Origin of the sequence: Cecembia calidifontis (genome assembly GCF_004216715.1) — a bacterium.
Lineage (GTDB): Bacteria > Bacteroidota > Bacteroidia > Cytophagales > Cyclobacteriaceae > Cecembia_A > Cecembia_A calidifontis.
This window is the reverse complement of record NZ_SGXG01000001.1, coordinates 3,959,628-4,016,791: the sequence shown is the minus strand read 5'-3', so window position 1 is coordinate 4,016,791 and position 57,164 is coordinate 3,959,628. Positions and strand designations below refer to the sequence as shown.

Sequence of the window (57,164 nt, the reverse complement as noted above, 5' to 3'; positions counted from 1 at the left end):
GAGACGGCCCTTTCCACATAATGAATATGGATCATGCTTTCCTGACCGTTGGTTTCGCATTCAGCACAAGCCATTTCGCAGGCATGGCAGCCAATACAGCGCTGCATGTCTATGAAAAAGCCCATTTGCTGGTCGTATTTGGTTACTGTCATAACAAGGTAGATTTTGTGGTTTATGAACTTTGGTAAGCACTTCTTTCCTCAGCTGGTGCTGCTTTTTTTCCGGTAGGAATTAGCTGACAGGCACATACCTTAAATTCCGGAATTTTTGAAATAGGGTCTAGGTCACCCACAGTCAGCTGGTTGGCTGAATGGCTTCCTCCCCAGTGATAAGGGATGAAAACAGTATCAGGTCGGATAGTCTCTACAATTTGGGCAGGAAAAGTAGCCTCACCACGCCTCGTTCTGACAGTTATCAAATCCCTGTTTTGGATATTGTATTGAATTGCCAAACTGGGATGGATTTCCAAAAGGGGTTCTGGATATTGGTCGACCAATTTACCAATTCTTCTGGTTTGGGTTCCGCTTAAGTATTGGCTGACAACTCTTCCTGTGGTCAGGATTACTGGGAAATCTTTATCCACTACTTCAGCAGGCTCTTTGTACGCAACAGGATTGAACCTGGCCTTTCCATCTGGAAAAGCGGATTTCTTTTCTTCCCAAAGTCTAGGTGTTCCCGGATGGTCTTCAGAAGGGCATGGCCAAAATACGCCCATGTTCTTCTCTATTTTTTCATAGCTGATGCCGTAGTAATCTGCAGTACCACCTTTGGAAGCGACACGAAGTTCATTGAAAACAGCTTCTGAGTTTTCAAAATTGAACTTGTCACCTGCTCCAAGTCTCCTTGCCATTTCAATCAGGATATCACTGTCTTTTCTAGCCTCTCCCGGAGGATCAATAGCTTGGTTGATTTTGACCACTCTGCCCTCTGCTGTAGTGACTGTACCTTCTTCTTCTTCATGGAGAGAGCCCGGCAAAATCACATCAGCATGTCTTGCTGTTTCGTTGAGGAAAAAATCTATGGCGACATAGTACTCCAATTTTTCAAATGCTTCCCTTACAAAATTGTTATTGGGCAGGGAAACAATCGGATTGAAGCAAATGCTGATCAGACCTTTGATTTCTCCACGGTGGATGGCTTCTATGATTTCATAGGCAGAGAGGCCCATACCTGGGATTTCTTTTTCTTCAACTCCCCAAACCTCAGCGATATATTTCCTGTGTTCAGGATTGCTGATATCTCTGTTTCCGGGTAGCTGATCACATTTATGTCCATGTTCTCTACCTCCCTGTCCATTACCTTGACCTGTAATGGTGCCATAACCACAGTATGGTTTTCCTATCCTTCCAGTAGCCAATACAATATTGATACAGCTCAGGACATTGTCCACCCCTTTGGTATGGTGTTCTATACCTCTGGCATGCAAAAGAAAGGAGGTTTTGGCTTTGCCCCACCAAGTAGCAGCCTGCAGGATTTTTTCTTTTTCAATTCCTGTGGTCTTTTCAGCCCAATCCAGGTCATAATCCTTTACAGCCTCAGCAGCAGCCTCAAATCCATTGGTATGTTTCTCAATAAATTCGTGATCAATCCAATCATTGTCCACCAATTGCTTTAGAATAGCGCCAAATAGTGCTGAATCACGTCCAGGCTTCACCGGTAGGTGGAGGTCTGCAGTTCTGGCTATAGGAGTGACCCTTGGATCAACTACTATTAATTTGGCGCCATTGTCTCTGGCCTGCCAGATGTAGTGCGTAAGGGTAGGGAAACATTCGCTGACATTTGACCCGGCAATGATGATGACCTCTGCATGTTTGAGGTCTGCCCATGAATTGGAAATTCTGTCCAGTCCAAAAGCTTTTTTATTTCCTGCCCCAGCACTTACCATACATAGACGGCCATTGTAATCCAGGTTTTTAGTTTTGAGGGCAAGGCGTGCAAATTTGCCTACCATGTAGCTTTTTTCGTTGGTCAGGGAAACACCTGACAGCATTGCAAAGGAATCATTGCCGTATTGGGTCTGGATTCGACGGATTTCACTGATGGTCCGTTCCATGGCATTGTCCCATGTGATGGGCTCAAAACCCTTTCCTTCCACCCTTTGATAAGGCTGGAGCAGGCGGTCCGGATGGTTGTTTTGCAAGTAGCGTTGTACACCCTTTGGACATAGCCTGCCTTCGTTGAAGGGGAATTCCATCCAAGGCTCAAATCCGGCAATTTTGTTATCTTTGACTTTGAGCTGAATACCGCATTGCATGGCGCAAAAGCAACAATGGGTCTTTACCAATTTGTCTGGTTCATGGGAACCTTCAAAGCCTCCCATTGGTGTGTAGTGCTTCTTGGGCCCGAATTTATCAATTATCTTTTCTGCTGAAATAGGTAGCTTTGCCATAGTTTTGATTTTTATCCAAAGAATTTTCCTGATGCCTTTCTTGCCTCAAAATGCGCTTTGGCAAGGGCAGATCTTTTTCCCTCTGGAGACAGATCAAGGTGGTTTGTACCATCTGCCAAGGTGAAATCAAATCCCAATTCTTTGGTGACTGTTTTCAGGTCATTAATATGTGTCTGTGAAGCAAACTCTGCTTTCGTATGAGGACATACTGCCATGCCCCTTTTGCTTCCTTCAATTTTATATAGATTGGCACCCAATTGGGCCAATCTTTGGAAAATGTGAAAGAATTTGCCAAAAGGCATCCAGATCAAAAAGAGTATTACTGTAATGGCATGTGTCACAGCCATAAATTGATGGGTTCTTCCTTCCAGAAAAGTGTAATCATAACCAATTCCCAGTCCTGTGACTGAAATGGCAATCAATAATACCAAAGGAAGCCAATCTCCATCCAATGATTGGGTAGCAATCAAACCCCCATCTTTAACCCTTCTCTTCATCATAATGATAGCACCAATGATGACCGGTATGGATGTGAAAAACAGGGCTTTAAAGGCCAGTATGGAAATAGGTCCCCCTAATTCAAAGGAGGCAACTTTAAATCCGAAGAAGTTGGCATTATAGATATCATAAGTGCCGGGTTCAAGCGTGAAATGTATCCATCCAAAAGTCAGAGGAATTGTAATGGCAAACGAAATCAGACAGCCGGAAGCCAAAAGGAAATGCCCCCACCAGCGGGTTTTACTTCTGTATGCTATAAACCTTTGGAAAAGGATATTTCGGAACAGTAGGTATATAGACCTGGTAGCATAAGTTAAGAAGTCTTTACTGAACAGAAACTGCATACTTCTTCGCCAGTAAAGCCTTGTAGGTGGTCTTTGAAGCCAGACTGAATATCTATAAGCAATACCAAAAACCGCGAATACTGTACCGAAAAGATAGGTTATCAATGCAGCATCAAAATTCTGTAAGTTTCTGGAACCTATAAAAACCAAAATAACAACTGCTAAGGCAGCAATGGTAGCTTTAATAAATGCTACCTTATTAAGGGTTTGGAAAAGCTTGAGCATATTGTGGTTATGGTTAGTTACTTTGAATCGGTTACGATGGCCTTTCTGAGCCCTTCCTATCGTAGAAGTACCAGTTAATAAGGGTTGCGATCACAAGGAAAACTCCCAATATCCAGAAAAAGCCTTCTGCATGTCCCGTGCTTCCGATAAATGCTCCAAGTGCTAAGGAGAAAATAAAAGGTCCGTAAGCGGCTATTGCCGCAGTCCAACCGATAACACCCGCAGCTTGTCTCAGGTTATGCTTAAATATAATAGGAAATTGTCGAAAAGTCGAGGCATTTCCGATTCCTGTGAAAAAAAATAATGCCATCATGGTTCCTACAAACATTGGAAATTGCTCCATTCCCGTTGGATTGACCAATCCAAATGCAATCATGACAATCACTCCACCTAAAAGTCCAATACCTGTAATTGTCGTCAACACTGCACCACCGGTTTTGTCGGCTATAAAGCCAAACAAAATTCTAGAAGCAGAACCAATCAAAGGACCATAAAAGGCATATTTCAAAGGGTCTAAACTAGGATCAAAACCTCCATAAAGCACCTTTATCAAAAGAGGGAAAGCAGCTGATAAACCTGCAAAGGTACCAAAGGTCATAAAATAGGTGATTGTACAGTACCAGGTGTGTTTGTCTCCAAATATATCTAGCTGTTCTTTAAAGGAAGCTTTGATAGGAATGCTTTTAAGGTATTTCCAGCTGATAATTCCAATAATTATTAGGAGTGGTGCGTACCAAAAAGCACCACTTTGCAGGTAAATTTCTTTTGAAATAATATCTCCTGTAGCTTTATCAACACTTTTGAACAATTGAGGTGCTCCGTACAAGGCCACTCCAATCATTACCGGGGTCATAAACTGGGCTATACTGACACCGAAATTTCCAATACCTGCTTGAATTCCTAAAGCAGTACCCTTTAATCGAGCAGGGAAAAACATATTTGTCGAAGGCATGAAAGAAGAAAAATCACCTCCTCCAAAACCCGCTGTAAGGGCAAGGACAACGAATACCCAGAAAGGTGTTCCAGGATTCATTACTGCCAATCCTATACCAATGACCGGGATGAGTTTGAGAAAAGTAGCAACAGTAATGGTATGTCTGGTACCATATATCGGAATAAGAAATGTATGCACAATTCTTAACGTTCCCGCAGCCAAACCAGGTAATGCTGCTAGCCAAAAAAGTTGGTTATCAGTGAAGTTGAAACCGATTCCTGGGAGCCTAGTGACAATAGCACTCATCATAAACCAAGTAGCAAAAGACAAGGTCAATGCGATGGTAGTAATGGTTAAGGTACGCCAAGCGATTTTTTTACCGTTAGATTCCCAGAAATTATTGTCTTCGGGATTCCATTCTTTGAGCCAAGTAGCCATAATTTTTTTGGATGGTTACGACAAATGTCGGTATAATGAATTGCCAAAAACATGACCAAAATCATAAAACGATATGATTCAAGTTGCAATGAGAAGAGGTAATAAAGGATAATATTGTCGCCTAATTCTATTCGTCATTTACCTACTACCATTTCCTACATGCTTAGCATCACCAAAATCTTTTCCTTCGAATCTGCCCATAGTATTTCCGATTATGAGGGGGCTTGTAGCAATCTTCATGGGCATAGCTATGTACTTCATGTTACTGTATCAGGAGAAGAACTCGAGAAAGACATGTTATTGGATTTTAAGGATCTGAAAAAAATCGTGCAGGAGGAGATTATTGAAAAACTCGATCATGCACTGGCACTGAAAAACACAGGAAGCCAAAAAAGAGACTTTCAACAAATCGGACAGAAAATATTTTGGATGGAGCATGAACCTACTGCAGAAAGGATGTTGCTTTGGATGAAAGACAGATTAGTGCCAAAACTTCCATCCCATGTAAAATTAGAAAGCCTGACCCTCTATGAAACCGCTACTTGTTATGCCTGCTGGAAAGGTTAGGAACAGAATAAAATACAGATCTGCCGTCCACAGCTGGCTGATGACAGGAGTTATTTTAGTTTTGTTAATGGTGGTAATTGGTGGTATTACCAGATTGACCCAATCGGGGTTATCCATGGTCCGCTGGGAACCCATTACGGGGGCCATCCCTCCATTGACCGCTGAGCAATGGCAACATGAGTTTGAAGAATACCAAGGCAGCCCGGAATTCAAAGCTTATAATTATCATTTTACCTTGAATGATTTTAAGCAGATTTATTTTTGGGAATACCTGCATCGCTTGGTTGGTAGAGTAGTAGGCTTAGTCTTTTTATTTCCTGCTATTTTCTTTTGGATCAAAGATGTTTTTGATGTTAGGATGCAGAAACAGGTTCTTCTGATTTTCTTAGGAGGGTTGTTTCAAGGAGTGCTGGGATGGTATATGGTAAAAAGTGGCTTGGTGGATAAGCCTCATGTCAGTCATTATAGATTGGCGGCGCACTTATCCACGGCTTTGGCTTTGGCAGGATATATTTACTGGGTGGCCCTAGAATGGAAGCCTTTAAAAAAAGTACCATCAAAGGCAATCAATCGGGCTACTATTGTGCTTTTGTCCCTTCTCAGTATACAGATTGTTTTCGGAGCTTTTGTAGCAGGATTGAAAGCTGGTAAAATGTTCAATACATTCCCAAAGATGGGATTAACTTGGTTCCCTTCAGACTTAAATACAGCATTTGAATTGAGCGGTGGTTTTGCAATTTTTGAAAACGGGATTGTAGTCCAATTTATTCATCGCTATTTGGCCTATTTGATCGTATTTGGAGTGATTTGGCTTTGGTGGGGGATTAAGAAATATGCCTTTAAACTTCTTCCCTTGGGCAATTTCCTATTGGTAATGGTTGGGGTTCAGTTTTTATTGGGGGTGCTAACCCTGATTTGGGCAATACCGGTGAGTTTGGGGGTATTACATCAATTGGGAGCGGTAATTGTATTTCTTACCTTGATTACCTTGTTGAAGAGAACAAGTTAAACTTAATTATTCTAAAGGGTAGATGAATTTTTATAAAAAGCCTTAATTCCAAAATAAGATTTGGTCTTATTTTTTTCTGGCATATCAAAATACAAGTGGTAATGATTGCTACAACCTGGATTGAAACTGGCCTCACATTTAGGACAAGTGTTATCAGCATCCATGTATTCCTGAATGCTTAACTCATGTCCGCATACACCACACAGGATGGCTTTTTGGTTAAATTCAGATTTGGGCCAAACTTGGTGTTCATGGTCTGCTTCCTCCTCATGACAGGAAAAACAGGGATAATAGTTCCCACAACAATTGAATTTGATCGCAATAACATCCAATGCCGAGTGCCAATGGACACAGCGGGTTTGATGGTCAACGGATTTACCGAACACACGAACACCTTCGATCTCAACTATATTGAATACCTCTGGGGCTGCTTCTTGGGCCAAGCTAAGGTTAAAAGCCAACAGCATTAAACAAATTAGTATTAATCGCATTCCTTTCATTGAGATGATTGGGGGTGATTGTTAGGATACTTAATTAGGTAAGCAGGGTCGAAAATAAAAAAATATTTTTTGTATTTACTGTATTTTTAAGATTGGGTCTGAACAGGGAAGAGAAAAATTACGGAAAATCAACAGAGATAATGCATTTTTATGCATCAATAAGCCTTTGATTGTGAATTATTAAAATAAAGAATAACCAGGAAAATGGTGTCTCCAAATTCATGGATAGAATATGGAGACAAGATTAATCCATTAAGCACTAGCAAACTGATTGCATCCAAAGTTGGCTCCGGTTATAAACTCAATGGCTTTGGTGTTGGGGTCCATTGGTTTGCCATCATTCAAGACTGGAATGATGTAATCGGGATCCATTTTTGATTCAATATGACTCAATTTATTACATTCGCCATAGTTTTTTCTTTTGGCTACCACGGGTGCATTTGGCTCCCAGTGGTTGCAGTTTGAACATGTTTTTTCCATCTCGCTAGTTTCATTTGATTATACTTTAATATACACAAAATAAGGTTTAAGGTTTTGAAAAACAGTAATTTGAAATTAAACTGAATAAGGTTTCGTTAAAATCTGGTATTAGCTAAGTTCACTGATGATCTTTTGATTGCAGATCAATGAAGAAGAATTCATTTTGTTTGGCATAAAAATTGATTTTTGGATGAGTAAATAATAACTAATTTATGTGGTTGATCTTATCATTTTTTTTTTTAAAAAGAGTGTTTTCACTTCTATAAAATCCTTCATCTGGGGTAAATTATTTCTCTTAAGTTTCATTGTATGCTTCTTTTTTGTTTCCGTTTCTATGGCTCAATCCATGTACGTTAGCTCTACTGTTGGGGCAAACTTAAGAAATGGTCCAGGTACTGAACACAGTGTGGTCAGTACAGTGGGTTATAATGAACAGGTGAGAGTAGTCAGCAATGAAGGTTCCTGGAAAAGAGTAGAATATAGAGGCAAAACTGGTTATATCAGTTCCTCCTTGCTCAGCGAAAATCAAGGCAGAACATCTCAAAATAATTCTTCCAATTATGGTAGGGGAAGTACAAGTTCAAGAACCTCAGGTAGTTCAAAAGGTGGTGTGGCAGGTGCTTCCGGATATACTACAGCTATTGGATTAAGAGGTGGATTTACTTCAGGAGTTTCTTTGAAACATTTTACCAGTTCGAGAGGTGCTTTGGAATTAGTTGTTGGGTCTCGATGGCATGGAGTTTCCCTATCAGGGATGTATCAGATGCATCAATCCGGAGCATTGGGAGTGCCGGAGCTTTCATGGGTTTATGGACTTGGTGCCAAGGGTAGGTCATTACGATAGGTATTACTATTATTATGGGTATAGAGGCCCTGGTAATTGTCAAGATCCGAATAATCCAAGGTGTTATCCCTTCTATACCCGCTATCGTACAGGTGTGTTTACGGCAGTGGGATTACTGGGGATTGGAGGATTGGAATATAAATTTAGGGATATTCCAATTACGCTCGGGATAGACCTCATTCCTTACTTTTATTTCAACCATTGGGGAGGGAGTTTTATAGATGGAAGTATTTCAGTACGTTATAATTTAAAATAAATACCGGAAGTTAGGGCTACTCAGCTGCCAGCTATTCGGAATTTGCAATCCCGAACCTAGATAAATAGGATTTGAAATCCTTATTTCCGGTTTAGGGTAGATTGGAATTAAAAATCCCTTTTATCTGTACTCGAAATTACAAATTTCGAGGAGCGAGGATAATGATTCAAGTTTTCCCGGAACCAATTCTGATACTTTCCCAAAATTTCTCGGTTGACTTTGGAATAGCTGAATTAATACCATTCTTAACTTTCTCTTCAAAATCAATTCCTAAAAGGTAAAATGCAAGATCCAGGCTTGAAAAATGGGTTCGGTATTCATCCCGAATCTCTGCCACTTCTCTAAGACAAAGATTGGCTGTGGGGTTGTTGTCAGGAAGGTATGTCAAGTTTAATTCTTTTTGTATTGAATTGGTCATATCCTGAAATTCCCCTGCCTGAATTTTTTGAAGTAGATTTTGAAGTTCAGAGGTATTAGCCATTTGCTTAAAATTCAGTCTGTTTGGTTTCCTTTTTCCAAAAATAGACTTTCTCTCCATATTTTAAAGGCCGGATTTCTTCATCTCTGTATGGATAAACCCTGTTTTTGGATAAATTATTGAATAAAATGGCCATTACAAAAAGAATGATGATACCGGTCAGGATCGGGTTGATGACATAAAAGTATCCCATTGATTTGATTTCATCCGAACCGATATTTGCAATTAGTGCAATGGCACCCCCAGGAGGATGTAAAGTTTTGGTGTATTGCATGGCCAGAATAGCCAATGAAACAGACAATGCCGGTGAAAACCAGATCATGGATTCAATGTAAAAAAACTTATAAACTGTAACTCCAATAACTGCCGAGATTAAGCTTCCCAAGAATAAATTTCTGGGTTGAGCAAATGGACCGTGAGGATTGCCGAATAATATGACTGAGGTGGCTCCAAATGCTCCAATCAAAAATAAAATATCCGAATTGTCATCAGTGTGGAAGAGTCCTTGAAGGATGCCTATAGTACTTAAACCTAAAAAGCCACCAAAAAAAGACCATGCATTGTCTGTAGGATTGTGCCTTGTTTCCTTATATACAATGTATCGGGCTTTTTGTAAGGACTTTTTCAGCTTTTTCTTTTTCATGGATGCAAAAATAGGCAAATTGCCTTATGTCATGTTTTAAACCATCTTAGATTTCAAAAAATGACCAAGCACCAACCCATTAAACGTCACCAAAGCCTGCACGGACTCAGTAAAGACCATCATCAGGGATTGTTACTTTGTTTTAAGATCCGACAGGGTATAAAAATGGGAGTAGAGGAAAAAAGAATCAAAAAGTATTGCAACTGGTTCTGGAAGGAACACTTGGTGCCGCATTTTCAGGAAGAGGAGCGGTTCGTTTTTCCCGTGCTGGGTAATGATCACGAAATGGTAAGACAAGCACTCGAGGAACATCAAATCCTGAAAGATCTTTTTAATGCTTCAAAGTCGGATTATGATCACCTCAATCAATTGGAAAGGCAATTGGAAGCCCATATCAGATTCGAAGAAAGGGCCTTATTCAATAAAATTCAGGACACAGCAACAGCAGATCAGCTTACAATCATCGCCCAACACCATGGCAAAGCCACTTCCTGCGAAGTATGGGAAGATGAATTTTGGAAGTAGGGTAGTTGTTGGGGATTTGCCAATCTTTTCGGGATTTGCAATCCCGAACTCTTGATGAATAGGATTTGCAATCCTGAATTCAGTTTAAGGTTGAATGGAATTGGAAATTTCTTTTATCTGTACCTCCAAATTGCAAATTTCGAAGAGTGGTTAGTTTTTAGCCACAGCCACAATCTTATTTACAATCTCTTCGCCAACCAATCCAAGCCCTTCTTTTTGGTACTTCATTACCCCTCGGCGGTCAAAAACCGAGATGATATTGGAGTGTGAAAAATCGATGGGATTGATCTGCTTGTATTTGACAGCCATGATATTGGCAAAATCTCTGACTCCATCTTCTGTCCCTTGAAGGAAAAGCCATTTTTGATCTTCCATTCCGTTTTCTTTTGCGAAAACTTTCAATTTTTCAGGAGTGTCATTTTTTGGATCTATGCTGACAAGGACATATTGGATGTCTTTTCCTTTTTTTCCGCTCACTTTTTCTTCAATCATTCGCATGTCAGCCACCAATCGGGGACAGGCTGTTCGGCATGCTGTGTAAATCATGACCACGACCAGTGGTTTTCCCTTCAAATCTTTGAATTCAATGGTTTGACCATCTTGGGTTTTCCATAAGGCGGGGAGCTGATAAATGGATAAGTCGTCCATAACTTCTTCAGGATTTATCGTGTCCTTTATGATTTCCTTTTCTTGGCATGAAAAAATTAGGATTAAGAGCAGTATTAGGCTAAAGTATTTCATGGTTTTATCAGTTTAAAGTGAGTGGATGATTGACATCTTTAGCGCAGCGAAATCCCAATGTAGTAAGAGAGAAATTGGCTTTCAGACTAGATCGCATCGCATATCGCATAAACGCGGCATAATTCATCATATCTTTGGCTCCTATAGCACCTCCGGCACAAAACAAGCTTGCATCAGTATTCCCATTATTACGGGACTCTCCGGTGAGTATAATGGAGTTGAAATCCTGGGTCCATTCCCAGACCATGCCATGCATGTCTTTAACTCCCCAATAATTCGCATCGGATTGGCCGACAGTTTTCAGGAAAGTTCTGGGTTGCTCGTAGCTGCGCAGGATGCTTGCATTATACAGGCTATCTTCCCGAGCATCTCTTTTTGTAGTGGAGGCCATGGCAGCGTATTCCCATTCATCCACTGTAGGAAGTCTTTTTCCCTGACATTCACAGTAGGCTTTAGCGGCAAACCAAGAAATCATGGTGATGGGCTTGTCCAAAAGGGCTACAGGAGCAGTTAGGTCATTCTCCCAATTGGATAAATACCTTTCGTCTGCAAATAATTTGGTTACTTTGGATTTCTGCCATTTGGAATAATTGCGAACAAACTCCTGAAATTCAGCATAGGTCACCGGATTGATTTCCAAGTAAAAATCCCTTACTTCTACATCTGCTTGCTCACCTATTCCGTAGAGGGGGGTATAATTCCCCCCTTTTACCAGAGCCATCTTACCTCCTTGGGCAGAAGCATTATTGATCAAAAACAAGGCGGCAATCAAAAGAAATACTTTTCTCATTTTTTCCTCCTTTTGTTTACCATGTCGGGAGTAACTTCAGTCCCGTTATTGCCCCAGCTGTTGTATACATAAGTGAGAACAGCTGCAACTTCTTCGTCTTTGAGTTGCTGAGAGGGCATGATACTATTGTATTTTTTGCCGTTAACAGTGATTTCACCCGATAGTCCATGGAGAAGCACATCGATGGACCGGTTGACATCGGCATTCAGGTAATCTGCATTTGCCAGGGGAGGGAAGGCATTGGCTACCCCTTCACCGTTGGCTTGGTGACAGGCAAAGCATGCCTGCATGTAGATTTTCTTTCCTGTATCGATCAGCTCACTTTTGGTCATGGTAACAGGAGGGCTTACGACATTGCCATCTTTTGGCATTTTCTGAATGGTACTTCCTTCAGGGAGATAGATTCCTTCCATGATTTCACCTGCAAAAATTTTCTCGTTTTCTTTTCCTGTGACGCTCAGAATACCTAATGCACCTTTGTTGAATGCCCTGAAAATGGAGTGATCTACCAATACCAAATTAGAAGGTACATCGGCTTTAAATTCCAGGATAGCTGCTCCACCAGCAGGGATTAGGGTAGTGCCCACATTGTAATTGATTTGGTCACCGCCATCTACATATACTTTATCGAATATTTCACCTATGACGTGGAAGGAAGAAGCGAGGTTAGGTCCACCATTTCCGAAAAATATTCTAATGGTTTCACCTGCTTTTGCCTGCAGTGCATTTTCCCCACTGAGTGCATTGACGCTACCGTTGAATACCACATAATCTGGTCTTTCATCATAGGCTTTTTGCATATCAAAAGGTTGTAAACCTGGTTCCCCAAATCTTCCCTCGGTGTAGAAATCACCCTGCATGACATAGAACTCCTTGTCTACTGGCGGTAAACCACCTTCCGGTTCCACCAAGATCAGTCCATACATGCCGTTGGCAATGTGCATGCCTACAGGAGCTGTCGCACAGTGATATACATAGAGTCCGGGGTTGATCAGTTTAAAGGAAAACGTTTTTTCATGCCCTGGCGCAACAAATGAAGCCTCAGCGCCCCCACCTTGGCCTGTTACAGCGTGAAGGTCGATGTTGTGGGGCAATTTATTGTCAGGGTGGTTTTTGATTTTGAATTCTACTTCATCACCGACCCTGGCACGGATAAATGAGCCCGGGACAGTACCGCCAAAAGTCCAGAAAAGGTAAGATACCCCATCCGCCATTTCCATTTCTTCTTCTGTTATTTCCATTTCCATGTATAGCTTCATGGCAGGACGGTTGCCCACTGGTGGTGGTACATGAGGAGGAGCAGTTAGTTCTGCCACCATTTCTCCAAAGACTTTGGTTTTACTGTAGTCTTTGGTGTAATTCGAGTTTCCGGTATTTCTGGATTGACCTTGGGTACAAGCAGTGAATATTGCACCTGATAAAAAGAGTAAAAGATAAATATATCCTTTAAATGAAGAAAGTTTTTTAGTCATGGCTTTATCGTTTTAATTTTTTTTTGGGAGATATGCTTGATATGAACTTCTCAATTATTCATTGACACAAAAAAACCAGATAATTTTTAATTGTACACTGATACACCTCAACAGAAGGTTTTTATTTTCGCAAAAAAAAGCCTGCATTTTCGCAGGCTATTAGTAAGAAGTGGCATAGGCATATTGACGTATTCGTTCTTTTAAAGTTGTTATATCAGGTAATTGAATTGTCCTATCAACCGTTTGGATGAGCCCTTCTTTTTTCAAGGAAGTTAAAACCCGGCTGACTTGTTCTGCATTTGTACCGATGATCTGTGCAATTTCTTGTCTGTTTAAATCAATTTCAACCTGATTGCCTTGGGATCCTAGAAGGTAGGTGTCAGCAAGGTACAATAAGCCTAAAATCACTTTTTCTTCATTGTTCATCAATCCTAGACATTTTGTACGGATTTCACTTTTTCTTAATTCCCTGGAATAAAGCCGCATTACTTCAAAAGTAAACTTTGGATTGGCCATAAAAGCTTCATAAAGTGTAGCATTGTCGATAAAGCAGATTTGTGATTCCTCCAAAGTGACAGCACCTATGCTGTATTTTTCAAGGCCAATGGCCGAATGTCCCAACATGTGCCCTTCACCTGCCAACCTGACCGTTTGTTCTTTTCCGCCTACATTGGAACTGATTACTTTTACTTTACCTTTCAAAATAAAGTAAGCACCCAAAACCAAACTGCCTTCCATAAAAACAAATTGCCCTTTTGGATAGATAGGGGAGTTTTTGGCATCAGATAAACGATTAATCCATGTGTGATTGCATTGCTTTACCAAGCATGTAGCAATTGGACACATTTTGCAGTTTGGACTTATATTCATAATAGTTGCAAGTAAATAGGATTTGGTACTGGCCCAAGTGATATACAGCAATTCAAAACATGATTGATATCAGTTTTTTACAAATTTGTAGATTTTTTTTCCTTTGTGCTATTTGACTTTTGAAATCCACCTGTATCTTCGTGTCATAAAAAGATAAAAAGGTCTTTTAATCTAAATTAAATTTAACCCAGTTCTATATGCTATCAAAATCACAAGCAAGGACTTTCTTTCTGGGTGGTACACTGGTGACCTTTCTGATATTTATCGGATTAACCATTTATTCCATGGCCCCTAGTAATGACCAGTCTAATCATCAGAACATTACCGAGCAGGTAATCAAAGGCAAGCACATTTGGGAAACCAATAATTGCATGGGTTGCCACGCCATTATGGGGGAAGGGGGCTATTATGCACCGGAACTCACCAAAGTGATTGACAGACGTGGTGCACCTTTGGTGAAAGCCATCCTTCAATCGCCCATTCCCTGGGCACCCAACGGGAGGAAAATGGTCGCCTATGAAATGAGCGATGAGGATGCAGAAGCTATGATTGAATACCTAAAGTGGATAGGGGAAATCGATCTTAACGGCTTCGACCGTATTGTTTCACCATTGGCAAAAGATAAGTTAAAAGACTAGAAACATGAAATATAAATCACAACAGGTAGCCTACTGGTTTTTTGCCTTATGTATGCTGCTCTTCGCACTACAGATCGTCTATGGATTTATCATGGGATTTGCCAGAATCGGCATGGATGGACTCCATGACTGGATTCCCTTTAATACCGCAAGGGCGGTGCACACCAATTTATTGGTTGTTTGGTTGCTGACCGGATTTATGGGTGCAGCTTATTATATCATTCCAGAGGAAGCCCAGCGGGAACTTGTCAGTGTCAAGCTGGCTTACGTGCAATTGATTTCTCTGGCTGTAGTTGGGGTGGCCGCTATTACGGGCTACCACTTTAATATCTGGGAAGGAAGGAAATTTCTGGAAATTCCCCGTGAATTGGATTATCTGGTAGTCGTCAATGTCCTGCTGTTTTTGGGAATAATTCTAGCTACTTTGTTTAAAGGGAAAAGGCAGACCACCACAGCTTTGGTTATGACTATGGGGCTGGTTTTTGCCGCGCTCTTGTACCTCCCTGGAATGATATGGTTTGATTCACAGGTAACCGACTCCTTTTTTAGATGGTGGGTAGTTCATCTTTGGGTAGAAGGCGTTTGGGAATTGATCATGGGCGGTATCTTGGCCTTCCTGTTGATCAAATTAACCGGTGTGGATAGAGAAGTCATCGAGAAATGGCTGTATGTGATCGTTGGTTTGACCTTTCTCTCAGGGATACTCGGTACAGGTCACCACTATTATTACATTGGTGTCAACAAAATCTGGTTGGTAGTAGGGGGCGTGTTCTCTGCATTAGAGCCACTTGCTTTTCTTGCCATGGCCCTGTTTGCAGTCTATATGTACCGCAAAGGTGAGAAAAACCACCCTAACAAAATTGCTCTTTTCTGGACTATAGGAGCTGCAATTGTTTCCTTTATTGGTGCCGGGTTGCTGGGTTTTGCCCATACCCTTCCTCAGACCAATCTCTACACCCATGGAACCTTGGTAACGGCTATGCATGGCCACTATGCTTTCTGGGGTGCTTATGTGATGATCGTATTGGCCATCATCAGTTATGCCATGCCCAACATCACCGGCAGAAAACGACATGATAAAACCAACGGACATTTGGCATTCTGGCTATCAAATATCGGTATGCTCGGTATGGTGGTAGCACTTGGTGTTGCAGGTGTTGTTCAGGTTTATCTTGAAAGAAGGTTAAGTATGGATTTTATGATTGCTCAGGAAGAAGTTAAAATCCACTTTGTGGTCATGCTGCTTTGTGCTACCATGTTTGCAACTGGAATCGGGATCTATATTTATGAATTTATTAAGTATGGAAGACCTACTAATGAAGCACTATCCAAAAAAGAAGAAACTGTTTTGGTTAGTTAAACCCTTCATTTGAATTGTCAAACAGGAAAATCGGCCATCGGTTTATTTCTTAATCAGTTTGCCGACTTCTGAAAATAGCTGGGTCGCCTCTTCTGGCAGCCCGGCTTTCAAACCTCAAAACTTAACATTATGGTTATAGAAGCACCTTATTATCATCAGACAGATCAGGAATCAGAGGTTTTTTTGCAAACCTTCCAAAACCGCATGCCTTTGCTTCTAAAAGGGCCAACAGGAAGCGGGAAATCCCGATTTGTGGAATATATGGCACATGCTACCGGTCAAAGACTGATCACTATTTCCTGTCACGAAGAAACATCATCCACAGATCTGATCGGTAGGTTTATCATCAAAGGAGCTGAAACGGTATGGATAGATGGCCCACTGACCACCGCTGTTAGAGAAGGAGCCATCCTTTACCTGGATGAAGTGGCAGAGGCCCGACCTGATGTGATAGTGGCTATCCACTCGCTGACAGATCACAGAAGGGAATTGTTCATTGATAAACTCGGAGAGACGGTCAAAGCCCATGAAAACTTCATGTTGATTGCTTCCTTCAATCCAGGTTACCAAAGAGGTTTCAAAGAGCTGAAACCTTCCACACGGCAACGTTTTGTGGCTTTGAGCTTTGGTTATCCAACAGCAAAAATTGAAACAGAAATCCTTGTCAACGAAACTGGAGTGAAGCAGGATATTGCCAAAAAGCTGGTTGCTATAGGAGGTAAAATCCGAAATCTGACAGAATTGGGTTTGACCGAAACGGTATCTACCCGATTGTTGGTGGATGCGGCGAAGCTGATTCAATCCGGTCTTCCCAAAAGGTTGGCCTGTCATGTCGCCATAGTGGAACCGCTTAGCGATGATGCACAGACCATTGAGTCTATGAAGGATTTGGTTGATTTGATGATATGAAATTGAAATATGTTGGATATATAATAGAAATATGGTTGAAATATGGTGCGCGAAATATATGGAAATAGAATATAAATAAGCTTCGCGAAATAAAATTGAAATAAATAGAAATAAATCAGAAGATGGGACTGGAAATAGATGAATGGATATATGGCAGATTGGTTCGGTATTTTAAAAAAAGCCGATTGAAAGCCGAGTTGGAAATGCACCACAAGGTGGATTTGGAAGTTATCCGACCAAGATTGACTTTTTTGGCCAGGGCCATTACCGGGAAAGCAATTGACATTTATCCTGCTGAAGCTGAAGGAGGTTTTAAAAACAATAATTTCTTCCTTCCCATTTCTTTTGCCGAGTTTCCCACTTGGGAAGAAAATCTCTATTTCTATTTTTTCAGAACACTTTACCTGAGCGCACAACAAGACCTAGGCTACAATTGGACCAAGGAAACGGACGATCTGATTCTTTCCCGTCAGATGGCCGAACAGACGGCTCCTGCCGTCCTGGAAAAGTTAGCTGATGAGTTTAGGATTGCAGCCCAACTTCATGAAAAATTAAAAAGCCATTTTCAGTCTAAGACCAAGCCTGGAGAGCAAGCAGATTTGAGTTTACTTTATGGAAAGTGGATGTATGCTGACCCTTCAGCAACGGAAGAGGATCCGCTTCAGAATTTTGACAATCGAATCAAAAAAGGCAAAGAAGAAAACCCAACAACCACATTGATAGCTAAAGCGGTGGAGGAAGTCAAAAACCTCACCATCGATAAAAAGCAGCAAGAAGACTATGTTTTACTGCACAACTTTGAAAAGGTGGAAACGGCTGAAGAATCAAATGGGGTTTGGAGGGATTTTGATGGCAAGGACGAGTTGGAAGACCATCAGGATGCATTGGAAGAGTTAAGTATGAAATTTACCGTAAGGGTGGATGACCCTGCGCATTCGGTTTATCAGGCAGAATTTGTAGAAAACACTACCATCTCCGAAAGTGCTGAGCGGGATGAAAAAGGCTTCCACCTTTGCTACGATGAGTGGGATTTTAAAAAGCAGATTTATAAACCTGATTTTTGTAAAGTGTATCCCCAAACTTTGGTGAAAACTGATTTGGCCTATTACCGAAATACCATTTCCAAGCATGCCAGTACTTTGCTGGGGCTACGAAAGATGCTGACTTCTATCAACAACAAAATGAAACTTCAACGCAAACAGAATCAGGGCGATGAATTTGACATTGATGCCTTGACTGATTTGTTTACAGACGTTCATGCACGGAAGACCCCAGCTGAAGACATTTACCTTTCCAAACGGAAAAAAGAGAAGGATCTTTCCATATTACTTCTCTTGGATGTGAGTTTATCCAGCGATAGCTATGCTGCCAATAACCGGGTGATTGACGTGGAAAAGGAAGTATCCATTCTTTTCGGAGAGATTTTGAATGAGTTTGATATAGATTTTTCCATTGATAGTTTTTATTCCAAAACCAGAAATTACTCCACTTACCTTACCCTTAAGGAATTTGATGAAAGCTGGGATTTGGGTAAAAAACGAATTGGAGCGGTAGAACCTCAGGGGTACACCCGTATAGGGTCAGCATTGAGGCATGCAGGCGCAAGACTTGATCAGAGAAGCACGAAGAATAAATGGGTAATCCTAATTTCTGACGGTAAGCCCAATGATTATGACCGCTATGAAGGGAAATACGGTATTCAGGATATCAAACAGGCGCTACGGGAACTTAACGAACGCCAGATAAACTCCTACGCTCTTGCGATAGAAGCTCAGGCCAAATATTACCTGCCCCAGATGTTTGGACAAAACCATTACCAGATTCTGACGACACCGGTGGAGCTATTGAGTTCCCTGGTCAAATTGTACGAAAGGATTAAACACCAGTAATATGAATGCTTACGAACAAGAATTAGACCTCCCAAAAGGTCATCCCATCCATACCTATTTGCAGGAAACTGCCATGATTCATCAGCTGATTGATGAATTGGAACAGTGCGATATTGAAAATGATTATCAGGTATTCTACAACCTCTTTAATAAACTTCAAACAATTGAAAGGCGTTTTGAACGCAAAGAAAACCAACTTTTCTCCTTTCTTGAAAAATGTGGTTGGAACGGACCTTCCCAAAATATGTGGTCTTTTCATGACACCATTCGCAGTATTTTCAAGTTTGTCAGGGAAAAAGTGGAAGCCAGGGATATCCGTGGAGTCTATGAGAATTTCCATCATTTAAGCAATAATATCCGAAGGCTCATGCTGGTGGAGGAGACAGTTTTATTCCCCAATTCCCTGAAAATACTTAAAGAAGAAGACTGGCAGCAAATGCGGAAAGGAGAGGAGGAGATAGGATGGATGCTATCAGAAAAGCCTGCTGCTTATCCTGAACAGGCCTATGTGCACCCATCAGAAGATTTTACTCAAAGAGATTTAAGTTTTGCTAAGGCTGAAAGTCAGCATTATGATGAAGGCTATATGACGGTAGAACAGGTCAACCTATTACTTCGTACGATGCCTTTGGATATTACATATGTGGATGAAAATGACAAAGTGATCTTTTACAATAGAGGAGAGGAACGGACCTTTCCAAGAAGTGCAGGAATTATTGGTAGGGAAGTCAGGTTCTGTCACCCGCCCAAAAGTGTGGATACTGTCCTGAGAATACTGGAGGAATTCAGAAAGGGCACGCAAAGTGAAGCTTCTTTTTGGATCAATTTTAAAGGCAGGTTGATCTATATCCGGTATTTCGCTGTACGGGATGCGGATAAAAATTACCGTGGGGTCATAGAAATGTCACAGGATATCACAGATATCAAGCATATAGATGGAGAAAAAAGACTGTTGGAATGGAAATAAAAGCCCAGAATATAGATCATAAGGATATCTTTTACCCTCCGGGTGGCATCCTGTTATGGATAATCATCATATTGGAGCTGATCACCTTCGGATTGGGGATCGGAGGCTTGGTTTATTATGGCAAATTAGAGCCCGAACTATTCCATCAATCCAGGCTTCAATTAAATACTTCTATCGGCACCTTGAATACCTTAATTTTATTGGTCAGTGGGTATTTTATGACCAATACTGTCCTGAAACTTAAATCAGGGGCTATTGAATCAGCTAAAAAATACTTGGTTTGGACCATGTTGGGCGGGTTGCTTTTTGTAGGATTGAAAAGCTATGAATATGTTGAAAAATTGACAGGCGACCTAGACATGGGGGATAACATGTTCTTTACCTTTTATTGGCTAATGACCGGATTCCACCTTGCGCATGTTTTGGTAGGTCTGGTGATTTTGGTATTCAGTTGGTGGCAGATAAAAACCAGACCTAGATCTCTTCAGGTGACAGATTTGGAATCTGGGGCCGCTTTTTGGCACATGTGTGATTTGATCTGGCTTTTATTATTCCCTTCCTTATACCTGATATTCTAAGATGGAAAAGAAAAATTTATTAATACTCTTCATTTTGATTGGGATGACCCAAGTCTCTGCATTTCTTGGTGTTTTCAATCTTGGAGTTGTAAATTATTTGACTTGGCTGGTGATGGGTTTAGCTGCTGTTAAATTCTTCCTGGTTGCCTTTGTATTTATGGAATTGCGTAAGGCCCATTTCTTCTGGAAGTTTGCAACTGTCCTTATAGGATTGCTGGTGGTAGTGGTAGTTGGGTTTTGGGCTTAAAAACTTTCTCTTAAAATTTGATTGTCAAGAAAAAAATACTTTAATTTCAGAGTTAAAAGTCTTAATTAAAAAGCATGAAAGTATTATCCCAAACGAGTAAGTACGGCATAAGGGCTCTATTGTATATGGTGAGTAATCCAAGTACAGGAGAATATGTCAGTATTGGGGAAATAACAAAAGAATTGAATCTTTCCTTTCATTTTCTAACTAAGATATTTAGAGAGTTGACCAATAAAGGCATATTGTACTCTTATAGGGGACCTTCAGGAGGGATTGCATTGGCCAAACCATCAGATCAGATAATGCTTATAGACATTGTCTTGGCTTTGGAAGGAGAGGATTACTTTGACAATTGTCTTTTAGGTTTTCCAGGCTGTGGTGTAGAAAAGCCTTGTCCTGTCCACAATTTTTGGAAAGGCATCAAAGAGGACATAAAATCCCATCTCTGTAATACGAGCCTTGCCCAATTAGGAGAAAAGATACTTGCTGAAGAAGTACGGTTATTTGATTAAAAAAAATTCCTGTTAATTAAGAATTAATGCTCTTAAATATGAAATAAATCTACCTTAAACCATTAACCCATGAAACCGGATACTAAATTCCTGAATTACATCATGAAACAAAAGAACTGGTGGCTTCCTTTTATGGTCATCTTTGTCATCAGTATAGTAGGTCTTTTGTTCATTGCCTATCAGACTTACGAGGAAGCGCCTCCTATTCCGCATTATGTAGATGAAAAGGGAGAAGAAATCATCACCCAAGAGCAAATATTGAGAGGACAGGAGGTTTTCCATCGCTATGCTTTGATGGAATATGGAAGTATGTTTGGTGACGGCGCATTAAGGGGTCCTGATTTTACAGCTCAGGCCTTGAATGAAAGAGCCAAATCCATGTTTCGTTTTTATCAGGAAAGTTTGAATGAGAATGGAAGCAGGAGTGAGTTTGAGTCAGAGGGTATTTTAAGAAAAGTTCAAAAAGAAATTAAGGAAAATACATACGATGAGAATAACAATCAGGTTAACATTTCTTTCGCTCAGGTAGCTGCCATTCGGGATTTGGAGGGCTTTTATCAGGAGATGTTTCTCAATCCTGATTTTCATGAGGCATTTAAGCCAACTGGATATATTTCCGATCCCACAGAGATCAAGGATTTAAGTGCATTCTTTTTTTGGGGATCCTGGGTCTGTAGTGTAGAGCGACCTGGTGAAAAATACAGTTATACCCATAATTGGCCTTATGATGAATTTGCAGGAAATGTCGCTACGCCTTCCACTTTAATTTGGAGTATTGTGGGCCTTTTGGGGCTGGTATTGGGTTTGGGAATTGTTCTGTATTACTATGGACAATTTGAACAACTGAGTGAGGAGTATTATGCAAAAGGTGCATCAGAAATGGTCACTGAAGAAAAATTACAACAATACAAACCTACGCCGACCCAAAGAGCCACCTTTAAGTTTTTCTATGTTGCGGTAATCCTGTTTTTGATTCAGGTTTTGGCTGGAGTTCTGACTGTTCATGATTTTGTTGGGTTTACCAAATTCTTTGGTTGGGATATTCAGGAAGTATTACCTGTTACAATTTCAAGGAGCTGGCATGTTCAGTTATCTCTGTTTTGGATTTCAGCCTGTTGGGTTGGGATTTCCTTTTTTATCCTACCCTTGTTGGCAAAGAGTGAACCTAAAGGTCAGCTATTTTTGATCAATTTGCTCTTTGGGATATTTTTTGTCATGGTAGGCGGGTCTTTTGTGGGAATCTTCATGGGACCAATGGGGATGTTGGGGGATTATTCCCGTTGGTTAGGGCATCAAGGTTGGGAGTTTGTGGAATTAGGCAGACTATACCAATATTTCCTTTTGGCCATCTTTGCACTATGGGCGATTATTGTATATCGGGGGGTTAAAAACACCCTTAGACCTGGTATGCCCTGGGGCCTACCCAATTGGTTGGTGTATTCCATTGTCTGTATTTTACTTCTTTTATTATCGGGCTTTGTAGCGCGACCTGAAACCAATTTCGTCATTGCTGATTTTTGGAGATGGATGGTAGTGCATATGTGGGTGGAAGCATTCTTTGAAGTGTTCACCACGATAATAGTAGGCTACATGATGGTGATGATGGGTTTGGTCAACAGGCAAGCTGTCGTGAAAGTAGTGTATATCGCAGCCTTACTGTTTTTGGGTTCAGGGCTATTGGGGATTTCACATAATTTCTATTGGAATGCCAAACCTGTAGGAACGCTTGCTCTGGGAAGTGTATTTTCGACCTTACAGGTGGTTCCGCTGATTTTGTTAACCTTGGAGGCATGGAGGATGCAACGTATGCCTTACCTATTATCGACCAAGCAAAAAGAAAGACACCGATCCTCTCTATTTGCCATGCCTGGAGTATTCCTGTTTATCATTGGGGTTACTTTTTGGAATTTCTTTGGTGCAGGAGTCTTTGGTCTGATCATTAACCTTCCCATAGCCAATTATTATGAGCATGGAACTTACCTGACAGTCAATCATGGGCATGCAGCACTCATGGGGGTTTACGGTAATTTATCCATAGCAGCCATTCTTTTTGCTTTGAGATTTTTACTAAAGCCTGAAGCATGGAACACCCAATTAGTGAAAACGGCATTTTGGTCAATCAATATTGGACTTTTATTGATGGTGACTTTGGATTTATTCCCTGCAGGAATCCATCAACTTGTTGCAGTGATGGAGGAAGGGTATTGGTTTGCCAGGTCTCAGGAGTTTATCCAAAGTGTACCTTTTCAGGCAATGACCTGGTTAAGGATTGTAGGGGGAGCGTTTTTTTGTATCGGCGGCCTCTTTCCTCTGACCTGGTTTGTGTTGAAAAGTGCCAAGCATCTCAAACCAGCCTATGAAATGGAAAAGATTGATCATCACCTTGAGGAAGTAGAAGAAGAAATAGAAACAGTTTAAACCAATTAGAATTTTAATATATGTTTGAATCATTTACCTATGAAGTCAATGTCCATTGGCAAAATGGAAGAATCGGAAAGATGAGTTCTCCTGAACTTGAACATTCTTTTTCATGTGCTACGCCTCCCGAATTTCCGGAAGGTGTTCCGGGAATCTGGTCTCCTGAGCACCTGTTTACTGCAGCAGTCAACAGCTGTTTTATGACGACGTTTCTTGCCGTGGCAGATAATTACAAATTAAAATATGAACATTTCTCCAGTCAGGCATTTGGAAGGCTTTCCAGAGAGTCAGGCAAATGGATGATGACAGAAATAGTGCTTAAGCCCGAGTTGACCATTTGTACAGAGGAGTCTGAAAGTAAGGCGTTAAAAGTATTGGAAAAATCTGAAAATGCTTGTCTGATTTCTAACTCTATTAAGACCATGGTCATCATGGAACCTCAAATTTTGGCTTCAGAAATGTGTGTGTAAATCATGTGTTTTCGGTGAATGAAAGGGTGAGGTTCTTGACTTCACCTTTTTTTAATTCCTCCAAATGGTTTTCACCGGAAAATCAAATTTCTCATGGGTATATACTTTCTTTATACTTTCCGGTAGCTTGGAAATGCTGCCTTTGTCTCCGACATAATGCTGAAGGTAGTAGTTGCCTTGGTATCCTTTTTCCTTAAGGAACTTGGCCATGTTAAAAAGGTCTTCCTCACTGATTAGCCAGCTGTGGAGGGTGGTTCTTACTTCAAAATTGATGTTGCTGTACAGCAGGATATCCAGACTTTCTACAAATTCACCGTAAAGCTGGGAGGCTGTTATTTTCTGATAAGCTCCAGGCAGGGCTTTAAAGTCCAAAGCGACGTAATCTACCAGTTTCTCTGCGATGAGGTTTTCCAAAACGTGCGGTCTGCTGCCGTTGGTGTCGATCTTCACCTTCATGCCCAATTCTTTGATTTGATGGGCTAACCACAGGACATCCTGATGGAGGGTGCATTCCCCTCCACTGAATACAACCGCATCCAGAAGATTTTTTCTTTTCTCCAAAAACTGAAGAATATCCCCATAGCTAAGTTTCCCTTTGCCTGCTACAATTTCAGGATTGTAACAGTATCCACAACGCATGTTACAGCCTGCAAACCAAAGGATGCAGGCCGTATGGTCAGGATAGTCCAATAATGTAAAAGGGGTAATGCTATAAATGGGTCTAGCAGTATCTGTCCTTTTCTTCTTTGAAATGTTCCCGTTGCTTGTGTTCACCTTTTTTTCCAATGTTAAAACTTTCTACTGGCCTGTGGTATCCCATTACCCGGGTATAGACCAAACATTTGGTTCTTTTATCCCTGTTGGCTTCCAGCCAGGTTTGGGTTTCAATTTTTTCAATTGTTGCTTCATTTGTTTGCATAACTTAAGAGGTTTTATGGTTAATTTGATCTAATAGAATTTCATCACATTTTGGGCAATATTCATGTTCACCATTCAGGTATCCATGTACAGGACAGATGCTGAATACAGGAGTTACCGTAATGTAAGGGAGTTTAAAATTGGAGAGGACCTTTTTGACCAGATTGCGACAAGCTTCCGGCGTGGAAAGTTTTTCCCGCATGTACAAGTGCAGGACGGTTCCCCCTGTATATTTACACTGTAATTCATCCTGAAGCATCAAGGCTTCAAATGGATCATCTGTGAAATCCACGGGTATTTGAGAACTGTTGGTATAATAGATGTTTTCGCCAGTCCCAGCCTGAATAATATCCACGAAGCGTTTACGGTCTTCTTTGGCAAAGCGATAAGTAGTACCTTCGGCCGGGGTGGCCTCCAGGTTGTAAAGGTTTCCAGTTTCTTCTTGGAATTCTTTCATCCTATTTCTGATGTATTCCAGAATTTCAGTGGCAAACTGCTGCCCAAAATCTCCTGTTATATCTTCATTTTCAAAAGTGAAATTCAATATCATTTCATTCATTCCATTGACTCCAATGGTGGAGAAGTGGTTTCTGAAATTTGGTAGGTACCTTTTGGTGTAAGGGTAAAGTCCTCGATCGTACATTTCCTGAATAAAATTTCTCTTTTTCTCCAAGGTAGATTTAGCAATGGCCATTAAGGTGTCCAGTCTGTCGTAAAGCCCTTGTTTGTTTCCCCTATAGATATATCCCAATCGGGCCATATTGATGGTGACTACTCCAATACTTCCGGTCATCTCTGCTGAGCCAAAAAGACCATTGCCCCGCTTCAATAGTTCCCGCAGGTCCAACTGTAGCCTACAACACATACTGCGGACCGCATTGGGCTTATAGGCTTCGGGGTTTTCTATTTTATTTCCATTTTCATCATACATGTATTGACTTCCAATAAAGTTTTGGAAGTAGGAAGAACCAATTTTGGCAGTATTCTCAAAAAGCAAGTCTGTATTTTCTCCATACCAGTCAAAATCTTCTGTGATATTGACGGTAGGAATAGGAAATGTGAAGGGCTGTCCGGAGGCGTCTCCTTCTGTCATTATTGTGTAGTAGGCCTTATTGATCATGTTCATTTCCTTTTGGAAATGCTTATAAGTCAATTCTTCTACATGATTGACCCCTCTACCTATCACCCTGATCAAAAACCCGGGATCCTCCAATCCTTTGAAAAGGTGAAGGTCATTTTTAGTGGGAATTTGATCTTTGAGGTCCTCCGGAACCACCCAGTCCAAAGTGATATTGGTAAAAGGGGATTGTCCCCATCTTGCGGGAACATTTAAGTTGTATACAAAAGAACGAATGGCTTTTTCTACGTCTTTTTGACTTAAATTGTCTTTGAAAACATAAGGCGCCAGATAAGTATCAAAAGAACTGAAGGCCTGTGCACCGGCCCATTCGCTTTGAAGTATCCCGAGAAAATTGGCCATCTGTCCAAGCGCCTCACGAAAGTGGGAGGGGGGCCTACTTTCCACCCTTCCCCGTACACCGTTGAAGCCCTCATTGAGTAACACCCTGAGAGACCATCCGGCACAATAGCCGGTAAGACAATCCAGGTCGTGAATGTGTATGTCCCCATTGCGGTGGGCATAGCCTTCTTCCTTGTTGTAGATTTTGTCCAACCAATAATTGGCGATGATTTTCCCGACAACATTATTTACCAATCCTGCATTGGAATAGGAAGTGTTTGCGTTGGCATTGATCCGCCAATCGGTTTCCATAATGTATTCCTCTATGGTCTGCGTGCTGTCCACATAGGTGGTGTCTTCATTAAGCCCGGCCACGTGTTCCCGTTGCATTTTCCTGGTGTGCCGGTAAAGCATAAAAGAGCGCATGACATTGAAGTAGCCAGATTCAAACAATTGCTTTTCGATAATGTCCTGTATATCTTCTACTGCCCAGGTGGTTTGCTGATCAAGCTTTTTCAAAATTTGTTGGAATACAACCGGATCGTAAGGTTTATGAACGCTTTGAAATCCTTTTTTTAAAGCATCTTCGATTTTAAAAGCTTCGAAAGGGGCATATTCCCCGTTTCTCTTAATGACAAATTGATCCATATTTTTGTGGTTTGCGCGGTGGAAATGTATAAAAACATGGACAAGGTAAGGATTAGAATAAGGTTGGTATAGGGCTTTGGTCATGTTTGAACTTGACTTAAATCAGGGAAAAAATTTTTCATAAAATTAGGTCGAACAAGTATTAAAGGATAATTTTGTCTTTCATTTTTCAAGGTGCTTTTTTTGCAAATTCAACCTAATCGTATAACTTTTAGGGGATGAATATTCAAAGCTCTGGCAAAGAAGGAATCCCTGGTTTGAGGAAATGGTAGTACCTGCATTACAGGAAAAGATTAAAAAGTTGATCTGATCCAGCGGATCAAGACTTTCTCAATAAAGTAGGACATTTACCTCTTGATCAGGTTAAAAGGCAACATGACCAGATTTCTAATGAAGGAAAAGGAAAGGTCTATGGCAAAGCCCAGTAACCTGAAAGGCAAAACCAGCAGCCATACAATGGGATACAAGATGATGGCCAATAAGGCCAGCGGCCAGCAAATCACGATAAGAATAAGCCAAAGTAAGAAAGTTGCCATGGTGTTTTTTGTAATTATTCTTTCAAATGCAATGCCATCCAGGAATTCGTTTGAAATTTCGCAAAAATTCAGCATTTGAAATAGCGGTCTGTCCATTTTTGGACGAAAATTGGTGATATGTTCGCTTTAAAAACCAATGAAGTTTTCATTTATCCTGACATAAATCATATTCTGAGGATTTTATATACCCTACTTTTGTCTCTTTACCATATTCAATTAGTTAGTTAATAGCATTCATTAAATTTCCTCAAGCATGTCATCACCTCACACTTTTCATATACCGGTCATGGGACTGGGTTTTACTGTAGATTCACCCATTAAAGTTGCCCAATTTGGAATATCTTCTGTAGTATCCATTATGGATGACCACCTGTTGGAAGATATGCGAAGGTATTATTCCAGGACTTACCAAATCCCATATTTGCCCATTGATGAGGGCAGTGAAGACTATAGAGCGAAAAGGGTCACGGCCTACCTTAACTTGCTTCAGGAAGTGGTTGACCAACAGGTTGAGGTATTAAAGCAGGCTGATTTTGAAAGCAGCCGCGAAATCAACCAATATTTTCAACTTCTGCCTGAGCAGCACCCTGCGACGGAATTGTATCAGCAGATGATGAATTCTGAAGGAAAGCAAAGACAAGTCTTGCAGGAAAAACTTCGGGAATATATTCAGCCCGGTCAAATTGATGTCAATATCATGACCAAAGTGGATAAAATCAATTATAATAAAGCCGGAGAGGCCTTGCCGCGGGAATATTCAGATGCCCTTTCTGCATTGAGAGGATTTGCAAATAGCAAAGCCAAAGGTTCGGTGGTATTTTCTGCGGGATTGAATCCTGCCCTTTTTGCCTATGCAGAGCAGTTTGAAGACTTTTTCCCTGACCAAAACGGTCATATCAAGAAAGGAATCATCCTGAAAGTATCAGATTATAGATCAGCCTTGATTCAGGGAAGATTTTTGGCCAAAAAAGGCCTTTGGGTGTCTGAGTTTAGGATTGAATCGGGGTTGAATTGTGGAGGACATGCTTTTGCTACGGATGGCTTGTTGATTGGCCCCATTTTGGAAGAGTTTAAAACCAATAGAGATTCACTCACCCAAACACTTTGGATCAGTTGTCAGCAGGTTTTGCAAGAAAAGGGAATGCCGGAAATGCCGGTTGGATTAAAACCAAAAATCACCTATCAGGGCGGTATAGGCAATGCCCGTGAAAACCAGTTTCTGATGGAATATTATGAGCTTGATGGCACAGGTTGGGGCAGTCCATTTTTACTTGTTCCAGAAGCGACAAGTGTAGACGAAGATACTTTGCAGAGATTGATCAATGCCAGAAAATCAGATTTTTATCTGAGCCATGCTTCTCCACTTGGCGTTCCGTTCAATAATCTTCGAACCAGCAGTGGAGAGGATCAAAGAAAGTCCAGAATAGCCAAAAACAGACCAGGTAGCCCTTGTTACAAGAAATTCCTGACATTTAGTACGGAATTTTCAACCAAGCCCATCTGTACGGCTTCCAGAGAATACCAAAACTTAAAAATCAAAAAATTCGAAGCCGGCGAAACTTCCAAACAGGAACTCGATGAAGTGCAGGAAAAAGACTGTCTTTGTGAAGGACTGAGTGCTCCTGCTATATTGAATGCAGGAGGAACACCTAAGCGGAATTTGAATGCGGTAACCATTTGTCCAGGACCTAACCTTGCTTATTTCAAAGGTATATTCAGTCTTAAAGAGATGGTAGACCATATTTATGGAAAAATCAACCTTAATCTTGACCCTGAAAGACCTCATGTCTTCATTAAAGAACTTCAACTTTATGTTCAGCACTTAAAAGTAGAAATAGAAAAAACCATTCCTGAAAAGACTGCCAAATACGAATCTTACATTGAAAAATTCAAAAAGAATCTGCAGGATGGGATTCAATATTACCAAGAGTTGTCAGAGCAGATTTCTTTGGATACAGAGGAGATTTTGGACAAGATGAAAGTTCAGCTGGAAGGTATAAAAGAGGAAATTCAAGGCCTGGTTCCACAACTCACCTAATGTTCTAAAATCAATGTTGAGCATTACCAAAATTTTCACCTTTGAAACTGCCCATAGAATCAGTTCCTATCAAGGGGCCTGCCAGCATATTCATGGGCACAGTTATAAATTGCACGTTACCATCACTGGAGAGGAAGTTGGAGAAGATGACATGTTATTGGATTTCAAAATTCTCAAGCAAATAGTCAAAGATGTCATCGTAGATCCCATAGACCATGCCATCATGCTCAAAAGGAATGAGGTGAATGAACGGGATTTTGGAAAAATGGAGGAAAAAATATTCTGGATGGCTTCGGAACCAACAGCTGAGAGAATGTTGGAATGGATGGCGAATCAGCTCCAACAAAAATTGCCCAACCAAATCCATTTAAAAAGACTGAGGTTATTTGAAACTGAAAATTCTTTTGCAGAATGGGAAAAATAATAAAAGATATATTTGTCCGATAATAAAGTATTCGTATCTTTGAATTGTTACACAAGGGAGTCAAATGGCTCCCTTTTCAAAAAACATATAAAGGATAAAATTATCCTTTAATATACTTCATGTTTATGAAAAGTTTCGAAGAATTCTCCTTACGGGAAATAATGCAGGCAGATTCAAGAGCAGAAAGTGTATTTCGTTCTATTGGAGTCAATACCATGTTGGAAAAGGAAAAAACAGTGAAGGAAATATGCACGAACTACCTCATTCACCCGGAAGAGGTATTGGACCAAATAGTGGAAGAGCTTTATAAATATTCTTATAGATAGAATCAAAAAAATATAACCATGAAGGCTCTAAAACCAATCTATTTGTTTCCATTTGTCCTGATAGCTTTAGTCACAGGAATGGTTGGAGGGTGGATCCGCATTGGCTATACTGAAATTGCAATATCAGGATCAGCTGCCAATCATGGTATCTTAATGGTCGGAGGATTTTTAGGCACCTTGATTTCTTTAGAGAGAGCCATGGTGATGAGGCATAAGGTTTGGTTAGTTGTTCCGTTGATAAGTGGATTATCCATCCCGGTTTTGTTGTTGCTGGGATGGCCCACTTTCGGAATAACTATGATGTTGTCTGCAAGTTTAGGACTGATGGGTATTATGTACTTGCAGAGTTTGCGTCATCCTGCTTTATATCAATATGTAATGAGTGTTGGGGCATTGTCCTGGATGTTGGGTAATTTTTCGTTGCTGTATACAGGTTTTGTCCCAGGTGCTGTGCCTTGGTGGATTGGATTTGTGCTGTTCACCATTGTTGGAGAGCGTTTAGAATTGAGTAAATTTTTACCTACGCCTGTCATCGCCAAAAAAGCATTGGTTTGGCTATTGGCGGCCTTCTTTATTGGTCTTTGGTTACCGTTTCATGATTATGGTAATTGGTTGATGGGAGCTGCAATCATTTTTATGTCATTTTGGTTACTGCATTTTGATATGGCCAAAGTGGCTGCTCAGAAAAGCAAGCAATTTAAATATATAGGAATAGGTCTCAGGGTGGGTTATTTTTGGCTTACCCTACATGGTATCATCCTGACATTCATGACCGCTCATAGTTTCCACTATGATTTATATATCCATACTTTTTTCCTTGGATTTACTTTTTCCATGATTTGGGCACATGCTCCGATCATTTTACCCATGATTCTTAATATTAAGATAAACTTATACCACCCCATTCTTTGGATTGGATGGAGCATTTTCCAACTGAGTTTGTTAGGCAGAATTTTGAGCAGTGTCTTTGGAATATATGAATGGCGGACACTCTTCGGAGTGATCAATGGCTATTCAATATTGGCTCAATTTGCCTTAATGGCCGGAATTGTATTCTATAGTAAAGTCACAGAAAAAAAACTAAAAGTAGTTTCCAACCGACCAATAGAAAACAATCATCATCTCAAAACTACGAAACATGAAATGGACAGCGTGATATAAATCACAGATTCATGTCAAATGAACACTAACTTTGTAAGTTTAAAATGTACAAAAGTATCTCCCATATCCTGCTATCAATCGTCATCCTGTTGAATGGTATGGGGTACTCTTTGATTCAGGCAGATTTTGTGCTCAATAGGGAGACTATTTCAGAATTGTTTTGTATCAATCAGGATAAACCTGAACTGGCCTGTGATGGTAAATGTGAACTGGACAGAAGGTTAGGAGAGGCCCAGGAACATGAGGAAAATAGAAAAACTTTTGTACAGGAAGAAGTATTGCTGATGTATACTTTACCGGCAAAAGGATACCACATTGAAACATATTGGAAAGAATTTCATCCGATTTTTGGGGTTTTGGATGTATTTGAAATTGATTTTCTAAACGACAAGGATTTTTTTCACCCGCCACGGAGCTAATCTTAATCTATAATGGATTTTTAGGTCATTTTGCTTGATGTGTCAGCCCTAGGGTTTAGTGAGACACTGCGCTAAAATGATAAAAACCTGTTTCTTGTTTCAAGTACAAGAAAAAAGATGGGGTATGCTTACCCAATAAACCATTCATTCATTAAGAATTTTCAGTTATGAAAACATATCATTTTTCCCTCAAAAATATATTTGTGGCTTTGGCATTCTTTGCCTTAATGGTAAGTACAACAGAGGCCCGGCAATCATCTTCATTTCAAGTTCTCGATCACAACACCCATGAACCCATTATTGGTCTAATCTATCATTATGCGGACCAAAAAGGGGTCTCGGATGATAATGGTTTTATCAAACTGACTTTTGTTACAGGAGAAATACTTCATCTAAGTCATGTCAATTATGGTAAGTGGAGCTTGAATGAAGAACAAGTACAACAGCTTTTGTTAAGTAGTAAGCTTTACCGACAAGAGCAACTCTTCAACTTACAACCTATTTCAGTGATTTCACTGAAAATGGCTGATGAAAAAGATAAAAAAATTGTCATCTCAGACCAGGAAAGGCTTCATCATGATGCCGGAGCCATCCTGAACCTGAATCCGGTAGTCAATGGTATCCGCAAAAGCGGTGCTTTTGCTTTTGATCCGGTGATGCGGGGATTTAAATACGATCAGTTGAACATCGTCATAGATGGTCTTCAGTCTGCAGCCGCAGCTTGCCCAAACCGAATGGATCCACCTACTTCACAAATAGCCCTGAACAGGATTAAGCAGGTTGAAATTTTGAAAGGACCACACGCCCTAAGGTATGGCATTGGATTGGGAGGAACGATTAATTTTATCCAGGAAGATCCTCATTTTTCAATGGATAAAGGGGTATATGGCAGGTTTTCTTCCATGTATGAATCCAATGGGAATGTGTTTAGAAATGAAGGAAGAGTGGGTTTCCATGGTCAAAATCATGATATCGGAGTAATGGGTTCTTGGTCCAAAGGAACAGATTATGTGGATGGGGATGGCAATGCAGTTCCTTCGAGTTTTATGAGAGGAACAGTGGGGATGTACGGTGATTTCAGAATAGGGTCCAGGGATTTAATACAGGTCACGGTAAACAGAAATTTTGCCAGAGATGTGGATTTTCCAACTTTGAACATGGACCTTAGGTCTGATGATACCTGGATGGCCAGTATCAGACATACCAAAACCCATTCCGGTCCCCATCTTCAGAAATGGACCACCTCTGCTTATGCTTCTTTGGTAGATCACCTGATGGACAATAGGTTGAGAGAGCTGAGTCCAAGAATGATGAATGCCACTACTCCTGCCAAGACCGAGCATATTGGTGCAAGGACAGAAGGGACCTGGCAATTGGGTAAAGCCAAACTATTTACCGGCGCTGACTTCAGGACTGAGGCAGCGGAAGGAATAAGGGAAAGAGAATTTTTGATGGGGCCTAATGCGGGAAAAATATTTTATGACAATGCCTGGCAAGACTCTAGAATTAACAAAACAGGGTTGTTTGGATCATACCATTTACCTGTAGGCGAATATGTGTTTAGTTTGGCGGGTCGCTTGGATGTGAACCAGGCTCAGGCCAATGACAATGCAGTGGAGTTTGTGCAGGTAAATCCTGAGACTTCTGTCATTCAACTAAATCCTGGAATTTCCAGTGGTTTAAAAAGAGATTTGGGCGATAAGTTCAATGTAGGTCTTTGGTTGGCAAGGGTTCAACGCAGTGGAAGCATTACTGAAAGGTTTATCAATTATTTCCCAGTTGGAGTAGATCCTTATGAAATGGTTGGGAATTCTGCTTTAAGACCTGAAACCAACAATCAGATTGACTTGGTTGTGGGTTACACACAGTCCAAAATCCAGGTGGAATTGAGCTTGTTTTCTGCTTATTTGACGGATTATATCACCGCAGAGCGGATCAATGTGCCCCCAAGAATCCCAAGCAGTCCCGGTGTAAGGCAGTTTGTCAATGTGGATGAGGCCTTAAAAACGGGATTTGAAATGGCTGTTTCCCATGACCTGGGATTAGGCATAAGGCAGCAACTGATGATGGCCTATACGTATGGCAAAAATTTGACTGGCAATGAAGCCTTGCCGGAAATTGCTCCTATGGATATCAGGTACGCGCTAATGGGAAATCACCTGAACAATAGACTGCACACTGCTGTCCGCTTGAGATATGTTATTGCCCAAAACAGGATTTCTGAAAGTTTTGGAGAGACCACTACACCCAAATTTAACCTATTGGACATAGATGCCAGTTATGCCTTTACTTCTCAGGTATCCCTAAAATTGGGAGCGCATAACCTGTTCAACCAAAGTTACTATGAACACCTCAATAGGCCAATAGGTCCCAATAGGGTTCCGCTTTTTGCGCCAGGAAGGAACTTCTTTGCCATGATCAGTGTGAAATTTCCATAAACATACTTTCGATAATTTAAAAAACCGGTTCCTTTTGGCACCGGTTTTTTTTAATGGCAAATAAGTTCAATAACCTAAATTATACCCAAGAGGGTATAGCGTTGAGATTGATTAAATTTTTTATACCCGATAAGGTATAAGGAGTTGATTAATGAGAGGTTTGAGGATTTAAAGTAGAATTGATCCATTTGGGATTTATTCTTACTTTTTTTTGCAGTAAATCTAACTTTTACTTCACCATTTTCTGCTTCCCATTAAGCTCATATGGCTGAATCAAGACTTCTACCGGCAATCCTAAGAGCTCGTGAAGGTTTCTGATCATATCTATGGTCAAAGCTCGCTTACGGTTGAGTACAAGGCTTACAGTGGTCTTACTGCCAATAGCAGGAATCAAGTCTTTATCCTTTAGCCCTTTCATTTCCATGGCTTCTTTGATGGCAGTAATAGGTTCAGGCAATGCGATAGGATAATGCTCTTTTTCATACTTGTCTATTAACGTAACCAATAGCTCTGCTTCCATACCTTCAGAACTATCTGGATTGGAATCAAATATTGAAGAAAGCCTCTTTAGAGCTTTTTCATATTCTTGTTCTGTGGTGATAGGTTTATCCCATTTCATATTTACGACTTGACCTTGAGGTTTCTATTTAATACGCTAATGACTAATTTTTTAACAGTATCCATTTCATCAGGCTTACTTGATGCAATAAACAAGGTTAAGCTTGCCAATGCATCATTGCTAATGATAGTATTTTTTTCACTGTCGTAAAGGAGGCCGTTGACCTGTAAAAAGAGAAGAAAACATGCAGCTGCAATTCTTTTATTTCCATCTACAAAACTATGATTCTTCACTATCAGGTATAGAAGTGTAGCTGCCTTTTCCTCAAGGCTAGGATAGAAGTCCTCATCATCAAATCCTTTACTGATCTGCGAAATAGCGCTTTCAAAACTACCGTCCTTTTCTTTACCAAATACACCTGATTCAAAATCTGATTTCATAGCGAATATGACCTTCTTATAATCTTCAAGTTCTGGAAACTTTGCTCTTGTTTTGGTTAGTCCTTTTTTATCTAAATTTTCATGATCATAATCATCCAATAATTCCAATCCTGTTGCAAAGTGATGAAGCCAATCTAAATTTTGGTCTTCTGCTTTCTGTTCTATAACCCTACTTAGAATCCGAATTCCATCTTTTAAAGTTTGAACTTCTTGCTGTTTTTGTTTTAGTCTTTGTTCATTGATGGCATAACCTTGCACTAAATAAGCTTTAAGTTGCTGTGTAGCCCATTGACGGAACTGAGTCCCTTGTTTTGAGTTAACTCGGTAACCGACAGATAAAATCAAGTCTAGGTTATAAAACTCAACTTCTCTTTCAACCCTTCTTTTACCTTCTGTTTGAACTGTTGCATTTTTTGCAACAGTTAACTTTTTATCTAATTCTCCTTCACGATAAATGTTTTTAATATGTCTAGAAATAACAGACTTGTCTCTCTGAAACAATTCCGAAATCTGCAATAAAGACAGCCAAAAAGTTTCACCTTCAAACCTTACCTCGATCTGAGTCTGACCATCATTACCTTGATAAATTTCGATTTGGTTATTCATAAAGCTTACTGTCTATCAATAGATAAACATTTGATTAGAGTAATTTACAATTAATCTATTTAAGTGTAATTGATTTTACCTCAATCTTAATATCTGCTCCCTAAAAGCCCTCTCAAACTTGGGTAAGTTCTCAATAAAGAATTGGTTCATTTGATCCCAATCTTCTTCATTGAAAAAACAACTTAACAGCATCGAGAAAGTCCTTGACTACATCCAATGGCATCTTCCAAACTGCCTCCTTTGTAATGGATACCCATGTTTCAAGACTGGCTTTAGCATCGGGGTGCTTTTCATAGAAGTTTACCAGATTCCTTAAGGCAATGATGTTTTTCAATGGGTTACTTTTATGAACTGTGGAAGTTAGAAAAAAGTTTTCAATTTGAAAACTTTAAAAATTAAATTCTTTCATTCAAAAATTAATCAGTTACTTCAAACTGGGTCTTGGAGTATACTTATCAAAAAGTTTAGGGATTGATTTTTCATCAAAAAGCTTTGCCAAATCATGTTGACGTTGAATAGTAGAAAAAACAATAAAAAACATCAGAATCGATTTCAGTTCATACCAATTATACTCCTGTTGCCAGTCCAAGTGCGTATCAACATGGTTGTTAAAAAGTTTATGTAATACATATCGAACACCTTCATCCTTTAGTGTTGAACTGTAGGCAGCCAGTTTAATTTTGAATTTCATATTCTGCAAACTAACTAATTCATGGCCTTCCTGTTGGTGGAGATAATTGAGTTCTTCCTGAAATTGATTTTTAAAATAAGGATAACACTCCGGAAACATCCATTTTCCAACATCTGCAAGAATTATTTTATTCGCCATATCCTTCAATGATTTTGATTTCATCATCTGTCAACCCATACAGTTCATAAACCAATTGGTCGATTTGGTTTTCCAAGTCATTGGTGTTGGCTGTTGGATCTTGTTTTTTGGTTTCAATTATGGATTGAGCTAAAAGGCTGATTTTGTTATCAGTTGGATAGCAAATGCTAAAAGTTTCCACATAAGCTTTGGACATCGAAAAGTAGCCCCCTCTCACTTTAGAGACAATTGAGCTAAAAAAGAACCTTGCTAAAGAAGAATTTAGAATCCCCAAAAGAATCAAGTCATCCGAAGGGATCATAAATGAGGTTTTATTCAGATAAACACCACCTTCAACTATACAAAACTGATTTTCAAAAGATGTTTCTGCCCAAACAATTTTATTTTTTTCAAACTCACCATAATAATCACATGCTCTTAGTTCCCACCAGTAATCCCCTTTATCGGTTCTTTTTTCTGCCTTGGCTTTGAAAGGCCAAAGATGTTTTGTAATCGCAGGATAGTTACTTTTTATCCATTCCCATGCATTATCATAGGGCATATCCCCATATCTAGGAGGAGGTTCAGAGGCTATATAATTGGCGTTCCCTTTTGGAAGATTCCGTTTAATAGTAAAACCTTTCGGAAACAAGATCAAAAATTTATCAGCTTTAGGTGTTTGGTATCGCTTAATATCTCTACCTGCCAAAAATGGCTTTATCACATCAGCGCTTCTTGCATCTTCTGCAATTAATCGATTTTTAGTTTCGCTATTAATTATAAAGGCTTCGTTTAGTGCTGTTTTAATTCCATAAAAAATTTTCCCATTGACATATTCACCTAATGGTTTTCCTTTGCTTCTCAGTTTCGAAAGAAGAACTTGTACATTGGTGTCAGATAGAGTCCAGCCTTCTGATGATAGTTCAGTTACATTTACTAGGATATTATTATCTTCAATGTAATTATCCAACCCGTCTTCAAATTGTAAAGAGTCCACAATACAAGCTTTAAAAACTAATTCTGCTCGATTCTTCCTTAGTTGAATGATACAAGGATAAGTCGTTGCCTCTTCAAAAACCGGTGAATCACCAAAGTCGATTAACTGATGAATTTCTTGGTTAGCTACAAATTCTCTGAGTTTTTTACCATACCCAGCACGCATCCATTTGTTAGGTATGATATAAGTAAACTCCCCTTTTGATTTTAAAAGCTTAAAGGCAAGTTCAACAAAATATACAAAGAGGTCTGCTGTACCAGTACCTGTTTCTTGAAAGATAGCGAGCAAATAATGTTTAAATTCGGAAAATTCCTCCTGTCTTATATACGGCGGATTCCCAATCACCACATCAAAACCCACAAAGTCTCCTGTTTCATTTAAAACCTCTGGAAACTCAAACCTCCATTCAAAGGCATTTTCATATATCTTGTTGTTTTTGATTTCCTCAATTTCAATAGTAAGCTTTTCTAACTCTTCTTCTATTTTTTCAATCTTCTTCTTGCGGTCCTTTTTTTCTTTGGCGGATATTTCAAACAAACCGGTTTGCATGGTGAGATTGTAAAGTTCACCTCCAAGTTTGGCCTTCCGCTTGATTTTAGGATCATTCTTGGCTATTTCAGAACGGAAATCTGATTTGATTTCAGCTATCAACCGCTCCATTTCCCGCTTTTCTTCTTTGCTTTGGGCGTTCCTGTAAGTCATCACAGCCAGTCTATAGCTATCAATCGAGTACTTACTTTTCCTCAAAGCCTCACTTAAGTCCGAGTCTATGGCAAAACGACTGACCAAGGAATTCCCACATTTGATATTGATATCAATATTGGGGAGGGTTTCCAGTGCTTTCAGACCTGTCAGGTTTTCAAAACCTGACAGGTCTTGCTTGTAATAGGCATTCTTTAACAACTCAATCCAAAGTCGTAATCGACAAATCTTTACAGAATTGGGGTTGATATCTACTCCAAAAAGACAGTTTTCGATGATGGTCTGTTTTTCTAGGAAAAGCGTTTCCTGGATTCTTTGACTGTCTTTGTTCAGGTAATTGTATTCAAAAAGGTTTCCTTCCAAGTCCACCATTACCAATTCATCATTGACAACTTCAACAGTATGACTGCTGATTGGCTCAAAGTTTGCATCAACCAAGATTTTTAACCCAGATTGCAGCTTTTAGGGGTTAAAAAAGAAAATTTCGGGAAATTTTCTTTTTTTTAGCTCCGATTACCCGTACCCCCCTACGTGATTTTTTTTCTACGGGCTGTATAATGCCATTTTTTGGTTTGTAGTACACAAGGGGTATTGCATCTTGGGGTTCAATACCAGTACTTTACACCATGTATTTCAAGTTCTCTTTACGTAAACATCCCGATTCGGGAAGACTCAGCGGATACTACCGGCTGGTGGAAAGTTACCGTAATGCTGACAACAGGGTGTGTCATCGCACTATCCTGAATATAGGTTTCATGGAGGATGCTGCGCCCGAGCAGCTCAACAAAATACAGAAACACCTTACTGAGAAGTATGAGCACAAGGCTTCTCTTTTTGACCTGGAGGAAGATCCAATCGTCAGACGCTATGTTGAAGACTTCTGGAGTCGGATCGTGTCTTCCAAGAAGCTGGATATCAAATCGGAACAGCAACTGTCACGGATGGTGGATATGGATACCATCCAGCACAGTAATGCCAGAGAAATAGGAGCAGAGAATATTGCTTTCCAGACATGGGAGAAGCTGCAGCTTACACCTTTATTACTTTCGGCGGGATTCAGCGCCGAAGATGCAAGTCTTGCAGCCACACAGGTTGTATCCCGTGCGGTATACCCCGCTTCCGAACTCAAAACTGTCCGTTGGATAAAGGAAAACTCGGCAGTCTGTGAGCTTACGGGCTATGATATGGATAAAATAACCAAGGACAAGCTGTACAAAAGTGCGCTTGAGCTATACAAAGTCAAAGATTCACTCGAAAAGCACCTTTCCAAACGTACCAATGAACTCTTTGATCTACAGGATAAGATCATCCTTTATGATCTGACCAACACCTACTTTGAGGGAGAAAAACCGAACAGTAAGCTGGCACAATACGGGAGGAGCAAGGAAAAAAGAAAAGACGCAAAACTTGTTGTGCTGGCACTGGTAGTGAATGTGGAAGGGTTTATCAAGTACTCCTCTATCCTGGAAGGAAACATAGCAGACTGCAACACACTTGCTGCAATGATTGAAAAGCTTTCCGTCCACACCTGTACAGGACCTGCGGTAGTGGTACTCGATGCAGGCATAGCCACCGAAGAAAACCTGCATCTTATCCAGAGCAAAGGATACAGCTACCTCTGTGTAAGCAGGACAAAACTCAAGGATTATAGCTATGTGCCCGACAGGCTTACAACTCTGCTGGAAACAAAATCAAAGCAGAACATCAGACTCAGAGCCGTGTCCACAGAAAAAAACACAGACTATTATTTGGAAGTCAAAAGCCCTTCCAAAGAGAAGAAAGAGGAAGGCATGAAGCTACAGTTCGAACAAAGGTTTGAACAGGAACTGCAAAAAATACAGCATGCCCTCAACAGCAAGGGAGGAGTGAAAAAAACCGATAAAGTCCACCAGCGCATCGGGAGGGCCAAAGAAAAGTATCCATCAGTCCAGTATTATTATGAGATCACTGTTGAAAGTGACCCTAAAACAGAACAGGCGACAGCAATGTCATGGAAGAAAAACCCGGAACGGGAGCAGGCAAAAGCTGATAATCTGGGCATCTATTTTTTACGGACAAACCTGAACGTGCAGGAGGAGTACATCATCTGGAATATCTATAACACTATCAGGGAAATAGAGAATGCCTTCCGTACACTAAAAACCGATCTGGATCTTAGACCGATTTACCATAAAAACGATGATGCCACCATGGCACATCTACATCTGGGAATCCTTGCATATTGGATAGTCAATACAGTGAGGTACCAGCTCAAGCAGAAGGGAATAAAAAGCTGCTGGGGTGAAATAGTGAGAATAGGAAACACACAAAAGGCCATCACTACTTCAGGGAAAAACACCTATGATAAAGTCATTACCACACGCAAGTGTACAGTTCCAAACAAAAACCTAAAAGAAATCTACGACATCCTTCAGACCAAATACCAACCGTTTACAAAAAGAAAATCCGTAGTACACAAACTTGAACTCAAAAAAACAGAAATACCCAGATTACAGCTACTTACAGGCGGATAGCTGCAATCTGGGTTAATTCGCTCTTGATTGCGATTAACTCATTTAATGCAGAAACCAAAAAATGCCCTGAACCTACCGCTGGGTCCACTATCTTAAGGCTATTGATAATTTGATTGGCAATTCTTCTGACTTCCTTTCTATTTCCGGACCGGATTTCTTCTTGAATATCCTCTTTCAGTTCTTCGAAGCTTTGGCAATTCCAACCTTTGGCTTCATTGAATTTTTGAACCACCGCCTTCCTAATGGTGGTTCCACACATGTACATGGTAATGAAACCGGGTGTGAAAATGGATCCATCCTTATAGCCATTGATTTTCTCGAAGATAAGGCCCAAAACAGAGGCATTTATCAAGGTTTTGTTATCCTCTTGGATATCTTCTGAACCTTCGGAGCTGAAATCGTAGGCATTCAGGAATTCAAACAAATACTCCAAGGTGGATAAGCTTCCAGTACGCCTTTTTCCTTGTTCATTCTTTAGGACCGTAGAAGAAATGATGGGTATGGCTTTTTCATCCCGAAGATTGGAAATAAACAGGGTATCATGTTCCATATCTGTCGGCTCAAAAAGTGAGCTGTTGAGATAGGGAACATTCCCAAAAATCTTTTTGACCTCTTCCGATCTATCCTTATGCTTTTTTGCCAAAACTTTAAAGAACAGACTGTTCAGGTCATCATAATTCTTGATTTTTTCTCAATGCTGTCCTAAATAATTTTTTCTTCTCTAAGAATATTAGCTTAGAGGTAATTGTGAAGTGATTTATTTATAATCTGGAAAAAGAACCCCCTGTGGGTTATATTTTGGGGGTTTGTCATGATCTTCAAAAGGTCTGTCCAGCCAATTTTGCAATTCAATTTTGACGAAAATATTCAATCTGATAAATGCTACTAGATTTGACAGATGCCATCCGTATTTTGCGGATGCTTTCATTGCTTTTAACAGTAAAATTGTAATCAAGGCAGTCCATATCTGTATCATTACTGCGTTTTTTGAAGTTCCAATGAATGTCTTAATGTGGAGTAGCTGCTTAATATCCCTGAAAAAAACTTCAATTTCCCACCTTGATTTATAAAGGTCTCCGATTGTCTGTGCTGCCCAGGTGAAGTTGTTGGTGATGATTTCTATGGTCTGTTGGTTTTTCTCGTCCCAGACTGCCACTCTTCTGAGTTTTTTAGGATACTTAGTCTTAGACTGTGGGTTGGTCAGTTCTATTTCTTGGTCAATTAGAACATGCTGTGCCATTTTTTCTGGCAGTTCCCGTTCGCTGATCACGGTGTAAGCCAGGTTGTCCTTATGCCTTATGACAAAGAATACCCCTTTGCTGTCCCAAATATTTAGCATCGGAAAGTCATTGTAGTACCTGTCTGCGACGATAACAGAACCTTTTTCCAAAGGTATATTGTAAGCACCTTTATTATCCGCTACGCTTCCTTCTGTAATGTTCACATAAGCAGGAAGTTTACCATCATAATCTAACAGGGTATGCATCTTAACAGCGCCCTTTTTAGTGCGGAATGTGGCCCAGTCGAAGACAGAAAGGCAAAGGCTTATGACTGTTGCATCTAAAAGATATACTGGCACCTTGATTTTAAGTTTGACACGCCTGAGTGATGCCTGCTGTCCTAAACTTCCCAAAAGAGAATAATAAAGGTCTTTAAAAAGATCAGCATCTCTCCGCTTGTTCTGATAGCTGATACTTGACTTGGAAGGAGCCTTTGAAATCCCAAGATGGTTTAGGTTCCCCGTAGCTGAACGAAGACCATTGGATATATCTCTTACCGATGTGCTTTTTGCAAAATGACAGAAAAGCATTGATACTAGATGTGTCCAGCTATCAAAACCTTTACAACCTTTATCTGTCTGCTTATCTTGAACCAGTTTTTTGAAAGTTGAACGGTCAATCTTTTTAATAATCTGTGAAAACAATGTAATATTACACATGAGAGGTCTTTGTTTTTGGTGCAAACCCAAAATACACATTTTGGGCAAAAATTCAGACCTCTCATTTTTTATTTAGGACGCTATTGATTTTTTCTAAATTAAGGAATGCATAAGACTTGTCTCCTTTGTGATAGGTCAGTAGTTGTGCTTCTAGTAACTTTAGGAAAAGAATTCTATTGATCCATGTGATACTGAGTTCGAGAGCCACATTGAATAGTCTTTCTTCATGAGTATCGCCGTATTGACTGGGCTTTTGAAGGCGACTGATTTTATCCAAGCTATCCAGTTCAATAATGGCATTTTCGAGAATGGAACCTGCGTTCCTTTCTGCTTCTTTACTTCTTCCGATTAGTTTTTTGCCTCCATCTTTGGTTTCACTTAATCCAATGATGTGTAAAAGTTCACTATAAAACCGTCTGTCTAAGCTATTGCTATCATTGGTAAATGGCAGTTTCAATAAATGTTGTGGCGAGAGCAATTTGAAAAGCGCTATCAGCTTGACATCATCCTTTTTATCTGCATTGCGAAGCGGTTTGTCGTATGTCCTAAGGTCAAAATAAGTAAAAGGTAATTCACCTTCCAGTTTATCAATATCCCGAGCTGCAATTTCCTTGTAGAAAAAGTCAGTAGTCGTACCAGACAAGCTCCCTGCTTCAAAGGCCTTAAAGTCCTTCACCAAGGTTTTATTTTGGGCAAAGGCTTTTTCAAATACTGATGCATCAAACACAAACCATTCATAGATATTGGTCACTACCAGGTATTTGAGCTCTAAGTTATTCTGAGTGATTCGCTCCCTTAAAAAGTATAGAACCAGTTCTTGAAAGGATTTAACGTTAAGACTTTTGATAGTATTAGCTTCAGGGGAAAGAGAAAGCATTTCTGCCTTGTTTGTAGGTTTTTTGGTCTCTATGATAACCCCTACGGAACTCTTTCCATCTTTACCATTATGGATCACCATATCATTTCTACCCTTGGTATTTATGGAGAAATCAGGCTCATAATAAGTTCTTTTGAGAAAGTCAGAGACAATGTTTTTGTGAAACTCCTCTGACTCTTTTTCATTGATCTGATCCAGCAATCGAATCAAATTATCTTTGAATACCTCAATTTGGGTCCTAACAGGTTTTACTTTTAAAAATGCCTTATTTAATGCCTGCCTTGGTTTAAGAAATTTATGGTTCATTTCCCTGATTTGTTATTGAAAAATTCTAACAACCAATTTCCTTGTTTTAGGCCGTATTTGCAATATAAAAAGATTAGTACTTTAGTTTTTTGGTCAGGTATTGACAAAAAATGTCCGAAAAAAACCGGACATTATTAAAAGCTCGGTAGTAAATCCTGTTAGTCAATAAGGGATAATGCTAGAAATCTTTTTTCCTGAACACGCGCATAGCGACCCCCAAAGGCCAGAGCATCCAGATCAGCATCATGGCGGAGGACATCAAGATGCCTTTGGCAGAGCCAAAAAACTGCTGGAAAAATGCCCCGGTATAACCCATCAGGGCTGAAATATCCAGTTGCATCAGCATGATGATCCTGCCCAAGTCCACCGGATTGAAAAACACCAAACCCAAAGTGGTCTTTTCCAAGGGATAATCTGAAAGGGAATAAATCAGATACAGTACGAAACCATCATAGACCAAAGAGAAATAAATCCAAAACGACAAACTGATGCCAATTGCCTTGGCCTTGTCCCTGGTCATCACAGAAGCCATAAATGCCAATCCTGCAAAGACAATACTTAGCCCGATCCCTATACCCAGAAGGGTCAGAACAGTAACATCTGCCCCCCAAAGTATCATGGGAATCCCAAAGCCTATGATGATGGCCAAACTCAGTACCATGATCACCGCCAGAATTTGGCTGAGAAAAACATCTCTTCTTTTGACCGGCTGTGCAAGCATCAATTCTGTAAATTCCAGGTTGTTGAAGAAATGTGTGGTAGCGAAAATGGCAGCAATCAACGGCACAATCATCAGCATGATGTTCAACAAACTCAGGGATACCTTGCTCATATCCTCAGAAACCTGATAGATGGATATGGCGACGAGTATTAAGAACAGGGTGTAAAGGAGGGCAAACCTTGACTTTACGATGTCCAAAAGGGAATATTTCAATAGCTTAAGCATGGCTCATTTCAGTTTTTTTGGTGTTTTTTTTTAAACTCCATTCCATCAGCCTGGCAATGGCAGTGGAGAATCGGTTTTCTCCTGTGATTTCTTTGAGACTGTCCACTGTATCATTGAAAAACACATCTCCTTCAAAGATATAAATCGCATGATTGGTCAATTCTTCCAATTCGCTCAGGATATGGGAAGTGATGATGATCAGTTTGCCTTTTTCACGTTCCCTTTTGATTTTGTTTTTCAGCAGTTCTACCGCTATTGGATCTAGGCCTGCCGTAGGCTCATCCAGGATGAGGATGTCCGGTTGGAACATAAAAGCCAATGCGGCACTTACTTTTTGTCTGGTCCCTCCACTAAGTGTGTGCATGGGTTTGTCCAGCATTTCGTTCAATCCAAAATCATTGACCAATTCCAAATCATAGGCTTTGATTTCAGGTCGTATGTCCTGCATCATGGAGAAAACCTGTCCTATTTTGATGTTCTCAGGATACCTGCCTATCTGTGGCATATAACCGATTTTTGATCGGTAAGCATAGCTTCCATTGATAGCTTCTCCCTGTACCAAGACGTCTCCTGCATTGGGTATGACCATTCCTAATATGATCTTGATCAAGGTGGTTTTTCCGGAACCGTTAGGCCCCATGAGGGCATAGCTGTTTCCTGCTTCAAACTCCAGGTTGAAGTCTTTCAAAACCTCCAGTTTGCCGAATTTTTTATGAATTTGCTGTACGGAAATCATAGGGATTCATTTTAGGTGAATTGTCAATCATGTTTTCCGGAGTAATAGAGGGAATTACTTTTTCCATTCTATCCAGTAGGGTCACCAGAAAACTTCTCCAAAGGATTACTGCAGAAGGTATTTTTTCTACAATTACACTGAACAGGTTGATGGGCCTGTAAGGAATATCGCCTATTCTGTCTTTATTAAGGTCATAACCTTCGTACTTGTCCCAATAATTTTTGGTCAGGGTATTCAATACCACAGAGCCATTGGTGCTGATATCGAAGGTATTTCCTATGAAGTTGTTTGCTTCAAAGGTATTCTGATCGCAGCTGGCCATTAATTTCAAAGCCCAGCCATTTTGATTGAATTCGTTTTCCTGAAACAGGGTCCTGCTGCTTCCTTCCATATAGATGCCAATGGTGTTTTTTCTGAAAATATTTCCAACCACCTCGGAATCTGTAATGTCTTTGAGCAGGATGCCATAGGCACTGGCGCCCCAGTTTTCTTCGAAAATGTTCTCCTTCATCAGGACATTCCTGGTGTACATCACAGCGACACCAGCGCCATTTCTTTTAAAAGTGTTTTTGTAATAGCTGTTATCATGGGAAAACATAAAATGCAGACCATACCTCTTGTTTTCCAGCACCATGTTATGATTGCTTTCTGTGTTGGTAACAAATTCCAAATAGATGCCATCCCTATGTCCCTGAATGAAATTGTTTTCGATAAAAGAATCCTTGCACTTCCAAAGATGGATACCGTTTCCTGTCTGAAATTCCCTTTCCGCTTTGGATATAAGCTTATTGTTTTTGATGGTCAGGTTGGAGGAATTGGAAAAGTGAAGGCCGAAGAAGGTTTGTTCAAGTAGGTTATTGACGACAGAACAGTTTATGGAATCGAAAAATTTGATTCCCGCCGAATCATCCAGATTGGATTTGCCGGTGTTGATGATCCTAAGTCCTTCAATATGTACATTCTCTGCGGCAATGATGAGCACATTGCCTTTATCCATCGCATCTATGGTCGGAAAATCCACCCCAATAAGGATCAAGGGCTTTCTGATGATGATCTCGTGTTCTTGGTAAATTCCCGGCAAAAGTTTCAAGGTATCTCCATCTTTTGCCTGATTGACAGCTTCTTGGATAGAGTCTCCGGGTTTCAATTCTATAATGGCAGCTTGTGCAGGTATAAACCAGATCAAAAGCTGGACCAAGATGATGTGTGTTGTTTTCATGGTTGTTGTGTTTTTGGCCAATCTCCTTAATCTATTAAAGCTCTAGGGCCGGCTGAGGTTTATTTGAACTGGGTAACCAATTCGCCCCAGGCCATATAAACACCTCCGTTTTTGGCCTTGTAAGTTTTCAGGGTTTCATAATCTGAAAATGCCACTATCTGACTGGCCATGGGTGTTTTGAACTGCTCAGACTTTAGATAGAATGCCAAGGTGGCATCAGTCAAAGTCTCAGGATTTTCGTAATCAGTGATGAGCAGGTGTTGTATGCTTTCTTCATTTATTTCTTCAGATTCTAAAAATGACATGAGGCAGTTGACATCATCGAAGATGTATATTTTTCCTTTTTTGGTGACTACCTCTGCTCCGTAATGCGGATCCATCAGTTTCATTTTACAATGATGACAGACATCTTCTCCGTAATTGATAGCCCGGGGTTCAGTACTGCAGGCAGCTAGGACAAGAAGGGAAATCAGTAGCAACAAATGTGTTTTCATGGTGTTGGGATTTAATTAGTTGTGGTCTTTGGTCGGTAGGGCATTGAATTTTCAAGCCAATACTTTTTCCTTTTTACTTTTTAGAATTTCTGTAATCACTGCATAGAGCATCACAGAACCTGCGACGGCCAGTATCCAACCTCCGGTATCAGGACCTGAATAAGCGAGGAAGTTCAATAATTCTTTATAACCCACCAAAGGAGGCTGGTAGGCCATTCCGGGTACTTTTATCGCAGCAGTTGGATCTAGATTGTGTCCATAGTCATATCCCCAGAGGTACATATCCACCAGGACTCCTATTCCTAAAAGCGCAATCATAGCAAAGAAGGCGTATAAAGACCATCTTTTGCCAATTATTGCAGCCAGGAAACCAAAACCTATGATGAATCCAAATATATAGATCAAATAGGTAAATTCCGGAAACATTTCGACCCCAATGTGCTTCATCCCAATATAATGGTTCACGCCATTGATGATGTCCACATCACCGCTCAACCGGTCGATCCAGATTTTCATATTGAGCCCTTCAGGATACTGGGGTGCCCAAAGACTGATCTGCCACAAAGGAGTAAAATAAGCTGAAATCATCAGCGCCGCACATATTGCGATTAGAATCCGGTTAACTGAGCTAATATTTTTCATTTTGTTGGAGTAAGGTACCGCTGGCACGAGGCCAGCGGTAGGGGTAACAACTATTCAGCTACACCGGTACTGTATTTGAGCGGTACGTTGCTTCCTGCAGGAGAGACCCTGATATACCCTTGCATTTCCTGGTGAAGGGCGGAACAGAAGTCTGTACAATAGAATGGGAACACACCTACTCTGTCAGGTACCCACTTCAAAGTGGATGTTTCACCTGGCATGACCAATAGTTCAGCCGTATTGGCTCCTTTGACCGCAAATCCGTGTGGCACGTCCCAGTCTTGCTCCAAGTTGGTCACGTGGAAGTAAACCTCATCACCTACACGGATACCCTCGATATTGTCCGGTCTAAAGTTGGACCTGATGGTAGTCATGTAAACGTGAACTTTATTGCCTTCTCTTTCCACTCTGGCATCATTGATGCCTTTTAGGACTCTTGGGTGATTGTTTTTCTCCAATGGATAGAATTTCACCTGCTTGTCTTTGATCAGGGAAGCTGGGAAAGCCTCTGCATAGTGCGGTTCACCTATGGTAGGGAAGTCCAGCAAAAGTTGCATTTTATCACCGGAGATATCATAAAGCTGTGCTGAGTGAGCCAATTCCGGTCCGGTAGGCAGGTACCTGTCTTTGGTGATTTTGTTGTATGCCACCAGGTATTTGCCATGAGGTTTTCCGGTAGGTCCTCCAGGGATCATCAAGTGACCAACAGAGTAGTAAGTGGGTACCCTGTCCAATACCTGCAAGGTTTCGATGTTCCATTTTACCACTTCAGAGGAAACGAAGAAGGAAGTGTAGGCATTTCCTCTGCCGTCAAACTCAGTGTGAAGTGGTCCTAAACCTGGTTTTTCCACTTCACCATGTAATACAGATTCGTATCTCAATACAGGCATACCATCTACAGAACCTTCAAAATCCTGATTTTCGATCGCTTTCAGCATTTTGGTGAAAGAGAATACCGGAATGATGGCGGCGAGTTTACCAGAACCTACGATATACTCTCCTGTTGGATCTGTATCGGTACCATGTGGGGATTTTGGACAGGGAATGAAATAGATGATGTCTTTCAACTCTCTTGGATCCAACGACAATACTTCATCTTTGATGACGGAAGTGGCCATGTGGGTGTCTTCACTCCATTTGTTATGGGCATATTTGGCTTTGACTTTTTTACCTTTTCCCTGTTTGATATATTCCTCTGCCTTTTTCCAGTTTACAGCCATGATAAAGTCCTTGTCTTTTTGTGAAGCATTGACTTCCAGTAGGGTATGGGCCATCTCAGTGTTGTAGGTAGAGAAGAAGAACCAGCCATGGGATTTTTTCTTGCCTGCTCTTGCCAGGTCAAAATTGAAGGGAGGCGCTTCCAGCTGGAAAGCGATTTCCATGTCTCCATGATCTTTGTCAACGGAAATAAAAGAAATGGTACCTCTAAAATTCTCCTTGTAGGTATCGATAGGAACATCTCTATTGGCTTCATCTCCTGTAGGGACAGAAAACCTGGTGCCCGCTACTACATACTCTGTATTTTCAGTAATGAAGGGGGAGGAGTGGTTACCGCCTGAGTTAGGTATTTCGATAATCTCCACTGTTTTGAAAGTGGTCAAATCCACCCTGGCTATTCTTGGTGTATTGTTGGCATTTCCAAAAGCCCATCTCGCATCATGTTCTGCATTGGTCGTAGAAATGGCGATATGATGCAGGTCATCCCAAGGCACGAAGCCATGGGAGGTGTTCAACATAGGCTTACTTTCTTCCGAGAATCCCCATCCATTTTCAGGATGGACGGAAAATACCGGTAAAATTTTAAATACCCTGCCAGAAGGCAGACCAACTACAGACATTTGTCCGTTGAACCCACCGGAAATGATGTTGTAAAATTCATCATGTTGGCCCGGGGCGATATAAACTTTACTGGCTGCATCACCTGAGAGCGCAGATTGGGCTCCTTTAGGTTTACACCCATGGGCTAGAGCCATTGCTACAGCGGCTCCTGCCAGTAACCATAATTTTGTTTTCATTTTATTTGGGGTTTTGGATTGTTTATTTTGCAGCAGCGTCCATGCCACCGGTTTTTTCAAAGTCATTTTTCCTTAGAAATTCCAGGATGTCCCTTGAATCTCCGATCGAAATATTTTGATTGGGCATTCTGGTAAGACATTCTTCCAAGAGCGCCTGAGCAACAGGGTCTTCCTCTAACATGACATCGACATTGGTGATCATATTCATGATCCACTCCGGTCTTCTTCTGTTGGTGATTCCCTGGAAGCCAGGCCCAACTACTCTTTTGTCATTCAATTGATGACAGGCAGTACACTTCATATCCAAGATGGCTTTTCCTTTATTGGCCATAGCTTCATCTATTCCATTGCCCAGGTCCACATTTCGGATTTCTCCGATACCTTTAGGGTCTGCAGTTTTTTCTTTTGAGTTTGGAGAAGGGGGGGTATAGGTTCCTTTATTGGATTCACTCCCGCTTCCGCAACTTGCCAATAGGAGAAAAATTGCTCCCAAAGACATCATCATTGTTTTTTTCATAGCTTGATTGTTTATTAAAATTTGGGTTATATTTTCTTTGATGACGGTAATCCGCACAGGGTATAAGGCCTCTCTTTGGAACAGGCTCAATAGTATCATGAGCAGGGCCATAGGAAACAGTATGGACGTTAGGAAGAGCAAGAGGTGATAATGGGGAATGAATCCCAGTTTTGCCCATATTAAAGTGCCCTGCCCAAATAGCAAGAATTCTGTCGAAACGAAGGCGATGATCAAAATGATCCAGCCCCATTTGCTTAGTTTATTTTCCGGTAATCCCTTACTTTTGATAACAAAACCTCCCATTCCGAAGGTGATGGCCCCCAGCATCAAGAGGTGAATAAACCCTATGACATACATTCTTATGGTATAGGATATGGTCGCTGCCTCTGGAATAATAAGGGCAATCTGGATCAAGGCTTTCAACAGCAAGCTGATAGTTCCAACATATATCACTTTGTTGATCCAGCCGGATGGAATTTTCAATTTGGGAAAAGCCTGAGCGATGCAGGGAAGCAAGAAGCAAGCATAGGCAAATGCCTGAATAAGAACCCCTATAGCATTGATATACAATAAAAAACGGAAATTGTAGCTCCAAGAGGCAGGTAGGGCAAAAGTTAGCAGTAATGAAAGATGCAATAAGCCAAGTTTCAAATTGCTCATCTGGATTGACCGGCCGTTGGATTCCAGTAAAAAAGACAGAATTCCCAAAATGGCGTAAATAAACCATCCGTTCATTTGGAAGTGGAGGAACCACTGAACACTTAGGAAGTACAGCGGATGAATTTTTCCAAGGAAGGCTCCTGCAGGTGCGATCGCCCATAATCCTATACTTGATACCAACATCCAGATAATGGCAAATCGGACCAGTCGTATTGCTGTACCGTTTGAATATTTAGACAGGTCTTTGAATAATTGGAAAGCAAAAAAGTAGCTGACCAACAAATGAACGGTGGAAAAGAATATGCTGAACAGTCCGTAACCCTGAACAGGGAAACTGATTATCATCCCAATGGTTGTAATAACAAAAGCGATCAGGAATTTTTTGTAAGACCGTAGCCTTTCCTGACCTTTAACAAAGGTAAAGACGATGGTGCCTCCAACCAGCAGAAAACCCCATCCTAACAAAGCAACATGGGAATGGGCATGGAGGACATGTTTGTATTCAAAGATGCCTGCTCCTCCCACAAAAAAATACCTTAAAAGCAGTCCAAATAAGGATGCCGTAAAGAAAAAGAATACTGCCCATCGCATCCAATAGAGGGACAATGAACTCTTCCAGTTGGGATTTTCTTGGCGGTATTCGATATGGAATTGGGAGACATGCATGGTATCAGGCATTCAATTTTTCAAACAGTGAAATACCCTTAGGAAACAGGATATTATTTTCCAAATGGATATGCGTATGCAGGTCCTCTTCAAATTCTTTAAGCATGGCATAAGCTACTTTGTAAGTCTGGCAGCCATCTGCCGGAGTGGTATAGGAATCGCTTAATTTTGAGATTTTTCTGAACCTTTCTCCTTCTGAATCATGGTCGTCTTCCATCATGATTATGGGGTTTTTGACATGCCCAAAATGGGGAACAGAAAGGGTAAAGTGCGACCGGTCAGCCTCCTCCATTGCTTTGATGTAAGGAAAGAGAATCAACTCCTCTTTTTTCATATGGGCAGTTAGGGCATCGGCAGCTTCCATAAATAAGTCCCTGATTTCCAGTAACTCAGGATGTCTGTCTCCATGTACCGTTGCCAACTTCAATAAATAGGCCTTCAAAGGAGGAATGGTATTTTCTACATATTGGTGATGGGTGTAGGTAATATGGTCAATCAGTTCAGAAAGGTTGAAATCTTTATAACCTGATAGCGACTCTTCCTTTAGCACAGCATTTAATTCATCGGTAATCTGCTTTAAGGAAACGCTGTTGATTTCACAGGCTTCTTGGAGTGGAATGGCCCCTTTGCAGCAAAAATCAATTCCATACTTTGTAAATACCTTGGCAGTTTTGAAATTATCTGCGACAATTTTTCCTACTTTTCTTTCAGCTAGACTTTTCATGATTTAAAGATATTTTTGTCCTTTATTAACTTAAATTTTTTTAATACTTCAGGAAACTGATTCCGATATTCACCCTTTCTGCTACATCTTTGAGGCTGGTAGTCAGGAGCATACCTGTAAGGTGGTCCCTTATGGCCTTAAACTTATGATGGACAGGGCAGGGGTGACTTTCAGAGCAGTTTTCAAAGCCCAATGCACAACCCACAAAAAGAGAATCACCATCAATTGCCTGTACAATTTGGGAAAGGAAGATATCTTCCGGCTTTCCGTTGAGTGCAAATCCTCCATGTGGGCCTTTGGAGGAGCTTAACAAATCATCTTTTACCAAACTCTGCAAAATTTTGGCAGTAAAGGCTTCAGGTGAATTGATCGCTTTTGAAATATGCTTCAATCCTGCCCTTTCGGTATCCTTGGGCAGGGTGGCCACATAGATCATGGCATTGATGGCATATTTACAGGCTTTGGAGAACATTGGTCAATGATTACAGGACAAATATATCCTTTTTGTATTAAGGATAAAAATATCCTTTAATATTTTTTTAGATTTTTTCCCGGATAAAAGGACGAGAATATCTTTCATTTAACCGCCATTAGCGATAAATTGCCGCAACATATGAAAGCCAGTAATTTTAAATAGCTAATATTCAGTCATGTTCTCCAAAGCTTGTCAATACGGAATCAGGTCAGTCATCTACATTTGGAAACAAAGTCTCAAGGGAAACAAAGTGGGGGCGAGGGAGATAGCAGAGCATGTGGATGCGCCGGAGCCATTTACAGCCAAAATCCTTCAGGAACTGGTAAGGAAAAAGATCATCGGTTCCATGAAAGGGCCCACAGGAGGTTTTTATGTGGACAAAGCGCATGAGAATTTCACTCTGAAAGATCTGGTGGTGGCCATCGATGGACCAAGTCTCTTTGAAGGTTGTAGCCTCGGTTTGAGCCAATGCTCTGAAACCAATCCCTGTCCTTTACATAATGAAGTCAAAGTGGTCAGGACCCATATCCTTCATATGTTGACAGCCAAGAGTTTGAAACAGCTAGCCGAAGAAGTAGAAAGTGGAGACACTGTGCTGGCCAGGTTTGTCTAAACCAGCAAGGCTCTTTTTTCCTCCTCATTCATTTTTTTGAATTTCAGGACGGCTACAAAGGTTATGGCCAAGAGCACGAACACTGTCCAATATACCCAGATAGGAACAGGCACAGGATCACCTTTGGCATAAGAGTGTAATCCTGATAGGTAGTAATTGACACCAAAAGAAGTCATGATGATAGCCCCGAATGCCCAAAGACTGGCAATGTTATACAAAAGGCTGCTTTTAAGGGTTGGAACCAATCGAATGTGTAAGACAATAGCATAGACAATAATCGAAATTAAAGCCCAAGTTTCTTTTGGGTCCCATGCCCAATACCTACCCCAGCTCTCATTAGCCCAAACGCCCCCTAGGAAAGTTCCTATGGTCAGTAAGAACAACCCGATCGTAATAGACATTTCATTGACAATTTGAAGTTCCCTGATATTGGAAAACCAGCTTTTTTTAGCTGCTTGCGGTTTGAAGATCAAGAAAATCAAACAAAGCAATCCAATGATAGCAGACAGCGCCAAAGGCGCATATCCACTCACGATGATGGCCACATGGATTTTAAGCCAGTAGGAATGTAAGACAGGCATCAGATTGGTGATTTCCGGATTCAACCAATCCAAAAAGCCCACAAATAACAAGGTTCCTGCGAAAATTAAGCCCAGGGGAACTGTAAATTTGGATTTTTTGGCAAAGAGTAAACCAAACAATAAGACACCCCAGGCCACGAAAACCAACATTTCGAAACCATCACTCCAGGGTGGATGCTTGGCAATGTACCAGCGTAAGCCCAAATGAAAACTGAACACCAAAAAACCGGTCCAACTTAACCACACTCCGAAACGCCAGAATTTTTCAAGTAAGGGCTTGTTTTTAAATAACATCCAAATGGCTAATACCAATAAGAAAACACCAAGGATCCAGAAGGGTGCAAAAAGACGCGTCCCCAGGTTTAGTTTGGTATAGAGTAATTCTGCCTGAATGTGAGTTTGACTTGGATAAACCTCTTCGCCTGCTTTTTGCTGGTAAAGGGAAATATAGCCTAGCGTTTCCTCTGCTTCTTCCCAATTTCCGGATTCTATTCCTTTTTGGATAGCTTGGAAGTAAAGAGGGCTGATGTTTTTGACAAATATTGCATCTTCTTCATCAAAACCCTGCATGAATTGTTGGCCAGTAAACCAGCTGTGGTTGGCATCCCATCTGTTAGGAAAAAGTCTCAGGAAATCTCCTGTGAGCAGTCCATAAAAGATGTTGAAGCGTTCATCAGTCTTGAGTATTTCATTGTGGCCTTCATTTCTCTGTGAGGGTTTCAGTAAGTTGGCTTCTTCCACCAAATGTTGGATTTTATACTGTCCTTCCTCATCCAAAAAATCCATAAAGCTCAGTTTATTTGTCGCTTGGATTCCTAATGCATCAAATACCCTGAGGGATTTTTCTTGGTTAATTTTGATAAAAGGACGCTCACTGAAACCTTGTGGATCCATTTGAAGGGCCAATAAGAATTGTTCGGGGCTGAGCCTGATGCTTTCCTCCCCGAGGGTAAGTTCCATATAAGATTTACCTGAAATTTTCCTGACAATTTCATTTGCCAAGGTATTCAGGGGTTTCATACGGCCATCGAGGTCCTGAACAATCAACCGGCCATAGGCATCAGCATGGGATCTGGGGATCCAAAATCCTTTTTCAGTATCCTTTGGCTTCATCATGCCCCAGGAGAAAATCAGCACAATCAGGGTGATGGAAGCAAAAACCAAAGGTTGGAGCATGGCGCTTTTTTCCTCTTCCTTCAGGCTCTTTTCCCTGCTTTTTGCTACCTTTTTATTGAGGATATTGAATCTGCTTCCCCTTGCAAAAAGGGTTAAAAACATTCCGATTGTAAGCAAAGTGTATCCAAGGTAGGTGATGTAAGTACCTGGTCTGTCCTGATTGATGGAAAGGATGGTGCCTTTTTCATCCGTGTCATAGGAAGATTGATAAAAGCGGTATCCTCTATAATCCAGTACATTGTTCATAAAAATCCTATATGGGAATTCTTCCTCCCCATCCATGACCATTACTTCGCTTGCATAGCTGGAGGGGCTTTGACTTCCAGGATACCTTTCAAGATCGAATTTACTTAAGTAGAGTGAGTAGGGCAGGGTGATGGCCTTAGGCCCATAAGTAATGCTGTAAGTTTGGCCTCCATAAGAAAAATGGGACCAGTTTGGATTGAGACTCACCATTTTGGCATAGGCTTCAGATAACTGGTTTCCATTTTTATCGAGAACTTTGAAATGTACCACATCCAAAAGATTTTTGGCGATCTTTTCATCCTGTTCTGCCACATAAATTACTCTAGCATTTTCCTGGACATTTTTCACCAAGAAAGCTCCTTCATCCCATTGGTAAAGTGTTCGCTGCTGAAGGGGTTGAGTCTCGCCTGCATGCAAGCTGCCCATCCTTTGACTGCTCATTTCCATCATCAGAAGGGTAATATCAGAGCTGATCCACCATTCTTCTCCTTCCTTGTAGATTCTTATTGGATGCTCCGGATCATTTTTGGTACTTAGGGTCAATGAGCCCATTAGGATAAAACGGCCATTATCTATAAGGTAATCTTCCCTACCAGAACCCATCGCCACGGCTATATCTACATAGGTGTTCTCTCCTTCTTCGAAGGCTTCGGTAGCCCCTTGAATGTAGTTTTCAAAAACTATCTGGAAGCTATTGCCATCCAGTTCTGTTGTGATGGATTTGGGTTTGAAATTTTTTGGCAAAAGCAAAAGTGGCTTTTCCAAGGATTGTCCATTTGAGGTGTTTCTGAGCTGCAGGTATTTTTCAGTAGTAAAGAAGATGCTTTGATCTTCACCTTCCCGTATATGCATCATGCCCTCCTGACTGAAATATCTGGTAACACCCGCCCCAATAAGAATGATTACAAATGCCAAATGAAAGAGCCCAACCGGCCACCTGTTAGGATGAAAGAGTTTATATTGCCTGATATGTGCAAGGAAGTTGAGTGCCAACCATATCTGAATGATTTCAAACCACCAGGCATCATATACCAAACCTCTTGCGACCGGAGTGCCGTGATCATTTTCGATAAAAGTGGCTACACCCATAGCAATGGCATAGGACAGCATTAAAATCAGGGTTACCCTGGTCGAAAGCAGAAATTTGGTAATCTTCATCATTAAAGTAATATACCTATGAATTTGTTCTTCATTGTGGGCCTAAAGATTAACATCAAATATGCCCAGTTTTGGGTGTTTTTCGCATTGTTTACTCCTTTTAGGTAAGAAAAGGTGTCTGTATGGAAAAATTGGCTGTAGCCTCCCTGAATGGAAAAGGCATCTGTGACAATCCATCCGAAAGTGAGATC

At 40.6% G+C, this 57,164-nt stretch carries 54 protein-coding genes and 3 pseudogenes (2 of these 57 cut by a window edge); 23 read left to right on the top strand and 34 right to left on the bottom strand.

From position 1 onward, the window contains the following. The 4 genes in view from BC751_RS17235 to BC751_RS17220 are tightly spaced (at most 31 nt apart) and all read right to left on the bottom strand, a layout consistent with a single transcriptional unit that may run on beyond the window. On the bottom strand, nt 1-152 hold the 5' end (the start) of the coding sequence (locus tag BC751_RS17235) for a 4Fe-4S dicluster domain-containing protein (protein WP_130276715.1). It extends 418 nt beyond the left edge of the window; 152 of the gene's 570 nt are visible here — the first part of the coding sequence; it begins with the start codon at nt 150-152; its stop codon lies off the left edge, out of view. 20 nt (nt 153-172) lie between these two features. Next, nucleotides 173-2,389: a molybdopterin oxidoreductase family protein gene (locus tag BC751_RS17230; RefSeq protein WP_106565836.1), complete on the bottom strand. Its 2,217-nt coding sequence runs from the start codon at nt 2,387-2,389 to the stop codon at nt 173-175. 11 nt (nt 2,390-2,400) lie between these two features. Next, nucleotides 2,401-3,456, bottom strand: a complete 1,056-nt coding sequence (locus tag BC751_RS17225) for an MFS transporter (protein WP_130276714.1) — start codon at nt 3,454-3,456, stop codon at nt 2,401-2,403. Nucleotides 3,457-3,487: 31 nt separating this feature from the next. Continuing rightward, a complete protein-coding gene (locus BC751_RS17220) occupies nt 3,488-4,828 on the bottom strand; it encodes an MFS transporter (RefSeq protein ID WP_130276713.1) in 1,341 nt (446 codons plus the stop codon). A gap of 159 nt (nt 4,829-4,987) precedes the next feature. On the opposite strand from BC751_RS17220, the gene queD (BC751_RS17215) reads away from it, so the two are divergent. Together queD (BC751_RS17215) and BC751_RS17210 are read left to right on the top strand one after the other, a co-directional pair. Further along, complete coding sequence (queD, locus tag BC751_RS17215; protein ID WP_130276712.1) at nt 4,988-5,395, top strand: 6-carboxytetrahydropterin synthase QueD; 408 nt, start codon at nt 4,988-4,990, stop codon at nt 5,393-5,395. Further along, the gene (locus BC751_RS17210; protein ID WP_207226912.1) at nt 5,358-6,404 is read left to right on the top strand and encodes a COX15/CtaA family protein; all 1,047 of its coding nucleotides are present in this window, start codon (nt 5,358-5,360) and stop codon (nt 6,402-6,404) included. Before queD (BC751_RS17215) ends, BC751_RS17210 begins: the two co-directional genes overlap by 38 nt. Nucleotides 6,405-6,415: 11 nt before the next feature. Here BC751_RS17210 and BC751_RS17205 read toward each other — a convergent pair whose 3' ends face one another. After that, a complete protein-coding gene (locus BC751_RS17205) occupies nt 6,416-6,895 on the bottom strand; it encodes a CHY zinc finger protein (RefSeq protein WP_242617515.1) in 480 nt (159 codons plus the stop codon). A gap of 261 nt (nt 6,896-7,156) precedes the next feature. Next, nucleotides 7,157-7,384, bottom strand: coding sequence for a hypothetical protein (locus BC751_RS17200; RefSeq protein ID WP_009034385.1), 228 nt, complete (start codon nt 7,382-7,384; stop codon nt 7,157-7,159). A 334-nt stretch (nt 7,385-7,718) separates the two neighbouring features. Here BC751_RS17200 and BC751_RS17195 point away from each other — a divergent pair, with 334 nt between their 5' ends. Both BC751_RS17195 and BC751_RS17190 read left to right on the top strand, forming a co-directional pair. Then, nucleotides 7,719-8,228 carry an SH3 domain-containing protein gene (locus tag BC751_RS17195; RefSeq protein ID WP_130276711.1) on the top strand — a complete coding sequence of 170 codons (510 nt, stop codon included), beginning with the start codon at nt 7,719-7,721 and terminating at the stop codon, nt 8,226-8,228. Then, complete coding sequence (locus BC751_RS17190; RefSeq protein ID WP_130276710.1) at nt 8,194-8,484, top strand: hypothetical protein; 291 nt, start codon at nt 8,194-8,196, stop codon at nt 8,482-8,484. Before BC751_RS17195 ends, BC751_RS17190 begins: the two co-directional genes overlap by 35 nt. Before the next feature lie 166 nt (nt 8,485-8,650). Here BC751_RS17190 and BC751_RS17185 read toward each other — a convergent pair whose 3' ends face one another. Together BC751_RS17185 and BC751_RS17180 are read right to left on the bottom strand one after the other, a co-directional pair. Then, nucleotides 8,651-8,965 (bottom strand): hypothetical protein, encoded by a 315-nt coding sequence (locus BC751_RS17185; protein WP_016255034.1) that lies wholly within the window; start codon nt 8,963-8,965, stop codon nt 8,651-8,653. Between the two features lie 4 nt (nt 8,966-8,969). Continuing rightward, the gene (locus tag BC751_RS17180) at nt 8,970-9,605 is read right to left on the bottom strand and encodes an HPP family protein (protein WP_040490300.1); all 636 of its coding nucleotides are present in this window, start codon (nt 9,603-9,605) and stop codon (nt 8,970-8,972) included. Nucleotides 9,606-9,665: 60 nt separating this feature from the next. Between BC751_RS17180 and BC751_RS17175 the strand changes: the two genes are divergently transcribed. Next, nucleotides 9,666-10,130 carry a hemerythrin domain-containing protein gene (locus BC751_RS17175; RefSeq protein ID WP_130276709.1) on the top strand — a complete coding sequence of 155 codons (465 nt, stop codon included), beginning with the start codon at nt 9,666-9,668 and terminating at the stop codon, nt 10,128-10,130. A gap of 150 nt (nt 10,131-10,280) precedes the next feature. Here the strand turns inward: BC751_RS17175 and BC751_RS17170 are convergent, their stop codons facing one another. The 4 genes from BC751_RS17170 to BC751_RS17155 form a co-directional block, all read right to left on the bottom strand. Continuing rightward, on the bottom strand, nt 10,281-10,871 hold the full coding sequence (locus BC751_RS17170; protein ID WP_009184425.1) for an SCO family protein: 591 nt from the start codon (nt 10,869-10,871) through the stop codon (nt 10,281-10,283). Between the two features lie 7 nt (nt 10,872-10,878). Continuing rightward, complete coding sequence (locus tag BC751_RS17165; RefSeq protein ID WP_009184424.1) at nt 10,879-11,661, bottom strand: formylglycine-generating enzyme family protein; 783 nt, start codon at nt 11,659-11,661, stop codon at nt 10,879-10,881. After that, on the bottom strand, nt 11,658-13,133 hold the full coding sequence (nirK, locus tag BC751_RS17160; RefSeq protein WP_130276708.1) for a copper-containing nitrite reductase: 1,476 nt from the start codon (nt 13,131-13,133) through the stop codon (nt 11,658-11,660). Before nirK ends, BC751_RS17165 begins: the two co-directional genes overlap by 4 nt. Before the next feature lie 159 nt (nt 13,134-13,292). Then, entirely contained in the window at nt 13,293-13,979 is a 687-nt protein-coding gene (locus tag BC751_RS17155; protein WP_130276707.1) for a Crp/Fnr family transcriptional regulator, read from the bottom strand. A gap of 221 nt (nt 13,980-14,200) precedes the next feature. On the opposite strand from BC751_RS17155, the gene BC751_RS17150 reads away from it, so the two are divergent. The 10 genes from BC751_RS17150 (at nt 14,201) to BC751_RS17105 (ending at nt 23,991) form a co-directional block, all read left to right on the top strand. Next, nucleotides 14,201-14,641 (top strand): c-type cytochrome, encoded by a 441-nt coding sequence (locus BC751_RS17150; RefSeq protein ID WP_130276706.1) that lies wholly within the window; start codon nt 14,201-14,203, stop codon nt 14,639-14,641. Nucleotides 14,642-14,645: 4 nt separating this feature from the next. Then, nucleotides 14,646-16,001, top strand: coding sequence for a cbb3-type cytochrome c oxidase subunit I (locus BC751_RS17145; protein ID WP_130276705.1), 1,356 nt, complete (start codon nt 14,646-14,648; stop codon nt 15,999-16,001). Between the two features lie 129 nt (nt 16,002-16,130). Continuing rightward, nucleotides 16,131-16,910, top strand: coding sequence for a CbbQ/NirQ/NorQ/GpvN family protein (locus BC751_RS17140; RefSeq protein WP_130276704.1), 780 nt, complete (start codon nt 16,131-16,133; stop codon nt 16,908-16,910). Nucleotides 16,911-17,032: 122 nt separating this feature from the next. Further along, entirely contained in the window at nt 17,033-18,799 is a 1,767-nt protein-coding gene (locus BC751_RS17135) for a nitric oxide reductase activation protein NorD (RefSeq protein WP_130276703.1), read from the top strand. Nucleotide 18,800: 1 nt separating this feature from the next. Continuing rightward, entirely contained in the window at nt 18,801-19,766 is a 966-nt protein-coding gene (locus BC751_RS17130; protein ID WP_130276702.1) for a DUF438 domain-containing protein, read from the top strand. After that, complete coding sequence (locus BC751_RS17125; protein ID WP_009184416.1) at nt 19,757-20,344, top strand: cytochrome c oxidase subunit 3; 588 nt, start codon at nt 19,757-19,759, stop codon at nt 20,342-20,344. The genes BC751_RS17130 and BC751_RS17125 overlap by 10 nt, the downstream gene beginning before the upstream one ends. Before the next feature lies 1 nt (nt 20,345). Continuing rightward, nucleotides 20,346-20,591 (top strand): cytochrome C oxidase subunit IV family protein, encoded by a 246-nt coding sequence (locus BC751_RS17120; RefSeq protein WP_009034369.1) that lies wholly within the window; start codon nt 20,346-20,348, stop codon nt 20,589-20,591. Between the two features lie 74 nt (nt 20,592-20,665). After that, nucleotides 20,666-21,103: an RrF2 family transcriptional regulator gene (locus BC751_RS17115; protein WP_009034368.1), complete on the top strand. Its 438-nt coding sequence runs from the start codon at nt 20,666-20,668 to the stop codon at nt 21,101-21,103. Between the two features lie 69 nt (nt 21,104-21,172). Continuing rightward, nucleotides 21,173-23,521, top strand: coding sequence for a nitric-oxide reductase large subunit (locus tag BC751_RS17110; protein WP_130276701.1), 2,349 nt, complete (start codon nt 21,173-21,175; stop codon nt 23,519-23,521). A gap of 20 nt (nt 23,522-23,541) precedes the next feature. Beyond that, entirely contained in the window at nt 23,542-23,991 is a 450-nt protein-coding gene (locus tag BC751_RS17105; protein ID WP_009034366.1) for an OsmC family protein, read from the top strand. Between the two features lie 51 nt (nt 23,992-24,042). Here the strand turns inward: BC751_RS17105 and BC751_RS17100 are convergent, their stop codons facing one another. The 3 genes and pseudogenes from BC751_RS17100 to BC751_RS17085 all read right to left on the bottom strand — a co-directional run bounded on the left by BC751_RS17100 (nt 24,043) and on the right by BC751_RS17085 (nt 27,552). Then, nucleotides 24,043-24,765, bottom strand: a complete 723-nt coding sequence (locus tag BC751_RS17100) for an anaerobic ribonucleoside-triphosphate reductase activating protein (RefSeq protein WP_009184413.1) — start codon at nt 24,763-24,765, stop codon at nt 24,043-24,045. Then, nucleotides 24,713-27,016, bottom strand: a pseudogene (locus BC751_RS17090) (ribonucleoside triphosphate reductase). Before BC751_RS17090 ends, BC751_RS17100 begins: the two are co-directional and overlap by 53 nt. Before the next feature lie 347 nt (nt 27,017-27,363). After that, the gene (locus BC751_RS17085) at nt 27,364-27,552 is read right to left on the bottom strand and encodes a hypothetical protein (protein ID WP_040400344.1); all 189 of its coding nucleotides are present in this window, start codon (nt 27,550-27,552) and stop codon (nt 27,364-27,366) included. Nucleotides 27,553-27,805: 253 nt separating this feature from the next. Here BC751_RS17085 and BC751_RS17080 point away from each other — a divergent pair, with 253 nt between their 5' ends. The 6 genes from BC751_RS17080 to BC751_RS17055 all read left to right on the top strand — a co-directional run bounded on the left by BC751_RS17080 (nt 27,806) and on the right by BC751_RS17055 (nt 34,358). Then, complete coding sequence (locus BC751_RS17080; protein ID WP_130276700.1) at nt 27,806-29,590, top strand: hypothetical protein; 1,785 nt, start codon at nt 27,806-27,808, stop codon at nt 29,588-29,590. Between the two features lie 13 nt (nt 29,591-29,603). Next, nucleotides 29,604-30,014, top strand: coding sequence for a 6-carboxytetrahydropterin synthase QueD (queD, locus tag BC751_RS17075; RefSeq protein ID WP_130276699.1), 411 nt, complete (start codon nt 29,604-29,606; stop codon nt 30,012-30,014). Between the two features lie 125 nt (nt 30,015-30,139). Further along, nucleotides 30,140-30,340, top strand: coding sequence for a hypothetical protein (locus tag BC751_RS17070; RefSeq protein ID WP_130276698.1), 201 nt, complete (start codon nt 30,140-30,142; stop codon nt 30,338-30,340). An 18-nt stretch (nt 30,341-30,358) separates the two neighbouring features. Beyond that, on the top strand, nt 30,359-31,501 hold the full coding sequence (locus BC751_RS17065) for a hypothetical protein (protein ID WP_130276697.1): 1,143 nt from the start codon (nt 30,359-30,361) through the stop codon (nt 31,499-31,501). Nucleotides 31,502-31,545: 44 nt separating this feature from the next. Beyond that, nucleotides 31,546-31,920 (top strand): hypothetical protein, encoded by a 375-nt coding sequence (locus BC751_RS17060; protein WP_130276696.1) that lies wholly within the window; start codon nt 31,546-31,548, stop codon nt 31,918-31,920. Nucleotides 31,921-32,087: 167 nt separating this feature from the next. Then, nucleotides 32,088-34,358, top strand: a complete 2,271-nt coding sequence (locus BC751_RS17055; protein ID WP_130276695.1) for a TonB-dependent receptor domain-containing protein — start codon at nt 32,088-32,090, stop codon at nt 34,356-34,358. A gap of 229 nt (nt 34,359-34,587) precedes the next feature. Here BC751_RS17055 and BC751_RS17050 read toward each other — a convergent pair whose 3' ends face one another. From BC751_RS17050 to BC751_RS17030, 5 genes are all read right to left on the bottom strand, one after another. Then, nucleotides 34,588-34,977, bottom strand: coding sequence for a helix-turn-helix domain-containing protein (locus BC751_RS17050; protein ID WP_130276694.1), 390 nt, complete (start codon nt 34,975-34,977; stop codon nt 34,588-34,590). Between the two features lie 2 nt (nt 34,978-34,979). Further along, a complete protein-coding gene (locus BC751_RS17045; RefSeq protein WP_130276693.1) occupies nt 34,980-35,963 on the bottom strand; it encodes a virulence RhuM family protein/type II toxin-antitoxin system death-on-curing family toxin in 984 nt (327 codons plus the stop codon). Nucleotides 35,964-36,129: 166 nt separating this feature from the next. Then, nucleotides 36,130-36,297 (bottom strand): type II toxin-antitoxin system HigB family toxin, encoded by a 168-nt coding sequence (locus tag BC751_RS17040; RefSeq protein WP_242617513.1) that lies wholly within the window; start codon nt 36,295-36,297, stop codon nt 36,130-36,132. A 90-nt stretch (nt 36,298-36,387) separates the two neighbouring features. Next, a complete protein-coding gene (locus BC751_RS17035; protein WP_130276692.1) occupies nt 36,388-36,792 on the bottom strand; it encodes a hypothetical protein in 405 nt (134 codons plus the stop codon). Then, on the bottom strand, nt 36,782-38,842 hold the full coding sequence (locus BC751_RS17030) for an Eco57I restriction-modification methylase domain-containing protein (protein WP_130277621.1): 2,061 nt from the start codon (nt 38,840-38,842) through the stop codon (nt 36,782-36,784). The genes BC751_RS17035 and BC751_RS17030 overlap by 11 nt, the downstream gene beginning before the upstream one ends. Nucleotides 38,843-39,096: 254 nt before the next feature. On the opposite strand from BC751_RS17030, the gene BC751_RS17025 reads away from it, so the two are divergent. Further along, nucleotides 39,097-40,983: an IS1634 family transposase gene (locus BC751_RS17025; protein ID WP_242617492.1), complete on the top strand. Its 1,887-nt coding sequence runs from the start codon at nt 39,097-39,099 to the stop codon at nt 40,981-40,983. Nucleotides 40,984-40,996: 13 nt separating this feature from the next. Here BC751_RS17025 and BC751_RS17020 read toward each other — a convergent pair. From BC751_RS17020 to BC751_RS16965, 12 genes and pseudogenes are all read right to left on the bottom strand, one after another. Further along, nucleotides 40,997-41,674: pseudogene (locus BC751_RS17020) on the bottom strand (type IIG restriction enzyme/methyltransferase); the annotation flags it as partial. Between the two features lie 66 nt (nt 41,675-41,740). Continuing rightward, nucleotides 41,741-42,961: an IS4 family transposase gene (locus BC751_RS17015; protein ID WP_242617437.1), complete on the bottom strand. Its 1,221-nt coding sequence runs from the start codon at nt 42,959-42,961 to the stop codon at nt 41,741-41,743. Nucleotides 42,962-43,001: 40 nt separating this feature from the next. Further along, nucleotides 43,002-44,105, bottom strand: a pseudogene (locus tag BC751_RS17010) (DUF7149 domain-containing protein); the annotation flags it as partial. Between the two features lie 178 nt (nt 44,106-44,283). Beyond that, nucleotides 44,284-45,051, bottom strand: coding sequence for an ABC transporter permease subunit (locus BC751_RS17005; RefSeq protein ID WP_130276690.1), 768 nt, complete (start codon nt 45,049-45,051; stop codon nt 44,284-44,286). Then, entirely contained in the window at nt 45,044-45,787 is a 744-nt protein-coding gene (locus BC751_RS17000; protein ID WP_130276689.1) for an ABC transporter ATP-binding protein, read from the bottom strand. The genes BC751_RS17005 and BC751_RS17000 overlap by 8 nt, the downstream gene beginning before the upstream one ends. Next, nucleotides 45,762-47,006 carry a nitrous oxide reductase family maturation protein NosD gene (locus tag BC751_RS16995; RefSeq protein WP_130276688.1) on the bottom strand — a complete coding sequence of 415 codons (1,245 nt, stop codon included), beginning with the start codon at nt 47,004-47,006 and terminating at the stop codon, nt 45,762-45,764. The genes BC751_RS17000 and BC751_RS16995 overlap by 26 nt, the downstream gene beginning before the upstream one ends. Nucleotides 47,007-47,065: 59 nt before the next feature. Further along, a complete protein-coding gene (locus BC751_RS16990) occupies nt 47,066-47,500 on the bottom strand; it encodes a nitrous oxide reductase accessory protein NosL (RefSeq protein WP_130276687.1) in 435 nt (144 codons plus the stop codon). 51 nt (nt 47,501-47,551) lie between these two features. Then, complete coding sequence (locus BC751_RS16985; RefSeq protein ID WP_130276686.1) at nt 47,552-48,142, bottom strand: hypothetical protein; 591 nt, start codon at nt 48,140-48,142, stop codon at nt 47,552-47,554. Nucleotides 48,143-48,192: 50 nt separating this feature from the next. After that, nucleotides 48,193-50,157 (bottom strand): Sec-dependent nitrous-oxide reductase, encoded by a 1,965-nt coding sequence (nosZ, locus tag BC751_RS16980; RefSeq protein WP_130276685.1) that lies wholly within the window; start codon nt 50,155-50,157, stop codon nt 48,193-48,195. 22 nt (nt 50,158-50,179) lie between these two features. After that, complete coding sequence (locus BC751_RS16975; protein WP_242617511.1) at nt 50,180-52,012, bottom strand: c-type cytochrome; 1,833 nt, start codon at nt 52,010-52,012, stop codon at nt 50,180-50,182. Then, on the bottom strand, nt 52,005-52,724 hold the full coding sequence (ric, locus tag BC751_RS16970) for an iron-sulfur cluster repair di-iron protein (RefSeq protein ID WP_130276684.1): 720 nt from the start codon (nt 52,722-52,724) through the stop codon (nt 52,005-52,007). The genes BC751_RS16975 and ric overlap by 8 nt, the downstream gene beginning before the upstream one ends. Before the next feature lie 40 nt (nt 52,725-52,764). Next, a complete protein-coding gene (locus tag BC751_RS16965; protein ID WP_130276683.1) occupies nt 52,765-53,196 on the bottom strand; it encodes an RrF2 family transcriptional regulator in 432 nt (143 codons plus the stop codon). Nucleotides 53,197-53,374: 178 nt separating this feature from the next. Here BC751_RS16965 and BC751_RS16960 point away from each other — a divergent pair, with 178 nt between their 5' ends. After that, nucleotides 53,375-53,812, top strand: coding sequence for an RrF2 family transcriptional regulator (locus tag BC751_RS16960; RefSeq protein ID WP_130276682.1), 438 nt, complete (start codon nt 53,375-53,377; stop codon nt 53,810-53,812). Here the strand turns inward: BC751_RS16960 and BC751_RS16955 are convergent. Both BC751_RS16955 and BC751_RS16950 read right to left on the bottom strand, forming a co-directional pair. Then, entirely contained in the window at nt 53,809-56,973 is a 3,165-nt protein-coding gene (locus tag BC751_RS16955; protein WP_130277619.1) for a cytochrome c biogenesis protein CcsA, read from the bottom strand. The genes BC751_RS16960 and BC751_RS16955 overlap by 4 nt on opposite strands. 2 nt (nt 56,974-56,975) lie before the next feature. Beyond that, a protein-coding gene (locus BC751_RS16950) for an alginate export family protein (protein WP_130276681.1) crosses the window boundary here: on the bottom strand, nt 56,976-57,164 show its final stretch. It continues 1,137 nt past the right edge of the window; 189 of the gene's 1,326 nt are visible here — the last part of the coding sequence; the start codon falls outside the window, past its right edge; its stop codon occupies nt 56,976-56,978.

What these genes read in the sequence shown, in the direction of transcription:
- BC751_RS17195 (WP_130276711.1), top strand. Translation starts at nt 7,719, where the DNA reads ATGGCTCAATCCATGTACGTTAGCTCTACTGTTGGGGCAAACTTAAGA.
- BC751_RS17060 (WP_130276696.1), top strand. Translation starts at nt 31,546, where the DNA reads ATGTACAAAAGTATCTCCCATATCCTGCTATCAATCGTCATCCTGTTG.
- BC751_RS17070 (WP_130276698.1), top strand. Translation starts at nt 30,140, where the DNA reads ATGAAAAGTTTCGAAGAATTCTCCTTACGGGAAATAATGCAGGCAGAT.
- BC751_RS17135 (WP_130276703.1), top strand. Translation starts at nt 17,033, where the DNA reads ATGGGACTGGAAATAGATGAATGGATATATGGCAGATTGGTTCGGTAT.
- BC751_RS16965 (WP_130276683.1), bottom strand. Translation starts at nt 53,196, where the DNA reads ATGTTCTCCAAAGCCTGTAAATATGCCATCAATGCCATGATCTATGTG.
- BC751_RS17115 (WP_009034368.1), top strand. Translation starts at nt 20,666, where the DNA reads ATGAAAGTATTATCCCAAACGAGTAAGTACGGCATAAGGGCTCTATTG.
- BC751_RS16990 (WP_130276687.1), bottom strand. Translation starts at nt 47,500, where the DNA reads ATGAAAACACATTTGTTGCTACTGATTTCCCTTCTTGTCCTAGCTGCC.
- BC751_RS16955 (WP_130277619.1), bottom strand. Translation starts at nt 56,973, where the DNA reads ATGAAGATTACCAAATTTCTGCTTTCGACCAGGGTAACCCTGATTTTA.
- BC751_RS17015 (WP_242617437.1), bottom strand. Translation starts at nt 42,961, where the DNA reads ATGTGTATTTTGGGTTTGCACCAAAAACAAAGACCTCTCATGTGTAAT.
- BC751_RS17030 (WP_130277621.1), bottom strand. Translation starts at nt 38,842, where the DNA reads ATGGTGGACTTGGAAGGAAACCTTTTTGAATACAATTACCTGAACAAA.
- BC751_RS17190 (WP_130276710.1), top strand. Translation starts at nt 8,194, where the DNA reads ATGGACTTGGTGCCAAGGGTAGGTCATTACGATAGGTATTACTATTAT.
- BC751_RS17105 (WP_009034366.1), top strand. Translation starts at nt 23,542, where the DNA reads ATGTTTGAATCATTTACCTATGAAGTCAATGTCCATTGGCAAAATGGA.
- BC751_RS16960 (WP_130276682.1), top strand. Translation starts at nt 53,375, where the DNA reads ATGTTCTCCAAAGCTTGTCAATACGGAATCAGGTCAGTCATCTACATT.
- BC751_RS17230 (WP_106565836.1), bottom strand. Translation starts at nt 2,389, where the DNA reads ATGGCAAAGCTACCTATTTCAGCAGAAAAGATAATTGATAAATTCGGG.
- BC751_RS17200 (WP_009034385.1), bottom strand. Translation starts at nt 7,384, where the DNA reads ATGGAAAAAACATGTTCAAACTGCAACCACTGGGAGCCAAATGCACCC.
- nosZ (WP_130276685.1), bottom strand. Translation starts at nt 50,157, where the DNA reads ATGAAAACAAAATTATGGTTACTGGCAGGAGCCGCTGTAGCAATGGCT.
- BC751_RS17120 (WP_009034369.1), top strand. Translation starts at nt 20,346, where the DNA reads ATGGAAAAGAAAAATTTATTAATACTCTTCATTTTGATTGGGATGACC.
- queD (WP_130276712.1), top strand. Translation starts at nt 4,988, where the DNA reads ATGCTTAGCATCACCAAAATCTTTTCCTTCGAATCTGCCCATAGTATT.
- BC751_RS17130 (WP_130276702.1), top strand. Translation starts at nt 18,801, where the DNA reads ATGAATGCTTACGAACAAGAATTAGACCTCCCAAAAGGTCATCCCATC.
- BC751_RS17220 (WP_130276713.1), bottom strand. Translation starts at nt 4,828, where the DNA reads ATGGCTACTTGGCTCAAAGAATGGAATCCCGAAGACAATAATTTCTGG.
- BC751_RS17065 (WP_130276697.1), top strand. Translation starts at nt 30,359, where the DNA reads ATGAAGGCTCTAAAACCAATCTATTTGTTTCCATTTGTCCTGATAGCT.
- BC751_RS16975 (WP_242617511.1), bottom strand. Translation starts at nt 52,012, where the DNA reads ATGCCTGATACCATGCATGTCTCCCAATTCCATATCGAATACCGCCAA.
- BC751_RS17035 (WP_130276692.1), bottom strand. Translation starts at nt 36,792, where the DNA reads ATGGCGAATAAAATAATTCTTGCAGATGTTGGAAAATGGATGTTTCCG.
- BC751_RS17145 (WP_130276705.1), top strand. Translation starts at nt 14,646, where the DNA reads ATGAAATATAAATCACAACAGGTAGCCTACTGGTTTTTTGCCTTATGT.
- BC751_RS17005 (WP_130276690.1), bottom strand. Translation starts at nt 45,051, where the DNA reads ATGCTTAAGCTATTGAAATATTCCCTTTTGGACATCGTAAAGTCAAGG.
- BC751_RS17210 (WP_207226912.1), top strand. Translation starts at nt 5,358, where the DNA reads ATGAAACCGCTACTTGTTATGCCTGCTGGAAAGGTTAGGAACAGAATA.
- ric (WP_130276684.1), bottom strand. Translation starts at nt 52,724, where the DNA reads ATGAAAAGTCTAGCTGAAAGAAAAGTAGGAAAAATTGTCGCAGATAAT.
- BC751_RS17110 (WP_130276701.1), top strand. Translation starts at nt 21,173, where the DNA reads ATGAAACCGGATACTAAATTCCTGAATTACATCATGAAACAAAAGAAC.
- BC751_RS17085 (WP_040400344.1), bottom strand. Translation starts at nt 27,552, where the DNA reads ATGGCAACTTTCTTACTTTGGCTTATTCTTATCGTGATTTGCTGGCCG.
- BC751_RS17165 (WP_009184424.1), bottom strand. Translation starts at nt 11,661, where the DNA reads ATGAGAAAAGTATTTCTTTTGATTGCCGCCTTGTTTTTGATCAATAAT.
- BC751_RS17125 (WP_009184416.1), top strand. Translation starts at nt 19,757, where the DNA reads ATGGAAATAAAAGCCCAGAATATAGATCATAAGGATATCTTTTACCCT.
- BC751_RS17000 (WP_130276689.1), bottom strand. Translation starts at nt 45,787, where the DNA reads ATGATTTCCGTACAGCAAATTCATAAAAAATTCGGCAAACTGGAGGTT.
- BC751_RS17150 (WP_130276706.1), top strand. Translation starts at nt 14,201, where the DNA reads ATGCTATCAAAATCACAAGCAAGGACTTTCTTTCTGGGTGGTACACTG.
- BC751_RS17185 (WP_016255034.1), bottom strand. Translation starts at nt 8,965, where the DNA reads ATGGCTAATACCTCTGAACTTCAAAATCTACTTCAAAAAATTCAGGCA.
- BC751_RS17025 (WP_242617492.1), top strand. Translation starts at nt 39,097, where the DNA reads ATGTATTTCAAGTTCTCTTTACGTAAACATCCCGATTCGGGAAGACTC.
- queD (WP_130276699.1), top strand. Translation starts at nt 29,604, where the DNA reads ATGTTGAGCATTACCAAAATTTTCACCTTTGAAACTGCCCATAGAATC.
- BC751_RS17050 (WP_130276694.1), bottom strand. Translation starts at nt 34,977, where the DNA reads ATGAAATGGGATAAACCTATCACCACAGAACAAGAATATGAAAAAGCT.
- BC751_RS17155 (WP_130276707.1), bottom strand. Translation starts at nt 13,979, where the DNA reads ATGTGTCCAATTGCTACATGCTTGGTAAAGCAATGCAATCACACATGG.
- BC751_RS17140 (WP_130276704.1), top strand. Translation starts at nt 16,131, where the DNA reads ATGGTTATAGAAGCACCTTATTATCATCAGACAGATCAGGAATCAGAG.
- BC751_RS17175 (WP_130276709.1), top strand. Translation starts at nt 9,666, where the DNA reads ATGACCAAGCACCAACCCATTAAACGTCACCAAAGCCTGCACGGACTC.
- BC751_RS17225 (WP_130276714.1), bottom strand. Translation starts at nt 3,456, where the DNA reads ATGCTCAAGCTTTTCCAAACCCTTAATAAGGTAGCATTTATTAAAGCT.
- BC751_RS17180 (WP_040490300.1), bottom strand. Translation starts at nt 9,605, where the DNA reads ATGAAAAAGAAAAAGCTGAAAAAGTCCTTACAAAAAGCCCGATACATT.
- BC751_RS17045 (WP_130276693.1), bottom strand. Translation starts at nt 35,963, where the DNA reads ATGAATAACCAAATCGAAATTTATCAAGGTAATGATGGTCAGACTCAG.
- BC751_RS17170 (WP_009184425.1), bottom strand. Translation starts at nt 10,871, where the DNA reads ATGAAATACTTTAGCCTAATACTGCTCTTAATCCTAATTTTTTCATGC.
- nirK (WP_130276708.1), bottom strand. Translation starts at nt 13,133, where the DNA reads ATGACTAAAAAACTTTCTTCATTTAAAGGATATATTTATCTTTTACTC.
- BC751_RS17055 (WP_130276695.1), top strand. Translation starts at nt 32,088, where the DNA reads ATGAAAACATATCATTTTTCCCTCAAAAATATATTTGTGGCTTTGGCA.
- BC751_RS16995 (WP_130276688.1), bottom strand. Translation starts at nt 47,006, where the DNA reads ATGAAAACAACACACATCATCTTGGTCCAGCTTTTGATCTGGTTTATA.
- BC751_RS16985 (WP_130276686.1), bottom strand. Translation starts at nt 48,142, where the DNA reads ATGAAAAATATTAGCTCAGTTAACCGGATTCTAATCGCAATATGTGCG.
- BC751_RS17205 (WP_242617515.1), bottom strand. Translation starts at nt 6,895, where the DNA reads ATGCGATTAATACTAATTTGTTTAATGCTGTTGGCTTTTAACCTTAGC.
- BC751_RS17080 (WP_130276700.1), top strand. Translation starts at nt 27,806, where the DNA reads ATGTCATCACCTCACACTTTTCATATACCGGTCATGGGACTGGGTTTT.